Raw genomic sequence first — 53751 nt, forward strand, 5'->3', positions numbered from 1 at the left:
TCTATGCCGGCTCGCTTATCAATACCGAACTGTTGGCCTATTGCCCACAGGGAGCCGAATGCCACGACAGCGCGGAACTCCATTTAGAACAGATAATCGACCTGATGGCGGCGGGCGTAATGGCCGGAAAAACGGTGGTACGTTTACAGACCGGTGATGTCTCGCTCTACGGCTCCGTCCGGGAACAGGGTGAAGAGTTGACCAAACGCGGAATCGCCTGGCAGGTGGTGCCCGGCGTCAGCGCCTTCCTCGGCGCCGCGGCGGAGCTTGGGGTGGAGTACACCGTGCCTGAAGTCTCGCAGAGCCTGATTATTACCCGCCTCGAAGGTCGTACGCCGGTGCCGGCGCGTGAACAGCTGGAGTCATTTGCCAGCCATCAGACCTCAATGGCGATTTATCTTTCGGTCCAGCGTATTCATCGGGTGGCGGAACGCCTGATTGAAGGCGGTTATCCAGACACCACGCCCGTTGCCGTCATTTATAAAGCGACCTGGCCGGAAAGCCAGACCGTACGCGGCACGCTGGCGGACATCGCCGACAAGGTACGCGAGTCGGGGATCCGCAAAACGGCGCTCATTCTGGTCGGGAAATTCCTGGGCGAGGAGTATCACTACTCAAAACTCTATGCCGCGGATTTTAGCCATGAATACCGTAAAGCCTGAGTCCATCGCGCTTTTTTGCCTGACCCCGGGCGGCGTGCGGCTGGCGAAGCGCCTGGCGGCAATGCTGCCGGTAACCTGCTTTACCAGCGAGCGTTTGCAGGAAGAGGGCTTTGTTCCCTTCGACGGCGGCTTTGCCCCGGCGGTTCGCGAGGCGTTCACGCACTACCCGTCGCTGATTTTTATCGGCGCAACCGGCATTGCGGTGCGCGTCCTGGCACCGTTAATCCACGACAAACTGAGCGACCCGGCGGTGGTGGTGATCGATGAACGCGGGCAGCACGTGATTAGCCTGCTTTCCGGCCATGCTGGTGGGGCGAATGCACTGACCCACTACCTGGCGGGAATACTGGGGGCTGACCCGGTGATTACCACTGCCACGGACGTCAACGAGATGGCCGCGCTGGATACCCTGGCCTTTCAGCTGAACGCCCGAATGAGCGATTTCCGGGCGACGGTAAAAATCGTCAACCAGATGCTGGTGGGCCACCAGCGGGTAGGGCTGTGGTGGGATGCGGAACTCGATGACGACGTCAGTCAATGCGATCGGCGCGGGTTTATCACCGTGAGCGACCTGCAGCACCTGCCGGAACTGGATGCGCTGGTGTGTATTACGCTGCGAAACACGCTGTCGGAACTGCCATTGCCGCACTGGAAGCTGGTCCCTCAGCGGGTTGTGGCGGGCATCGGTTGTCGACGCGACACGCCGTTTCCGCTGCTGGCGACGCTGCTGGCGCGTCAGCTTGAGGCGCAACGGTTCGACCCGCTGGCCCTAAAAGCGATTGGCAGCGTCTCCCTTAAAAAAGACGAAGCGGGCCTGCTCCAGCTTGCCGCCTGCTGGGGGGTGCCGTTTGAAACCTTTACCGCTGACGCGCTGCGTGAGCACGAACATCGCTTTCCGGCTTCACCGTTTGTACGCCAGACGGTTGGAGTGGGGAGCGTCTCTGGTCCGGCAGCGTGGCTGCTGAGCCATGGGCAACTACGAGGCGAAACCCTGCGCGAACAGGGCGTCACTATCACTTTGGGAGTTTCACACTGATGTTAACCGTAATTGGAATCGGCCCTGGCTCGCAGGCCATGATGACCATGGAAGCCGTAGACGCGCTGCAGGCGGCAGAAATCATCGTTGGCTACAAAACCTACACCCATCTGGTGAAGGCCTTCACCGGCGACAAACAGGTGATCAAAACCGGTATGTGCAAAGAGATTGAACGCTGTCAGGCGGCGATCGAGCTGGCGCAGGCCGGGCATAACGTCGCGCTTATCAGTAGCGGCGACGCCGGTATTTATGGGATGGCGGGGCTGGTGCTGGAGTTGGTCAGCAAACAGAAGCTGGACGTTGAGGTTCGCCTGATCCCCGGAATGACGGCCAGTATCGCCGCCGCATCTCTGCTTGGCGCACCGCTGATGCACGATTTTTGCCACATCAGCTTAAGCGATCTGCTGACGCCGTGGCCGGTCATCGAAAAACGTATTGTCGCCGCGGGAGAAGCGGACTTCGTCATCTGTTTCTATAACCCGCGCAGCCGGGGGCGCGAGGGCCATCTGGCACGGGCGTTTGAGCTGCTGTCCGCCAGCAAAAGCCCGCAAACGCCGGTAGGGGTAGTGAAGTCTGCCGGGCGTAAAAAGCAGGAGAAGTGGTTAACCACGCTGGGCGACATGGACTTTGAGCCGGTCGATATGACAAGCCTGGTGATCGTCGGAAATAAAGCCACCTTCGTTCAGGAGGGGCTGATGATCACCCCCCGGGGCTATGTGCTGTGAACTATGGTGACGTGCTGGTCATGGGCGGCACCAGCGATGCCCGCGCGATCTGCCAGCAACTGGATGCGGCGGGCGTGGCCTACACCCTGTCGGTGGCGACGCCCACCGGGCAGCGGCTGGCGGGCGATATTAACGGTCAGGTGCGCTGTGGCCGCCTGGAGCCACAACAGATGGTTGACTGGCTGGCGGAAAACAGGACCCGCTGGGTGATTGACGCTTCGCATCCCTACGCTGAGGTGGTCAGCCGCAACATCCTGACGGCCTGTGAAACGGTGGGGGTGTTGCTTAGCCGCTATCAGCGCCCCGAACAGCTCAGCGAGCTGACGCATCCGCTGCTCTACAGCGTGCCGGGAATTGAAGAGGCCTGCGAGATCGCGCGGCGGCTGGGCGAACGGGTGCTGTTGACCACCGGCAGTAAAGATCTGGCGCGCTGGCGCGCCGGTCTGCCGGAGAAAACGCTGCTGGCCCGGGTTTTGCCAGTGCCTGAGGTCATCGAGCAATGCGCCGGGTTTGGCTTTGGCGTCACCGAGATCTTTGCTATGTGCGGGCCCTTCAGCGCTGAATTTAACGCGGCGTTTTATCGTCAGTGCCGGGCTGACGTGATGATAACCAAAGCCTCCGGTGCGGAAGGTGGCTATCAGGAGAAGGTTCAACCCTGTCTGGATGCGGGCATCCCCTGCATCGTGATTACACGCCCGGCACCGCTGGTGACGGGAGAGGAATTACTGGAAAGTCAGGCCGCATTCGCCGGGCGTTTAGCGCGCTGGCTGGCCGCTGCTTAAGGAGTTAGAGATGAAAAAGGCGCTTCTGGTGGTCAGCTTTGGTACCAGCTACCACGATACCTGCGAGAAGAATATTGTGGCGTGCGAGCGTGCGCTGGCGGAAAGCTGCCCTGACCGCGAGCTGTTTCGGGCATTCACCTCCGGGATGATCATTCGCAAGCTCAAACAGCGTGACGGCATTGAGATCGATACGCCGCTGCAGGCGCTGAAAAAGCTTGCGGCTCAGGGATATCAGGATGTGGCGATCCAGTCCCTGCACATCATCAACGGCGATGAGTACGAGAAAATCGTCCGTGAAGTGCACAGCCTGCGCCCGCTGTTTACCCGCCTGACGCTGGGGGTACCGCTACTGAGCAGCCACGACGATTACGCGCAGCTGATGCGCGCGTTGCAACAGCAGATGCCGACGCTTGGGGCAAAGGAAAAAGTGGTGTTTATGGGCCACGGTGCCAGCCATCATGCCTTTGCGGCCTATGCCTGCCTCGACCACATGATGATGGCCCAGGGCTTCCCGGCCCGCGTCGGCGCGGTGGAGAGCTATCCGGAAGTCGACATCCTGATTGAGAGTCTCGGCAAAGAAGGCGTCACCGCCGTGCATCTGATGCCGCTGATGCTGGTGGCAGGCGATCACGCCATCAACGATATGGCCTCTGACGACGAGGACTCCTGGAAGACGTTGTTTAACGCCGCCGGGATCACGGCGACGCCGTGGCTGAGCGGGCTGGGTGAAAACCCGGCGGTACGCGCAATGTTCGTCGCCCATTTACAGCAGGCGCTAAGTATGGCGCTGGAGGAGGCGGCATGAGCGGCAAACTGTACGCCCTGAGTACCGGACCGGGAGCGCCGGATCTTATCACCGTGCGTGCCTCACGGATCCTTGGTTCGCTGGATATTCTCTACGCCCCGGCGGGCCGCAAAGGCGGCGATAGCCTGGCGCTTTCTATCGTCCGGGCGTTTATCGGCGAACAGACCGAAATCCGCTGCTGCCACTTTCCCATGAGCGCCGACAGTGCTGAAAAGGAGGCGGTGTGGGATGAGGTGGCCGATGCGTTAGTGCGTGAGGTGAACGACGGGAAACAGGTTGGTTTTATCACCCTTGGCGATGCCATGCTGTTCAGCACCTGGGTGTTCTTACTTCAGCGCATTGGCAGCCCGGACTGGCTGGAGATTGTGCCCGGCGTGACGTCGTTTGCCGCGATTGCCGCGCGTTCAAAAATGCCGCTGGCGATGGAACAGCAGTCTCTGGCGGTGATTTCCTGTACCGCGCCGGAAGCGGAGATTGCGCACGCGCTGCAGCAACACGACAGCCTGGTGCTGATGAAGGTCTATGGCCGGTTTGCGCGCATCAAAGCGCTGCTGACGCAGGCCGGACTGCTGGACTGTGCACTGATGATGTCAGAGGCCACGCTCCCCGGCGAGCAGTGCTGGCGGCATCTGGATGAGGTTGCTGATGACCAGCCGTTACCCTATTTCTCGACCATTCTGGTCAACAAACAGTGGGAGTATGCGCAATGAAACTCGAACAACAGCTTAAACAGCTGTCATTAAGTGGCCTGGCGGCGGCGCTATTGCTGATGGTGGTGCCGGAGCAGGCGTTCGCGATGCATATCATGGAAGGGTTTTTACCGCCGATGTGGGCGCTGGCGTGGTGGCTGCTCTTCTTACCGTGTCTATGGTACGGGCTGGTGCGCCTGCGTCGTATCGTGCAGGAGGATAATCACCAGAAAGTTCTGCTGGCGCTGTGCGGGGCGTTTATTTTCGTGCTGTCGGCGCTGAAGATCCCATCGGTAACCGGCAGTTGCTCGCATCCGACCGGCGTGGGGCTCGCCGTGATTCTGTTCGGGCCGGGCGTCGTCGCCATTCTCGGTGCCATCGTGCTGCTGTTTCAGGCGCTGCTGCTGGCGCACGGCGGGTTAACCACGCTCGGTGCGAACGGCATGTCGATGGCGGTGATTGGGCCGGTTGTCGGGTACATGGTGTGGAAGATGGCCTGCCGTGCCGGGCTTCGCCGTGATGTCGGGGTCTTTTTGTGCGCCATGCTGGCGGATCTGGTGACCTATTTTGTCACCTCGGTCCAGCTTGGCGAGGCGTTCCCGGACCCGACGACGGGTGCTGCGGGCTCGATGGTGAAATTCATGGGCATTTTCTGCCTGACGCAAATCCCCATCGCCATCGCGGAGGGCTTGTTAACCGTCATGATTTATGACCAGTTGACCAAACGTCGGCTGATTACCGCACAAGGATACTGAGATGAAAAAGACGCTGATGCTGTTGGCGATGGTGCTCGCCCTGATCGTAATGCCATTTTTTATCGATCACGGTGGCGAATTTGGTGGCTCGGATGGTGAAGCCGAAAATCAAATCCAGGTTGTGGCACCTCATTACACGCCATGGTTCACGCCGCTCTATGAACCCGCCAGCGGCGAAATTGAAAGTCTGCTGTTTACGCTCCAGGGATCCATTGGCGCAGCGGTGATTTTCTATATTTTGGGCTACACCAAAGGCAGACAGCGCCGTGATGACCGGGCTTGACAGGCTGAGCTACCAGAGCCGCTGGGCTCAGGTTGCGCCGGAACGCAAGTTTCTGCTCTGGCTGGCGCTGATGACTCTGGCGTTTGCGCTGCCGCCGCTGGGGCAGGGGATCGTCCTGGCGTTGACGGCGGGACTGACCTGCTGGCTGCTGCGGATGACCTTCTGGCGCTGGTGTCGCTGGATGTCGCTGCCGTTTGGCTTTCTGCTGGTCGGGGTACTGACGATCCTCTTTAGCGTCACCCGTGATCCGCATACGCTGGCGGTGAGCGTTCCGGTGGGGCACTACTGGCTGGGGATAACCGCTTCCGGGCTGACCGCCGCTAACGAAACCTTCTGGCGCAGCCTTACCGCGCTGGCGGCAACCTTCTGGCTGGTGCTGAACCTGCCCTTTCCGCAGCTGATTGTGCTGCTTAAGCGGGCGCGCGTGCCGCGCCTGCTTACCGAGCAGATTCTGCTGACCTGGCGCTTTATTTTTATTCTGTTAGACGAAGCGCTGGCGATTCACCGCGCGCAGACGCTGCGTTTTGGCTATCGTAGCCTGCCAAAAAGTTATCGCTCGCTGGCGATGCTGGTCGGTTTGCTGTTTACCCGGGTGCTGATTCGCTATCAGCAGATGGCGACCACGCTGGATATTAAACTCTACCAGGGTGATTTTCCCCTGTAAGGAATCGCACCATGCTTACCACTGCCGATCTCTGGTTTCGCTATCAGGAGACGCATGTACTCAAAGGGCTGACGCTGGATTTTTCGACGCATGCCGTCACAGGGCTAGTGGGAGCTAATGGCTGCGGAAAGTCGACGTTATTTATGAACCTGAGCGGTCTGCTGAAGCCGCAGCAGGGGGCGGTGCTGTGGCAGGGGAAGCCGCTGGACTACAGCAAGCGCGGACTGCTGGCGCTCCGTCAGCAGGTCACAACGGTGTTTCAGGACCCCGATCAGCAGATCTTCTATACCGATATCGATAGCGACATCGCCTTCAGCCTGCGTAACCTGGGCGTAGCGGAAGCGGAGATTGCGCGGCGCGTCGACGATGCGCTGACGCTGGTCGACGCGCAGCGTTTTCGCCAGCAGCCGATCCAGTGCCTGAGCCATGGGCAAAAGAAGCGGGTCGCTATTGCCGGGGCGCTGGTGCTGGGGGCACGCTATCTTCTGCTGGACGAGCCCACGGCCGGGCTTGATCCTTCAGGACGCTCGCAGATGATCGAGATCATCAGGCGCATTGTGGCACAGGGGAACCACGTGGTGATCTCCAGCCATGATATTGACCTGATTTACGAAGTCAGCGATGCCGTGTACGTGCTGCGCCAGGGAGAAGTACTGGCGCACGGCGCACCGGGTGAGGTCTTCGCCCGCGGCGAACTGATGGAACGGGCCGGATTAACGCAGCCCTGGCTCGTCAAACTGCACGCGCAGCTTGGCCTGCCGTTGTGTAAAACCGAAGATGAATTTTTCAGCCGCATGCGAAAACAAAACGTAATGAAGGAGGCCTCATGACGCAGGCAATTATGTTGCAGGGCACCGCTTCTGACGTCGGCAAAAGCGTCCTGGTGGCGGGGCTGTGCCGGATTTTTTATCAGGATGGCCTGCGTACCGCGCCGTTTAAGTCGCAGAATATGGCGCTCAATTCCGGTATCACGCCGGAGGGAAAAGAGATGGGGCGCGCGCAGATTCTTCAGGCGCAGGCGGCGGGGATTACGCCGGACGTACGGATGAATCCGGTATTGTTAAAACCAACCAGCGACCGTAAAGCGCAGGTGGTGCTGATGGGGCAGGTGGCGACCGATATGGACGCGGTCAGCTACCACGAGTACAAACCGCGCCTGCGGGAGCAGATCCGCGATGTCTATAACAGCCTGGCCGGGGAGTATGACGTGCTGGTGCTGGAAGGCGCGGGCAGCCCGGCGGAGATCAACCTGCGCGATCGCGATATCGTCAACATGGGCATGGCCGAAATGGCGCAGTGCCCGGTGATCCTCGTGGCGGACATTGACAGAGGCGGCGTATTTGCCGCCATCTACGGTACGCTGGCGCTTCTGCACGACCACGAGCGGGCGCGCGTGAAAGGGGTCATCATCAATAAATTTCGTGGCGATGTTGCGCTGCTTTACTCGGGCATTGAGCAGATTGAAAACCTGACCGGCGTGCCGGTGTTGGGCGTTATGCCGTGGCTGGATGTCGATCTGGAAGATGAAGACGGCGTGGCGCTGCAAAAGGGAAAATACCTGCGAAACGCGCGGCGCGATATCGACATCGCCGTGGTGCAGGTACCGCATATCTCCAATTTCACCGATTTTAACGCCCTGGCGGCGCAGCCCGATGTTCGCGTGCGCTATGTCCGTTATCCCCAGGAGCTGGCGGGGGCTGACCTCGTGATTCTACCCGGCAGTAAAAATACGCTGGGGGATCTGGCCTGGCTGCGGGAAAGCGGTATGGCGCACGCGGTGCTCCAGTCACACCAGCAGAACGTACCCGTCATGGGCATTTGCGGCGGCTACCAGATGCTTGGCGACACCATCATCGATGAGGTGGAATCTGGTATGGGAACCCAGCCTGGGCTGGGTCTACTCCATACCGTGACCCGCTTCGCGCAGCGAAAAACCACGACGCAGGTTTCGGCGCAGATGGCGTCGGCACTCCCGGCGTGGCTTAAGTCGGCGGCGGGCATTAAGGTGCAGGGCTATGAGATTCATATGGGAGAGACCTGGCTGACAGCCGACGATTATCCGGCACTGTTTCTGGAAAAAGAGGGCGAGCGCATAGCGGACGGCGCCATCAGCGCTGACGGGCAGGTGATAGGGACGTATCTCCACGGGTTGTTCGATAACGATGCCTTCACGCGCGCGATGGTGGATGGCTTACGCCAGCGCAAAGGACTGGCGCCATTAGACGTTGCGGTAGATTACGCGGGCTACAAAGCGCAACAGTTTGATCTCTTAGCCAGCGCGATGAGAGAACACATTGATATTAAAAAGATCTATCAAATAATGCGGGAGCATCAGGAGGTGGGCGCATGATTTTAGTCACCGGAGGCGCGCGCAGCGGGAAAAGTGCGCACGTCGAACAGCTGGCGGCGCAGCAGTGCGAGCGCGTGCTGTATATCGCGACATCGGTGATTACCGATGAAGAGATGGCGCTGCGCGTTGACAAGCACCGCGCACAGCGTCCTGCGCACTGGCGAACCTGGGAAGGGTATCGCGATCTGGGCGACGTGATTCGCCATCAGGTGCAGCCGGGCGAAGGCGTGGTTCTGGAATGCGTCACCACTCTGTTGTCGAACCTGCTCTATGACGCCAGCGGCGGCGCTTCGCCGGAGACCCTCGATTTTTCCGCGCTTGAGGCGGTGCTGCAACAGCAGGTGGACGACCTGATTGCGGCCTGCCAGCAGTCGGCGGCGCCGGTTTATATTGTGACCAATGAGCTGGGCATGAGCATCACGCCCGAGAATCGGCTGGCGCGTCATTTTGTTGATATTGCCGGTCGCGCGAACCAAAGGCTGGCGCAGGCGGCGCAGGAAGTGTGGCTGGTTGTCTCGGGAATTGGAGTAAAGATTAAATGCCGTTAAAAATGTTGTGGGCGACGCTGGGATTTATTACCCGCATTCCGGTGCCGCAAAAATGGAGCGACGGCGTTGAATTTTCACAGTATGGCCGTGGCGTCCCCTGGTTCCCCGTGGTGGGCCTGATCGTTGGGGTTTTGGCCGCCTTAGGCTATCTGGCAGTGAGCCAGACCGGCGGGGGGATTTATATCGGTGCCGTCGCCTGGGTACTGGCGCTGGTGCTGCTGACCGGTGGGTTTCATCTGGACGGTCTGGCGGACACTTGTGATGGCGTGTTTTCTGCCCGCACCCGCGAACGGATGCTGGAGATTATGCGCGATAGCCGGTTGGGGACCTACGGCGGTCTGGCTATCGTATTCTGCATCCTTATCAAGGTCGCAGCGGTGATCTCCCTGGCTCACCTTCCGGTTCATACCCTGTTTGCGCTGCTGGTGTGCGCGCCGATCGTCGGGCGAACGGGAATGGTGTTGGTCATGTACCGGCAGCACTACGCGCGCGAAGGTGCAGGAATGGCAAACGCCTATCTCGGCCATATCAGCGGCAAAGAGACGCTCATCACCCTCTGCATCGGCGTGGCGCTCGTGGGGCTGCTGACGGGGATGCAGGGGCTTGTCGCCAGCGTCATCACCTGGATTGTCGTCAACGCGGTAAAGATCTTTTTAAGCCGCCGACTGAACGGGCTGACGGGGGATACCCTGGGCGCGATGGAGGAGATCGGCGAAATGGCCTTCCTTCTGGCGCTTCTGTGGGTCTGATGTATGCGTATTTTTCTGGTCCGACACGGTCAAACAACCGCTAACATCAGCGGCGTGTTTTACGGGAGCACCGATCTGTCGCTCTCGCCGCAGGGCATTGCGCAAAGCCAGCGTGTTGCCGGGTACCTGTCCGGGGTCGCGTTCGGGCAAACGCGCGTCAGCGCGCTCCAGCGTTCGCAGCAAACGGCGCGGCTTATCGTGCCGACAGCCCATGATATCCATGTTGATGCGCGTCTTAATGAGCTGGATTTTGGTGAATGGGAGATGCGGCACTTCAGCGACATCGAAAAAGAACATCCCGCGTCGTGGCAGAGCTGGATGGATGACTGGCAAAACGCCACGCCCGACGGCGGCGAGGCGTTCCCACATTTCGCCGCGCGCGTCAGGGCGGCGGCGGATGAGATGAGTCAACTACAGCAGCGCGAAGACACGCTTATTGTGGCGCATCAGGGCGTGCTGAGCCTGCTGCTGGCAACCTGGTTAGGGATGCCCGTGGCGGCAATGTGGCATTTCCCGTTCAGTCACGATGCCTACACGGTCGTTGAAAATCGGGCCGGGCATTGGGTGTTACGCGTATTTAATGGCAGAAACGTTTGGCAAACTGAGGAATGAGGGTGTGAGGATGGGGACAGTGAAGGAGCTGGCGGCGGCCATCAGACCGCTTGATAAACAGAAGATTCAGGCGGCCTCGCGGCATGTTGATGGCTTAATAAAGCCGACAAACAGCCTCGGTCGGCTGGAGAGCCTGGCTATACAGCTTTCGGGAATGTGGGGAATCGACAGGCTCGATAATCTGCAAAAAGAGATTATCGTCATGTGCGCCGACCATGGCGTATTTGATGAAGGTGTGGCCGTGACGCCGAAAGTGGTGACCTGGCTTCAGGCCGTCAATATGCAAAAGGGGGTGACCGGGGTGTGCGTGCTGGCCCGCAATAGCCAGACGTCGGTGCTGCCCGTTGACATCGGTATTGACGGTGAGCCTATCGACAATATGCTCAGCCTTAAACTCTCGCGTGGCAGCGGTAATATCGCCCAGGGGCCGGCGATGAGCCGCCAGGATGCCGAGCACCTGCTGCTGGCGAGCGCCAGCCTCGTTAAAAAACGCGCTCAGGAGGGGATCTCCGTCTTTGGCGTTGGCGAGCTGGGTATTGCCAACACGACACCGGCCTCGGCAATCATCAGCGTACTGACCGATAGCGATCCGCATGATGTGGTGGGGATTGGGGCCAATTTGCCGCAGGATCGGGTCCAACATAAGGAAACCGTTGTCCGTCAGGCGATACGCATTAACCAGCCGGATGCGCGCGATGCGGTTGATGTTCTGGCCAAAGTCGGCGGCTATGACCTGGTGGGCATGACCGGGGTGATATTGGGCGCTGGCGCATGCGGATTGCCCGTGGTGTTAGACGGTTTTCTCTCGTATGCCGCGGCCATCGCCGCCTGTCAGATTGCACCAGAGGTTAAGAGCTACTGTATTCCCTCTCATTTTTCCGCCGAAAAAGGTGCCAGACGTGCGCTGGAGCACCTTGGGCTGGCGCCCTTTATCCATCTTGACATGCGTCTTGGCGAAGGGAGCGGCGCCGCGCTGGCTATGTCTATCGTCAGTGCGGCCTGCGCAATGTACTGCGAGATGGGGCAACTGGCGCAAAGCGGCATTGAGTTGCCGGTTCCGGCGTGACGGAAAAGTAAAAACCCTGCAATAGCAGTATCGCAGGTTTTTTTGTGTACAGGAAACCCCAGCCCGGCAGGTAGCCGGAAAGCGTTCAGCTTTGGGCCAGTCATCAAAACCCCGTTAACAGGGCATTCTGGTGCTGAGGATACGACGTCGATACTGCAGTGGCGTCTGACGCATCATCTTTTTAAAGCAGGTGATGAAATAGGTCACCTCGCTAAACCCGACGGCCAGGGCAATAGTGTCAATACTCTCATCGCTGTACCGTAACAGATCGCAGCTGCTTTTTATTCGCCGGGTCAGCAAATATTCGTGGATGCTGCCCCCGGTCTGCTGGCGGAAAATGCGTGAGGTATAGCTGCGCGAAAGCCCCAGGTCGTGCGCTAGCTGGTCGAGCGAAAACTTGCTGGCATAGTGGGCTTCTATCCAGCTCATAATCCGCGAGGCGACGGTCTGCTGGCGCGGCGGGTAGGGCTGAGGTTGCTCGGGAAGAAATGTCATGAGCTGCATCACCAGAAATGCCACCTCGCAGGCCTCGGTCTGCTCGTTGCCCTCCAGGCGCTGGAACTGCTCAAGGATCCTCTCGATAAACGCCGCGTGCTCGCTGAGATCGTAGATTTGCGCGGGCAGATTGCTGGCGGCCAGCGCGGCGAACCTGGCCTGATGGCGCGGGAAGGCGCTAAGCGCACTTTCGACGACCGCTTGCTCAATGTGCATAGTGGTGCGGTGATAGGGGTTTTTATCGCTATGATCGACCTGCACTTTGTGCAAACGGAAGGGCGGGAAGATAAATAATCGCCCCGGACGGGCGGTGTAGTGCTGATTATCCACCACCACGATGCCGTAGCCGCTGGAAATGTAGAGCAATTCAACGCATTGATGCCAGTGGTAGTAAATCGCGCTGCTGGCGTACAGGCGGTTAAAAGAAATGGCCTGCCGATCGAGCGTAATGCGTTCCAGCAGCTGCGTTTCACCCATTTTACCTCCAGGACAACAGATTTAAATTTTTAGGCCATCATTTGTAATTTATCCTCCTCACGATCGATAAAATCCAGAAAAAATGAAATGGTGGTTCAATTTTGTGAGTCTGCTCACTCAGTGCCGGGAATAAAAGCAGTTACTCTTCATCCAGACGTCGCACTCGTGGCTTTAAAAAGCCTAATAACAATAAGTTATCTCTACCCTCGTGTAATGCGGGAGGACCCTGTGCAACCTGAAAATATTAATCTGGATAATCCACTGACAAGTCGTGAAGAGGTGCTACGGCTGGTTAACGATATGCTAAACGCAGTGGCGCCTTACTTTAAAAACGACGCCAGCCGCATTGATTTAGCGAACTTTACCGCTCACTACGGCCAGCAGGTCGCGAGCATGGAAACGTTTTCCCGTCTCCTGTGGGGCGTGACGCCGTTGTTGGCTGGCGGCAGTGAGCCGCAACATTTCTCCTTTTATTTACAGGCGATAAAAAACGGTACCAATCCGCAACATGCCGATTACTGGGGCGACGTCGCGCCTTACGATCAGCGAATCGTCGAGATGGCGGCCTACGGGCTGCTGCTGGCGCTGGCGGGCGATACCGTACTGGCACACTTCTCTGAGACCGAGAAAGAGAATTTATGGCGCTGGCTAAAGCAGTGCGAGACCCAGGAGATCCCCGATAACAACTGGCACTTCTTTCCGATTCTGGTGCAGGTCGGCTTCCATTATTGCGGCATGCCGGCCAACTCGCAGGTGCTGGAAAATCATTTTGCTGCCATGGAGCACTACTATCTGGGCGATGGCTGGTACGCCGATGGTCCGGGGCGGCCGCGCGACTATTACATCTCAATGGGCTTTCATTTCTATGGCCTGATTTACGCGAAGCTCATGGTCGATGTCGATCCAAAGCGTTGTGCAACGCTGCGTCACCGGGCCGCGCGTTTCTCCTCTGACTTCATCCATTTCTTCGCCGAAGACGGCGCGGCGATCCCGTTTGGCCGGAGCCTGACCTACCGCTTTGCCGAGGCGGCGTTCTGGAGTGCGGCGGCCTTCGCCGGGCTGAAGGTCTTTTCGCCCGGCGTCATAAAGGGCATCGTTCTGCGTCATCTGCGCTGGTGGCTGAAGCAGCCGATGTTCGACCGCGACGGCGTACTCAGCGTCGGTTACAGCTACCCGAACCTGGCGATGGCGGAAGACTACAACGCGCCGGGTTCGCCGTACTGGGGCCTGAAGACCCTGCTGGTGCTGGCATTAGAAGAGGGCGATGCCTTCTGGCAGGCGGCTGAGCTGCCGCTGCCGCCGTTGCCCGTCCAGCACACGATAGCCCACGCGGATCAGGTGGTGGTGCGTCAGGCCGATCACCTGTGGATGCTGACTTCCGGCCAGCTGGAGCTAAACAACTTCGTCAATACCGAAGCGAAATACTGCAAATTTGCCTATTCCACCCGCTTTGGCTTCACCATCGAACGCGGGCGCTACGGCCTGAACCACGCCGCGCCCGATTCGATGCTGCTGCTGGCCGAAAAAGATAACTACTGGCGTGGCCGCCGCGAATGCCAGCACGTGGTCACCGCAGACGGCACCATTTACAGCATCTGGCTGCCGTGGCGCGATGTGGTGATTGAGAGCTGGCTGCTGGCGCTGGGCGACTGGCAACTGCGCGTCCATCGTATCAATACCCGGCGCGCGCTGGATTGCGCGGAGGGTGGCTTTAGCCTGGCGAACCGCCCGCAGCCGCAGGTACACGAGAGCGACAACGCCTGCTGGTTACGCAATCCCCAGGATGTATCAGCCATTTTCTGTCTGCATCCGCACGCCCGCCGCGGCGAGACGGTGTTGACGCCGCCAAACAGTAATCTGTTGTTCGCCGAGCGCGCGGCGGTGCCGCTGCTGCGCGGCGAACTCGACCCCGGTAAGCATGTGTTGATAAGCGCGGTGTGGGCGGGAAATGCCGCCGACTTCGATCCGCAACGCTGTCCACAGGCCATCATTAGCGATGATGCGGTACGCTTCGTGACGGCACGACAAGAAATGACGCTCGTTCTGGCCCAGGAGGCATCGCTATGAGCACATCATCGTCCGTACGCGCCGCACAGTGCAAAATGAGTACCTTTGTTTTTCTTTACTTCTTCACCTGGTCATCCAGCTTTGGCCTGTACGCCTTATGGCTGAGCCAGAAAGTGGGCCTGGATAGCATCACCATCGGCAGCGTGTTCGCCATCAATGGCGTCTTCGCAGTGGTCCTGAAGCCGGTGTATGGCTACATCATGGACAAAATCGGCATGAGCAAGTGGCTGCTCTATTTTGTCTGCGCCATTTCTGCGCTGATGGCGCCGTTCTTTGCGCTGGTGTATCAGCCGCTGCTGCAAAGCCATGCGATGGCGGGGATTATCATCGGCGCGCTGTATCTGAGCCTGGGCTGGTACGCCGGCGTGGCGGCGTCTGAATCTTACGCCGACCGCTTTAGCCGCCTGTACGGGCTGGAGTTTGGCCGCATCAGAATGTGGGGTTCGCTGGGCTGGGCGATGGCGGCTTCGGTCTCCGGGCTGTTGTTTAACTTCACGCCGCTTGCCAACTTTCTGCTCAGCAGCGGTACCTCGGTACTGATGCTGCTGGTGCTGATTAGCCTCAAAATCGGCGATGAGCAGCTGCGCACTAACAGCGTCATCTCCGCCAATAAGATCGTTTTTGCCGATGTGTTGATGCTGCTGAAAAACCGCAAATTCTGGATGTTCAGCCTCTACGTCGCCGGGGTGGCGTGGATGATGTTTATCGCCGAACAGCAGTTCCCGCGCTACTTCGTATCGTTCTTCGCCACCAAAGAGCAGGGAAATGCCTGGTACGGCTACCTGAGCACCGTCCAGTCGGGGATGGAGTTCGTGATGATGATGTTTATCCCGTGGCTGGTGAACCACTACGGCGCTAAGCGCGGCCTGCTGTTCTGCGGCTGCGTGGTAGGAGCACGGCTGATCGCCTCCGGACTGACCAGCGACCCGATTGTTATCTCCATCATCAAACCGTTTTATGGCGTCGAGATCGCGCTGCTGCTGATATCGGTCTTCAAATACATTGCCGAACATTTCCATCGTCGGGTTAACGCCACGATGTACCTGCTGGGCTACCAGGCGATGATTTACGTTGGCTCGATTGTGGTCGCTCCGCCTGCCGGCTACCTCTACGACAGGATAGGCTTTGAGCATACCTATCTGCTGATGGGCTGCTGCGCCCTGATATTTACGCTGATTTCCGCCTTTACGCTGTCGCGCTGCCAGTCGACGCGCGATTCCTCACGCCCCTTTGCTCCGGCTTTAGAGACCGCCCCGGTTGAACCGGCCAAACATTAATTCAGGAGTTGTTATGACCAAATCTGTTATCACCGAAGCGCTGCGGCCGATCGAACTGCATCAGGTCGATCGCCTGGCGCTGAGCCAGAAGCTGGAAGCGACCTTAACCCGCGTAACGCGCAAGATCGACAACAATATTGTCGCCTTCGGCGATAAGTTCCCCGGCGAAGCCTGTGAGAATGGGGTCTGGCCGCGCACCGATAACGTGGAGTGGACCACCAGCTTTTGGCCAGGCCAGCTGTGGCTGGCCTGGGAGATGACCGGCAAAGCGCATTATCGCGAAGCTGCCGAGCGCTATTTACCGTCGTTCGCCAGGCGCATTGAGCAGCGTATCGACACCGCAACGCACGATCTCGGGTTCCTCTATTCGCTCTCCTGCATCAGCGCCTGGCGGCTCACCGGCAACGAAGCCGCTCGCCAGTCGGCGCTGCTGGCTGCCGAGCGTCTGATGGAGCGTTTTAACCCGACGGCCAACATTATTCAGGCATGGGGCGATTTAAACGACCCGGAGCAGCAGGGGCGAATGATCATCGACTGTAATATGAACCTGCCGCTGCTGTACTGGGCCAGCGAACAGACCGGCGACCCACGTTACGCGCAAGCGGCGACGGCTCACGCCGGACAGGCCGCGAACTATATCGTTCGTGAAGATGCCTCGACGTATCACACCTGGTATATGGATGTGCAGACGGGGGCGCCGCGCTTTGGTAATACCCATCAGGGCTACAGCGATACCTCGTGCTGGTCGCGCGGCCAGGCGTGGGGCATTTACGGCTTCCTGCTCAGCTATCAGCATACCGGCGATAAGCAGATGGTTGAGCTGTCACGCAGCCTGGCGCATTACTTCCTCAACCGTCTGCCGGAAGATGATGTTTGCCACTGGGATCTGGCCCTGCTCGGTACCGACGCCGTGCGCGACAGTTCAGCGGCGGCGATTGCCGCCTGCGGCCTGCTGGAGCTGGTCAAGGCGCTGCCGACGCTCGACGCAAACCGTGCGTATTATGAAGAGATGGCGCTGCGCATTGCGCAGTCGCTGACCGATAACTACCTTGCTCGTGACGATGATCCGACCGAAGGGCTGCTGCAGCACTCGGTTTATCATATGGGCAGCGGTAAGGGCGTCGATCAGTGCTGTAGCTGGGGGGACTATTTCTATCTTGAGCTGCTGGCGCGGCTGCGACAGATTTGGCATCCGTACTGGTAACCCTTAAGCCATGGAGAACAAGATGAAAAGCGTAGCCGTGCTATTAGCCCCCGGTTTTGAAGAGGGGGAAGCGATTGTCACTATCGATATCCTGCGCCGCCTGAATATTACGGTTCAGACGATTGCCTGCGGCGAGAGTCGCGAAGTGGTGAGCTATCACGCCATCTCAATGGTGGCGGATAGCACCCTGAAGGCCAGCGTTGATCAGACCTTTGACGCCGTGGTGTTACCGGGCGGCCCGGAAGGCGGCGTTAACATGAGGAAAAGCGCGGAGGCGATCGCCTTCATTCGGCGGCATGATGAAGCGGGCAAATATATCTGCCCGATTTGCTCCGCCGCCGCCCGCGTGCTGAGCGGCAACGGACTGCTCAAAGGGCGTCGCTATGTCTGTTCCGGCGATTTGTGGAAAACCGTTAGCGATGGCATGTACGTTGATGCCGACGTGGTGGAAGACGGCAATCTGCTGAGCGGCCGCGGGCTGGGTAACGTATTTGATTTCGCCTTTACCCTGGCGGCGCGATTACAGGGCGATGAGACATTGGCGCGCGAGCAGGCCAGTCATATTAATTACCCCTTATCCGGACAACTTGTTTGAAAAACCTCCGGCTATGCCGGAGGCTATTTATTTCGTTTTACAGCCCGATCACCAGCTCCCCGGAATGACTCCGCGAACAGCATAGCGCCACATGCTGATTTACCGCGCTTTTTTCCGCTTCCGACTGCACGCTATCCCGGTGATCCACCACGCCGTCAATCACCGGCGTCAGGCAGGCGCCGCAGATCCCCATTTCGCAGGACAGCGGCACGTCCACGCCGTTTGCCTGTAACACCTGGGCGATAGTTTTATCCGCTGGCACCGGCCAGCGCTCGCCGGTGGAGGCCAGTTTGACCGTAAAAATCTCACCCGTTTCACCGCAGGAGAGAGGGGCAACAGGCTGGAACGCCTCGCTGTGAAGTTGGGCGTCCTCCCAACCCTTCGCCGTCGCGACCTCCCGCACTTTTTCCATGAATCCTGCCGGACCGCAGATCCATGCGTGAAGTCCCGCCTCAGCCGCCGGGAGATGCTCTGCCAGCGCTGTGCGCGGGCTGGCGGTATGAATGATGCACTCAGCAAACGGCGAGAGTTCGCGCGCAAACGCCGCGCTTTCGCGGTTTCTGACGTAATAGTGCAGCGTAAACGGTGTTCCGGCCGCCTTCAGCTGCAGGGCCATCGCATACAGCGGCGTAATGCCAATGCCCGCCGCCAGCAGCAAAACCCGTTCTGCCGGAAGAAGCGGAAACAGGTTGCGTGGGGCAGAGACCAATAATTTCTGTCCGGGACGCAGCGTATCGTGCACATAGCGCGACCCGCCGCGCGAAGCGGTTTCCCGGCCTACGCAGATAAGATAGCTCTCGTCCTGACATGACCCGGTCAGGGAATACTGGCGCACCACCCCGCAGGGCAGGTGCACGTCTATGTGCGCCCCCGGCTGCCATTCCGGCAGCGCTTCACCGTTTTCAGCGATCAGCCGGACGGCGAGGCTTTTATCCCCTTCACGCCATATCCCGTCAACAATCACGCTCAACATATCGGCCTCCATCAGACCAGGAAAAACTCGCCAAAACCCATTTTTTTCAGTCCCCGGCGGTAGGCAATCGAGCTTTTATCCGCCGGAATATGGGCTTCAAGGGTCAGGTCCAGCGGCAGGCTTTCCGGGCGCTGGGTTTCGACCATCAGACGATCCTCTTCAAAAATGCGCAGATTGAAGGCATGCACATCTTCCACCGGAATATGCAGGTCAAAATTACGCGCGATAGGGGCGAACATGCGGGTGACGCGTGATGACACGGGCGACGCGGCATTCATGATCACCAGCCTCGATTCTCCCGGAAAATGAATCGTCAGGGTGGCGGTAAACGGCAGATGCATTTCAAAATGGCGTAGCCACTGAAACCCTTCCGGCGCCTGCACGTCCGAGCTGGCGGGATAGTTACTCACAGAACTCCAGTAATCCGCCACGAAGCCGAACGGCGTCTCCTGCGGCTGATAGGTGGGTACAAGCTGATTATTGGGATCGGCAAAGGTATCGGTGTGGATCCACGCAAAGTGCGCCACGTCCAGAAAGCCCTCCACCTGGCGACCGGCGAAACCGTTCACCTCAAATGCCGGGCAGTTGATCTGCTGAAATCCGTCGTCATCCCAGTGCGGCATGGTGGGCAGCGGCGCAGGATTGTCCGGGTCAAACGCCAGGCAGGTCCAGATCAACCCAAAGCGCTCCTCCACGGCGTAGTTAATCAGGTTCAGCTTCGCCGGAACGGGTTGGTCCGGGCTTGACGGAATGCGGTTACAGCGCCCGTCTTCCCCAAAGCGTAAACCGTGGTAAGGGCAGATGATCCCGTGCTCGTCGTGAAAGCCGAGCGTCAGCGGTACGCCACGGTGAGGACAAACGTCACGGGCGACCACGACCCGATCGTGGATCCGGTAAATCACCAGCTGTTCATCGAGCAGGGTCGCTTTGACCGGTGCCGGGCCGACGTCGTAGGCTCGGGCGACCGGATGCCAGCATTTCGCCAGGCGCAGCCAGTCCTCTGGCTCAAAGGTACAATGGGCGGGTGGAGTCGGTTCTCTTTTCATCGTTATCCCTCTTGTGTTCAGCCTAATGGTCCGCCCTGAATGGTGTCGCACAGACCCTTGATGATGCGCTCTCCGGTCTCCTCTTTGAGCTCCTGATACCAGGCCTGCGTCAGCGCCATATCTTTCCCGTGGGTGACGTCGCAGCGTTTGCGGGCTTTTAGCACCAGGTCACGAACCCGGTCGCAGCGCAGCGCTTCGTACTGTCTCAGTGCCAGCATGATGTTATGGTTTTCACGCAGACAGTCCCCGAGCACCACCGCATCCTCCATGGCGGCGCAACCGCCCTGGCCGATATCCGGCGTGGTGCTGTGCCCGGCATCGCCGAGCAGCGCCACCTTGCCGCGTACCAGGCTGTCGAACGGTTCGATATCGTGAATTTCGATGCGGTTGGTCGTTTCAGGATCCAGCGCCGCGATGAGCTTCTGCACCGGCGGCGCCCAGCCGCGGAAGTAACCGGTGAGATCGGCCCGCACCGTCGTGCGATCTTCTGCCAGCCCGAGGGGAAGCGGAACATCAAAAAAGAAGTAGAAACGACCGCCGGAGACGGGCATCAGCGACACGCGTTTGCCTTCGCCCACGAAGGTTGTCCACTGGTGAGCGGGAGCTATCTCTTCATCAATCTTCACCAGCCCGTTCCAGTTAACGTAGCCCGCATAGCGGCGCTCGGGCGTATATCCCAGCACGTACGGACGAACCGCCGAGTGGCTGCCGTCGGCGGCAATCAGGAAATCCCCGGTTGCGGTAGTGCCATCGGTGAAGGTCACCGTGACGCCAGCGTCATCTTCACTGACATGTTCGACGCGCTTGCCAAACTGAACCTTGTCGCGCCCCCAGAAGTCCAGCATTTCGCGTTGAAGTTCCGTACGCGAGACGGGGCAGGGACGCCCTCCGGTACGCTCAACCAGCGGGGCAAGGCTAAAGCGGGTCAGGGTCTCGCCGCGTCGGTAATCCTTGTAGGCCATAAAACGCATCGGACCGCCGTAAGTCTCGATGATGTCGCCCATGCCGAGGTGCTGCATACATTTCACCCCATTAGGCCAGATGGAGATGGCCGCCCCGACGGGCCTGATCTCTTTTACGGCTTCAAACACGGTACAGTCGATGCCCGCTTTCTTCAGCGCGACGGCGGCGCTCAGGCCGCCAATACCCGCGCCAATGACGATTGCTCTCATGCTTCTCTCCTTTTGCAGGGTGTAATGAGAGTGAGCAATTTGCGTACCAGGCTGCAGAGCGGCGAAAAGGGCATTGTGAGAGGTGACGTTGCACTGCTAAGGTGCGCTGGCGCGGTAAAAGTGGCGCGATTTGTGCAACAGCCAGAAGGATTGTGATAAAGGAGCCACTATGATCGCACTGCACGACTTCAATCATCTTCCTGACAAAGATGCACTTGCGCTGCTACGCCCCTGCGTAGCCATTCCTGCCTGGGCCGAGGCGCTGGTTCGCGGTCGGCCTTACCCGAGCCGGGAGGCATTATTCAACGCGGCCACGGCACAGGCGCAAACCTGGGATGATGCGGCGTTAGCGCAAGCCCTGAGCGCGCATCCGCGCATCGGGGAAAAACTAACCGGTTCACAGGCCGAAGCGGCGCTATCCCGTCAGGAGCAGGGGGCGGTGAATGACCGCGACGCAGCCCTGGCGCAGGCATTGCGCGAAGGTAATGCCCGTTATGAAGCCCGTTTCGGACGCGTATTTCTGATCCGCGCCAAAGGCCGCAGCGGAGAGGACATTTTACAGGCGCTGCACGCGCGGCTGGAGAACAGCGATGCGCAGGAAGTCCGTGTCGCGCTGGAACAGCTGCGGGAAATCACGCTACTACGGCTGGAAGGAGTCATAAACGAATGAGCACCTTAAGTACGCATATTCTGGATATTTCGACGGGAAAACCGGCACAGGGGGTGACGGTTTATCTGCAACAGGAAGGAAAAACGCTGGCTACGGACGTGACCAACGCGCAGGGGCGCATTACCACGTTCGTTCCCTTTCTGCCCGCAGGCCGCTATCGGCTGGTGGCGGAGATCGGTGAATGGTTTCGCGAAACTGGCCGCGACACCCTCTATCCCTGCGCGCAAATTGATTTTGTGACGGGAGGAACGGCAGAGGAGCACTTCCATCTGCCGTTTGTGATTGCGCCTGGTGGGTGGTCAACCTACCGGGGCAGTTGACCAGACCCGCTCGCCGTTGACCCAGGTCTCGCTGATATTGCGCTCGTCGCCCAGAGTCATCAGCACGAAAAGCTGCTCGTAGATATCTTTGCAGCGACGATTGCGCAGGCGTTGTAACGGCGTCACGTCAGGGTCGATCACGATGAAATCGGCTTCTTTACCCGGTGTGAAGTTGCCAATTTTGTCGTCCAGCCTGAGCGCGTGCGCGCCACCCAGCGTGGCGTGATAAAACGCTTCGCTGGCGCGCAGGCGGTAGCTCTGCAATTGACCGACTTTGTAGGCTTCCCCCAAGGTGCGCAGCATGCTGAAGGTGGTGCCTGCGCCGACGTCAGTGCCGATGCCCATCCGCACCTTGTGCTGCCAACAGGCGGGCAGGCGAAACAGCCCGCTACCGAGAAACAGATTGGAGGTGGGGCAAAATGCGACAGCGGAGCCGGTATCATGCAGGCAGCGCCATTCGCTCTCATGCAGATGGATCCCGTGGGCAAACACGCTGCGCTCGCCGGTCAGGCCGTAGTGGTGATACACGTCCAGATAACGTTCGTGCTCTGGCCAGAGATCGCTCACCCAGGCTACTTCATTCGGGTTTTCGCTCAGATGGGTCTGCATCCACGTATCCGGAAACTCTTCTCTGAGTAAACTCACCGCCGCGAGCAGCTCGGGTGAAGACGTCGGTGCAAAACGCGGGGTAATGGCATACCCCAACCGTCCCCGGTGGTGCCAGCGCTGGATCAGCTCCCGCGTCTGCCGGTAGCTCTGTTTCGCGTCTTCGCTGAGATAGTCCGGGGTGTTCCTGTCCATCATCACCTTGCCGGCGATAAGGCGCATGTTGAGGCGCAGGGCTTCGGTAAACAGCGCCTCGACCGATTCGGGATGCAGCGTACAAAACACCAGCGCGGTAGTGGTGCCATGGCTCACCAGCTGGTTAATGAAAAATTCGGCAATCTCTTTCGCATACACCTCATCGGAAAACTGGCTCTCCACCGGGAACGTATAGGTGGTCAGCCACTCCAGTAGCTGCTCGCCAAACGCACCGATCATCTCCGTTTGCGGATAATGGACGTGGGTATCGACAAAACCGGGCATCAGCAGTTTGCCGCGCAGGTCGGTGTAGCCTTTGCGAGGATCAAGATACTGCTCGCCATCCTGCCACGCCATTTGCGCCTGAATTTTACCGTTCTGTATGAACAGCAGTCCGTCCTCAAGATAGCGTGCGTGTTGGGCGATAGCGTCTGCACTGTCGCAGACCTGGGCAATATCAAAAAATGCACCGCGGATCGCTGTCTGGTATTCCATCATGGTTCCTGCCTTTATGTTTGCGTAGCGGAGTCATGAGAATGAGCAAAAAGGGTGCCAGCTTGAGGAAGGCCGCAGGAAACCTGCGGCCAGAAGGAAGGGTTACTCTTTTTGCGTCGCCACGCGGGAGTTAAATTGCGGGGCAGCAGCCACTTCGCGCTCTTCCCGCGCGAGCCAGCGGTAGGTCACGCCACCGAGGAAGACGCCGATAAACCAGCTAAAGTTCGCCACTTCGTGCAGGGCCGGGATGAAGCTTATCACCAGCCCTATGCCAACGGACGGAAGCAGCGCAGCGATGGCTTTCGGGTTAAAGCCGTTGCGATACCAGTATTTGCCTTTTGGCGTGTCGTCAAACAGATCGTCCACAGAGACTTTCCCGCGCTTAATCAGGTAGAAGTCCGCAATCAGAATACCGAACAGTGGGCCGATAAACGCCCCGAGCACGTCCAGGGTGTAGTGGATAAGCTCCGGAGAGTTGAACAGGTTCCACGGAGTGAGCAGAATCGAACCAACGGCGGCAATCATCCCTCCGGTGCGGAAGCTGATTTTCTGCGGCGAGCAGTTAGAGAAATCAAACGCCGGGGAGACAAAGTTCGCCACGATGTTGATCCCGATGGTGGCGGTGATCATCGTCAGCAGACCAATTGCCACGGCCAGATCGTTGCCCACGCGGCTGACGGTTTCAATTGGGTCGGTGATCATGCGGCCAAACAGCGACTGGGTGCCGGAGACAATCACCACGGTAACGATGGAGAACAGCAGGAAGTTAAACGGCAGTCCCCAGCGGTTTCCACGGCGAATTTCACCCATGCTTTTGCCGTAACGCGAGAAATCACCAAAGTTGAGCAGCGGGCCGGAGAAGTAAGAGACCACCAGCGCGGTCGCCGTGATCATCTGCCAGGTCTGCTCGCCCGCGCTCAGGGATTTGCTGGCAAGGGTAAAGGAGATCCCGTCGAACCCGGTCTTGTATACAATCCAGCCCGCCAACGCCAGCATCACCACGTACACCGCCGGACCGGCGATATCAATAAAGCGCTTGATGGCGCTCATGCCGTGCCAGAAGACCATCGCCTGCAATACCCACATAATGGCAAAGCAGATCCAACCCAGGTGCGACAACCCGAGGAAAGAGTCGGCGGTGAGCGAAGAGAGCGATGGCCAGAACTTCAGCGCCACCAGCATCAGGGCGTTGGCGGCCAGATAGGTCTGAATGCCGTACCACGCGAAGGCGATAAGCCCGCGGATCACCGCCGGAATGTTCGCCCCGAAGACGCCAAACGCCTGACGGCTGATCACCGCATAGGGCACACCCGCCATCTGGCTCGGTTTGGCCACCAGGTTGGCACACAGCTGCACGATGCAAATCCCCACCAGCAGGCAGAGCAACACCTGCCAGCTTGCCAGGCCGAGCGTAAAGAAGCTCGCGGCGACAACATAGCCCCCCATGCTGTGAACGTCCGACATCCAGAAAGAAAAGATGTTGTACCAGCTCCAGTTCTGGTCACGCGTCGGTGCCAGATCCTCATTGCAAAGCCGTGGGCTGTAAACCGCACCGGAATCAGCGGCCGTACCTTGCTGCGTATTTTGTCTGTTTGGCATGAAACCTGCTCCTGTGAATGAAAACCCGTTAAGTGGGAGTGCAACGGGTGTTGCAGGATCCAGGCCAAAATAATAAATCTTGTATGCAATATTTTATTTTTATGTATACGATTCGATATCGGAAAGTAAAAAGTGGAGTGGGTAATGAACAACGTAAACAGTCTGCACGCCGCGCCAGACCTGCAAGACAAAGACGAATCCATCTTTCAGGCGTTGATGACTGCGATTGTCGAACATCAGCTGCTGCCGGGGAGTAAGTTGCCGGAAGAAGCGCTGGCCGAGGTCTTCGGCGTGAGCCGCACGGGCATCCGCAAGGTGCTGCAACGACTCGCGGCTGTGCAAATGGTCACGTTAACGCCCAAACGTGGTGCACATGTCTCCAGCCCGACAGTAGAAGAGGCGCAACATATCTTTCGCACACGTGCTCTGCTGGAGGTCGCCAACCTGCCGGACGTGCTGGCCCACTGCCAGCCGCCACATCTGGCGGCACTGGAAGCCATTATTCGTCAGGAGCAGCAGGCGCACGAGGCGTACGACGGCCCGGCGGCAATCCGCCATTCCGCCAATTTTCACATTCAGCTACAGGCCATCTCCGGCAACCAGGTGCTGACGGAGATGGTGACCAGCCTGAGCCAGCGCTCGTCGCTGGTGATTGCCACCTGGGGCGCGCCGTGGCGTCAGGGTTGCCGCTGTAACGATCACGAACAGCTTGTGGAGCTGCTGCGCCAGAAAGCGCTCCAGCCGCTAAGCGATGCCCTGATGCACCATTTTGAACATATCGTCGCCAGCCTCTGCTTCGAGCGGGCGGGCGAGTGCCTGCCTGATTTTGCCCGGCTGTTTGCCGGCCACAAGGAGTCGTAATGTCTGTCTGTATACAAGTGATCAACCCCAATACCAGCCTCGCGATGACGGAAACCATCGGCGCGGCGGCCCGGGCGGTGGCTTCGCCGGGTACGGAGATCCTCGCGGTCTGTCCGACTGCAGGCGTGCCGTCGATAGAAGGCCATTTTGATGAGGCCATTGCCGCCGTTGGTGTCCTTGAGCAGATCAAAAAAGGCAGAGAGCAGGGCGTATCGGGTCACGTGATTGCCTGCTTTGGCGATCCGGGCCTGCTGGCGGCGCGCGAGCTGGCGCAGGGGCCGGTGGTCGGCATTGCCGAAGCCGCCATGCATATGGCCACGCTGGTGGCGACACGCTTTTCTATTGTCACCACGCTGCCGCGCACGCTGATCATCGCCCGTCACCTGCTGCACCAGTATGGCTTCCAGGATCATTGTGCAGCCCTGCACGCCATCGATCTCCCGGTGCTGGCGCTGGAAGACGGCAGCGGTCTGGCGCAGGAAAAAGTGCGCGCGCGTTGTATACAGGCACTGAAAGAAGATGGCTGCGGGGCCATTGTGCTGGGCTGCGGAGGTATGGCGACGCTGGCGCAGGAGCTGACGCGCGAGCTGCGTGTGCCGGTCATCGACGGCGTCAGCGCGGCGGTAAAAATGGTGGAGTCGCTGGTAGCGCTGGGGTTATCGACCAGCAAGCATGGAGACCTGGCGTTCCCGGAGAAAAAAGCGTTAAGCGGACAGTTTCAGGCATTAAATCCATTTTAATTTTGGGGGGTGGCAATGGGGCTTTTTGAACAGGATTACCCGCGGGATCTGCGTGGCTACGCAGGTACTCCGCCGCACGCGCAGTGGCCGAATCAGGCGCGCATCGCCGTGCAGTTTGTGCTCAATTATGAAGAAGGGGCGGAAAACCACGTTCTGCACGGCGATGCCGGTTCAGAGCAATTCCTGTCGGATATCATCGGTGCAGCCAGCTACCCCGATAAACATATGTCCATGGACTCCCTCTACGAATACGGCAGCCGCGCCGGGTTCTGGCGGATCCACAATGAATTTCAAAAGCGCGGTCTGCCGCTGACGGTCTTTGGCGTGGCGATGGCGCTGGCGCGTCACCCGGAGATCGTTGAGGCGATCAAAGCGGCGGATTACGACGTGGTCAGTCACGGCTGGCGCTGGATCCATTATCAGAATATGGACATCAGCCAGGAGCGTGAACATCTGCAGAAAGCGGTGCATGTACTGACCGATCTGTTTGGCAAGCCGCCGACCGGCTGGTACACCGGACGCGACAGCCCTAACACGCGTCAGCTGGTGGTGGAGCACGGTGGTTTTGACTACGACAGCGACTACTATGGCGATGATTTACCCTTCTGGACGGAAGTGGCGTGTGGCGACGGTACCCGTAAACCACACCTGATTGTGCCATACACGCTGGATGCGAACGACATGCGCTTCGCGACCGCGCAGGGGTTTAACACCGCCGAGCAGTTTTATACGTATCTGAAGGACAGCTTTGATGTGCTGTATGAAGAGGGGGAAAGCGCGCCGAAGATGATGTCCATCGGCATGCACTGCCGCCTGCTGGGGCGTCCGGGGCGTTTTCGCGCGTTGCAGCGCTTTCTTGATTATGTGCAGCAGCATGAGCGGGTGTGGGTCTGTACCCGTCAGCAGATTGCCGACCACTGGCGGGAAGTGCATCCGTTTCAGAAGTAATGTGTCGTGTTTAGCCGGGTGGCGGTTACGCCTTACCCGGCCAGCTATCTTACGACATCACACTCACCTGTGCCGCCACGATCCGCCACCCACACGCAAACCGCACCCACGTCTGCTGCTGGCGACCAGGTCGCTGTGTGGAACTAAAACGGGTGTGCTTACAATCGGTTTTGCGGTCTAGATCATGAGGACGTTTGACGTTCCATGGGACGTTGCAACTGAAGCCGGCCTCAAAATAGTGGTCTGGGGACTGGCAGCCACTAGCGTTCTTTTCTGGAGCTACCACTCTGATTTTAACGTAATCAAATTCACAGCACCGTTTATGGTCAGCCTGTTCTGGTGCAGCCTTTTTCCGGTGCTGGATTATAACGCAGGCATTCGAGATGACTTCCCTATTCAGATGGATATTAGCTGGTACGGTAGCGCGTTCTGGCAGTTGATTGTCTTCTTGGCAGTAAATGAGATCGGGTATGGAATCATTTACTATTTCCACAGATGTAACAGTTATTACTGGTGATTTGGTTCGCATAATGACGTTATGTGTAAATAGGCTGCTGCGGTGCTCGATTCTCGCAGCGGCCTGTTCAACATAACGCGTGCTACATTATGCGCACCAAAAAAAGGATGCGTGCCTGGAGCTGATGTTACGGGAGCATCGCATCGAAATACTTCATTTCCTCCTGGTAGCTTCTTACAAGGCAATTGCTCACTTCGGCTGTTTCAGCATCAGTTCCTTTCGAATCAATCGTTTCCAATTGGCATTTTTTATCAATCATCTCTCCCCATGATTTTTTAAGCTCAAGAATCAATGATTTATGATCTTGATTATTATTGATTTGTGCATCAACAGATTTGTTTAAATTATCTAATGCTGCTTTTATTTCCCCTGAACTTTTTTGATTAATGCTCGCAAGTTGGCTATTTTCCTCCTCAGAAAATGCAGCAGTACTGACTCCTGAATATGCAATGAACGACAAGAGCAAAACAATGCTATATTTTAGATTTTTCATCCTTCACACCCCAAAGCGGAATCTTTATCACAAGCCAGTTTTGCCGACAAATCACTAAGACGATCAATGACAACGGAGTTGCAATCGTAAACAGATTCCTTCTTGCTATTCAGATTTGTAACACTAACCCCACGACTTTCACTCTCATCCTCATAATTACTAAATATCGTGTATTTATACTCTGCATTTACAAACGACACGTTGAAATAATCAGTTTGAAATCGTGAGTAATGATTGTATTTAAATCCTGAATAATCATTACCTTTCGACTCATAGTTAAATTCAGTTTTGTGGTCTTTCGATAAGGTGTACCGAAGTACACCTTTGTTTTCATCTAGTTTGATTGTTCCTTTTGCAGTATTGCACACAAAATATTCATCACTTGCAAACGATGAACCACACAAAAAAATCGCAACTAACGCAAAGAACTTATAATGATGCATTGTAATTTCTCTCCATTTTTAAATTATATCCCTTCTGCCTTGGTCCGTTATATCTTTGTGCAAACGAAAGCCAATCTTTAGTCCGAATGGAACACAATAAAACCCTATCAGCTTTAATGAAACTAACGAATGCTTTCAACTGATTTTTCTCAGACTTACTTAATGCAAAAACGAAATCCTCAGGGCTAGCGTAGCCTGCTGTGGCATAGTTCGACGCCAAAATCTGAAACTTACCCCAAGAGGCTGATTTTAAAGCTGCTTTCTTGTCTAGAGTATACGCTTTGACTAGTTTTGCATACTGTATTGATGTTGCACCATACCCACCCGCAGCAGGATTTGATATATCGTCGAACTGGTCATACTTTTCATTCGTATATTTATGAAAGTGATGCCTTTCAAATAATATCGCAGGAACATAATCATCGTTATCTTCAAATTTAAAATAGGCTCCATAGGAGCCGGTTTCTGTTTTTGCTACAGCTTTAATTGCTGCGACTTCGCATCCCAATTCCTTTGCAGCCTCTTCATAATCAGTATCGTCAATTTTGTCTCCATTATAGAAATTAATAAACTCTATAGGAGTTAGCTCCCCATTCACAGGAGTCTTGGGAAACTCTGCACTTCGTAATATTTCTAGAAACTCAAGCGGATGAAAATGCCATACTGACCGCTGACTGGCGAACGGCGGCACCTTATCCATCCAGCGCGATGCATCCAGGAATCCCCCGTTGGCCATCTTAACAACTGGGCTTTCATCCCTGGCCTTAAATACCGATGACCAGCGTGTATCATCGCGGGTACTGTGCCAGTCGCTGTCGTGTTTTACTATCAGGCGTCGAGCATATTCCGGGATATTCATCTGGTTCGTATGCAGTGCGCCAAACAGCTGCGCATCCTGAGATTTATCGGGATATGGGCTGTGCGGTCTTCTGTTTTCAGTATTACGGATAAGGCTGTCATAAAACATTCCGGCCTGTGAGCTATCCGGTCCCTTTTCTCCATCAAAGTGTGCGCGGATGCTTTTCAGAGCGTCAATCAGCCAGTGTTCATCCAGCGTGCGCGTAAAATCGGTAGTATGTTCAGCTTCAATACAGTGAAAGTTGAGTCCAGCTAAATCATGCTGACTGAGCTGCTCCACGTCGTCCTGGTGCATCCACGTATGCGGGCGGATCTGAAAGTATGTTACGCCGTTTTTATCCGTAAACGGGTACGTGGCATCACGCGGAATAATTTTTCCGGCATCGGCTCGGGTAATGGCACTTATTTGCTCAAAGGTACTTTCCTCGTCCTCCCCGCATCTAAGGTACAGCGGGCGTTTCAGCTTCAACTTAATGAACTGTTTGCCCGCTTTAATCCCTTTCACGTTTGCCACAATATCCGGCACATGCTCATCCAGGCTCAGCAACTCGATATGGGCTTTATATTCCGTGGTGATAACCTGCGGATAGTTATCTTCGTCAGCCAGATCCTGAGCGCCGAGGAATCCGACTGCATCCCCTGCTTTTACCGCCACTTTCAGCGGCGCAGGTGGCACTACCACATCATCAAACACGCCGTGATTCAGTGCGCTGTGCATCCAGTCAGGCAGGCACACATAACATTCGCCGTCAGGCTCCAGAAATTCCGGGCGCATTGAGACCCAGAAAAGTTCTCCGGCGGGCTTACCGTCCTGAAGACGCTGCACCAGGGCGAACGGCTCCGGTCGTTGTTCCAGTAAAAATGATTTCTGTTGCAGTATGGCAAGCGTGTCGCTCTGCACGAGTGTTCTGGCGTGGCCGTGTTTATTTGCCAGCACGTCCGGCGCGATTTCACGGCTGTCATCATGGCGGGAATGTTTACGCATCCGCACGCCGTGACCTTTCGGCGTGACCCGGTAAAGCGGGCGTTTCGGAAATTCTGACAATGGCGCGATGTGCATGTAAAGCTGGTACAGCGTCAGCCAGGTAGCTTCATCCTGTTCGTCTGGCTTGTAAACTGATTTAACCAGCACAAAGGTGCCGGACTGGCGCAGGGGGCGTTCCTGATTACACTCGATAGCAGTGTAATCGCGGTTAACCCGCCATGCCACCACCTCGCCGTCCATCATGAACTGGAGCGGCACCGATTTTTCCGGAATATCCGGATCTAGCACCGAGGCCGGAGACGATGACGTCCCGATGTGGATCCCCCCGTGCCAGTAGCGATTTACGCCAAGTAACCACCACCCGTGGGCGTTTTTGCGGATGTCGGTCAGCAGTTCGTCATAGTTCTTATAGTCCCGTCCGTCGGCTTTCCGTACCGGATAACGTATGTTCATCATCCTTCCTTAAGTGAAATTCCTCAAAACCTTAATCATCGGAGGGAGTTAAAAAAAGGGAAGCAGAAATTAACGCAACTGTATTGCTATATATGACGGAAAAGACGGTTTAGCAGGGGGCGCGAAGCGCGGGGAACTGTGTTTTATGGTATCTCACCCTGGTATCGGCGGATTGACGACGGGCGAATGATGCCGCCTTCCATGCCTGGTGGCATCAACACATCACCGATGCTCTCTTCCAGGTCTGAAGAATAACGACAATATCCGTTTTGTATTTTTCCGTACCATTACGTGCACTGCTAAAAAGCGCTCAGAGCGATTTTCCGCTCTGAGCCGCAATAAAAAAAAAACGAAAAACGCGTCTGGTGAATTCTGAGGTCATGAATGACTATTCACCCGGATGCATGTCTTTCGTTTGTAAAATGACCACGATCATTTTTTCCATAAAGCAGAGGGACTTATGCAACCCTATAAACAACCGTGAGTAAATATCTCAGCGGTGGCCTATGGATGTAACTGTAAGCATCTTTTCATTACGCCATCAAACTCACCTGTGCCGCCACGATCCGCCACCCACAGGCAAACCGCACCCACGTCTGCTGCTGGCGTCCAATGCGTTCTGTGCCTTCGCGGGTAAACTCGGTGCTGCACACGGCGTAATCTTCACCGAAGGTGGTGATCACCGTGTGACGCAACGTCCGCTGCAACCCGGCGGACGGACGTGCCGCGCGAAAGGCGCGGATTTCCTCAATGCCGTACAGGTTTTCACCCGCACCCAGCCGCACCGTATTTTTGTCATGCCAGAACAGCTCGTCCAGCACCGCAATGTTGTTGCTCACCAGCGCGTCTTCATAGCGGTAAAACGCGGCCGTCACCTCTGTAACCACCCACGGGAGGTTAATGTCATCGTGATTCATCATGCTGCACGCTCCGCCGGACGGGCATCGGTTATTCCTCTCTCTTCCAGAACCCGCGCCACGCGCAGGCAGGCCTGCTCGTTAAACGGCGCGGCAATCAACTGCAGGCCAATCGGCGCACCTACGGCGGTGCGTAGCGGAACGGTGGTGACGGGCAAACCCAGAAACGAAATCGGCTGCGTCAGCATCCCCATGCTGGCGCGAACGGGTAGCTGCTGACCGTTGATTTCCATGAATTGCTCGCCAATCAGCGTGGCGCTGCGTGGCGTTGCCGGGGCGATAAGGATATCAGCCTGGGCGAATAGGGTTTTGAACGCCTGCCGGGCGTGCGCGCGAAAACGCTGGGCCTGAATGTACCAGGCGGAGGGGATCATCGCCCCGGCCAGCAGCCGCTCACGAGAGTGTGGTTCGAATCGTTCAGGCTCGCCGCGAAGCGCGGGCAGGTACTGATTTCCTCCTTCGGAGGCGCTGATGATAAACGCTGCGGAACGTGCCAGTTCGGCATCCGGGAAATGCAGTTCATCCTGCACGTCGAGCGCTTTTGCCACCCGCGCTACGGCGTCGCGGGCGTCCGCGTCGCACCAGGTGGTGAAATAGCCGCCAAGCACGGCGCAGCGCAGACCATCAAGCCCGCGATCGAGCAAGGGACGCGTCTGTTCGCGCGAGCTTTCTGCCTGAAAACCGTCGCTGGTATCCCGCCCTTGCAGCGCGTCGTATACCGACGCCAGATCGCTCACGCGGCGGGCAAACGGGCCGATATGGTCCAGACTTGCCACAAAAGGATGGCTACCGGAGCGCGATAAGCGGCCAAAAGTGGGCTTCAGGCCATATATCCCGCACAGGGAAGCCGGAACGCGAATGGAGCCATTGGTGTCGGTTCCGAGCGAAAAGTGCACCAGCCCGGCGGCAACGGCGGCGGCAGATCCGCCGGACGATCCCCCCGCAATGCGCGCCATATCGTGCGGGTTATGCGTCGCGCCGTAGTGGCTATTTTCAGTGGTAAAGCCGTAGGCGTAGGCATCCATATTAACCATCCCGGTCAGCAACCCGCCGGCACTGCGCAACTGACGAACCGCAAAGCTGTCTGCGGCAGCGGCAGGGCGCTGGCTGAACAGTTCCGCCCCTGCAAGCGTGGTGTGTCCGGCAACGTCAAACAGGTTTTTCACCGCGTAGGGCACGCCTGCCAGCGGCGGTAGCGGGCGTTTTTCCCGGCGCAGGGTGTCGATATTTTCGGCCTCGGCGAGCATGCGTTCTTCCGTTACGGCGGTCCAGGCGTTGATCTGCGGGTTAACGCGGGCAATCGCCTCCAGCGTCTGGCGGGCAATCTCGCTCGCGCTCAGCTCGCCCGCGCTCAGGGCCTGCTGGATCGCGCTGATACTCATTTCGTGTAGCGTCATGCTTTATACACTCCTGCAATCTCCAGACGGTCGTCGAGCGGCAGCGCCATCAGCGGGGCGGCCATGGCGGCAATGCGGCTGAACTGTAATTGCAGCTCGGCGCGACGGGGGGCGTCCAGCGTCACGCCGAGCACGGTTTCCATTTGCGCCAGATACGCGTGCCAGTCGGGTTGTTGTGTTGTCATTGTTTTCTCCTCAGAATCCGGCAGCCGCGCCGTTGCTGCGCGGGTCAAATGCCCCTTCGAACAGGCCGTTCGGGTGGCGGACAATCGCGCCCGCGTGGCCCATGGCTTCACTGAAGTCAGGGAATATTTCCACCTCATGACCCAGCGTCCGGAGCTGAGAAACCGTCTCAGCAGTGAAGCGACCTTCCAGTTTTAACGTGTCCGAGGTTTGTCCCCAGGTGCGTCCCAACAGCCAGCGCGGGCGGGAGATGCTCTCCTGCAGCGGAACGCCCTGAACGACGTAGCGGGTAAAGAGCGTGGCCTGGGTTTGTGGTTGCCCGTCTCCGCCCATCGAACCGTAGACCATCACGCGCCCGTCGTTCAGCCGTGCCGCCGCCGGGTTGAGGGTATGGAAGGGCTGTTTGCCAGGGGCAAGCGCCAGAAGATGTTCGGGGTCGAGGCTGAAAGAGGCGCCCCGGTTCTGCCAGACGATGCCGGTATCGGGTAGCACCACGCCGCTGCCGAACTCGTGATAAATACTCTGGATAAACGACACGGCAAGCCCGCTGTTATCCATTACCCCCATCCACACCGTATCGCCGGGGCCTTTTCCGGTGCCCCACGGTGCGGCGCGGCTGTCGTCAATTTGTCCGGCAAGCGTCTGAAGGGCAGCGGGTTCCAGCAGGCTCTGGATATCGGTTTTCAGCTCGCGCGGGTCGGTGATGTGGGCATCGCGCAGGCCAAAGGCCAGCTTGGTGGCTTCAACGATGCGGTGAATGGTTTCGGCGTCGTCGGCCTTCGCCATATTCAGGCGATCGGTGATGCCGAGTATCGCCAGCGAGACTAGCCCCTGCGTCGGCGGAGCGTGGTTAAAGATCTCCCCCTGATGATGCTGCAAGCGCAGCGGCGTGGTGCGCCGGGCGGCATGCGCGTGTAAATCGGCCAGCGTAACGGGCAGACCCAGTTTCGCCATTCCCCGCGCCAGGCACTCTGCCAGCGGGCCGCGGTAAAAGCTGTCCAGACCGTCCTCTACCAGGCGTTTGAGCGTTGAGGCCATGGCGGGCTGGTAAAAACGGCTCCCGACCTGCGGCGGTTTGCCGTCCACCAGCCAGGTTTCCGCGAATCCTGGGATCTCTTTCAGTTCCTCGTATTTACTGGCCGTGGCGCTGGCCTGAGAGGCAGTGACCGGCGTGCCATTCTGCGCGTAATCAATGGCGTCGGCCAGCAGGCGAGCCAGCGGCAGCGCCTTGCCGGTCATCTCGCGCGAGACCTTAAGCGCCTCGTCCCAGCCGCTGACCGTTCCGGCGACGGTCAGCGCCGCCTGAGGTCCGCGATGGGGAATATGTGCCAGCCCGTCGTAGGCGGCGAGCGTTGCCAGCGAACCCGCCGCACCGCTGGCGTCAATGGCGATCGGATCGCCTTCCGGCGGCACGATAAGCCAGAAGCCATCGCCACCCAGCCCGTTCATGTGCGGGTAAACCACGGCAACGGTGGCTGCCGCTGCGACCATCGCTTCTATCGCACTGCCGCCTTCGCGCAGTACTGCCAGCGCGCTCTGGCTGGCAAGATGGTGGGGTGCAACGGCCATGCCGTGCGTGGAGACATTACTTTGCATGAAGCGTCCTCGTAACTTTGAAAGTCACAAGGTGCTGCAAAAGCTGTTCCAGTTCTGAAAGAAAAGTTTCAGTAAACTGGCACGTATAATGAAAGGTAGAATCAAAGGCAAAATGTGATGAAACAAAAGTTACAGAGGCGCTATGGAACAACTGGATGAACGTCTGAAAGCACAATACCCGTCACTGTCGCCGCAGGAGCAGCGGGTGGCGGATTTTATTTTCGATCACTTTGACGACCTGATTAGCTACAACAGCGCTGAGCTGGCGCAGCTCAGCGGGGTGTCGAAAGCCACCGTGAGCCGCCTGTTTAAGCGTCTGGGCTATGAGAAATATAAGGACATGCGCGACGAACTGCGCACGCTGCGCCAGAGCGGGATGCCGCTTACCGATAACCGTGACGCGGTGCAGGGTAATACGCTGCTGGCACGTCACTATAAACAGGAGATGGCGAACCTGACCCAGTGGGTCAATACTCTCGACGCGCAGCAGTTTGCCGAGGCGATGGCCTGCATGGTGAAAGCGCGGCGCATTATCATTATGGGTATGCGTAACGCCTATCCGGCAGCCTTGCATCTCCGCCAGCAGCTGCTGCAGGCGCGCGGACAGGTGCTGGTGCTGCCGCAGCCCGGGCAGAGCCTGAGCGAGGAGCTGGTAGATTTAACCGCTGACGACCTGGTTATCATGATGGCTTTTCGCCGTCGCCCGCGTATTGTCCGCCCGCTGATGCAGCAGCTTCAGCAAAGCGGAATTCCGGTGCTGCTGATGTGCGAGCCGCAGGCGCACAGCCTGTTTCCGCTGGCAAGCTGGCAGCTTTGCGCCCCGCTGGACAGCGTTTCGGCCTATGACAGCTATTCCTCGGTCAACAGCCTGATCAACCTGCTGGCGAATGCCTTCCTGCATGAGATTCTCGATAAAGGCCGTCCGCGCATTCACGAGATTGCCTCCCTCTACCAGCAACTGGACGAACTCGAACAACGATAATGGGGCATCAGGCTGGTGCTTTGCATCTAAATGGTGCATCTGGCGGGTCGGGAAAACACGCGTTTTTTCGACCAGCCTCCGTTTTATATGGCTTTAGAAGAATATTTCCCGCTTCGCCTTATCTGGCACATTAGTTGCAAAATCACATTCAAAGAATCTTTTGTTTCATGTTAACGTTACGGGGAAGCACCATGAAAAAACTGTTGATTGCACTGACCGGGGCCGTATGTCTCTTCACACAACTGCCCGCAAAGGCGGACCAGCTTCAGGATATTGAGAAACGCGGCACCATCCGCATCGCCGTTCCGCAGGATTTCCCGCCGTTTGGCTCGGTGGGGACCGATCTGCAGCCGCAGGGGTATGACATCGACATGGCGCGTTATCTGGCTAAACAGATGAAGCTCAAGCTACAGCTGGTACCCGTGACCAGCGCCAACCGCGTGCCGTACCTGCAAACCGATAAGGTGGATCTGGTCATTTCAAGCCTCGGTAAAAACCCGGAGCGCGAGAAGGTGATCGATTTTAGCCGCGCCTACGCACCGTTCTTCCTCGGCGTGTTTGGCCCGAAAGGGGCAGAGCTGAAAGATGCCGCCGCGCTGAGCGGAAAAACCATCGGCGTGACGCGCGGGGCGGTGGAGGACATGGTGCTGACCAGCCTGGCACCGAAAGACGCTGACGTGAAACGCTATGAAGACAACAACACCACGCTGTCTGCCTACCTTTCCGGGCAGGTGCAGTATGTGGCCACCGGCAACCTGGTGGTAGCGGCCATTTCCCGCCAGAACGCGGCTAAAGCCCCGGTACCGAGCTTTATGCTGAAGGACTCACCGTGCTTTATTGGGCTGAAAAAGAATGAACCGGCGCTGAAAGCAAAAGTGGATGCGCTGATTGAGCAAGGCATCAAAGACGGCACGCTGAACGGCCTGTCTGAGCAATGGCTGAAAGCTCCGCTGCCGGCAAACCTTGGCGCCTGAGCCGATGACAGAGCAACTTCATTTCTCCGAACTCTGGCCACACTGGCCGGAGTTGCTGGCGGGGTTGTGGGTCACCATTCAACTGACCGTTATGGCAACTTTCGGCGGCCTGGCAATCGGTATTTTTGGGGCGGCCATTCGCAGCGGGCGGGCGACGTGGTTCAGCCGGATCTGGGGCGGTTACGTGGAGATTATTCGTAACACGCCGTTTGTGGTACAGCTGTTTTTTATCGTTTTCGGCCTGCCTAATCTGGGGTTGAAAATGACCGCCGGGGAAGCGGCACTGCTGGCGATGGTGGTGAACCTTGGCGCCTACAGCACCGAGATTATCCGGGCAGGCATTCAGGTCACGCCGAAAGGGCAGTGGGAGGCCGGACGCGTGTTGGGGCTCACCCGCCTGCAGACCTTTATTCGCGTGGTGTTGCCGCCTTCGCTGCAGCGCATTTACCCGGCGCTGGTGAGCCAGTGCATTATCGTAATGCTCGGCTCGTCGGTGGTGTCGCAGGTCTCGTATGAAGAGCTGACCTTCGCCGCCAACCTCATCCAGTCCCGAACGTTTTTGAGCTTTGAGGTTTACCTGGTGACAACCGGCATTTACTTAGCGCTGTCGATTACCCTGCGCCAGCTGATGATGGCGGCAGGACGGAAATGGCTGGGGGTGCAGGCATGATGACCACCTTTACCGACTGGGACATTATTCGCAACCTGCTGCTGGCCGGGCGCTGGACGGTGCTGCTGTCGCTGGTGGCGTTTGTCGGCGGGGCGGTGGTGACGCTGCCGCTCCTGCTGCTGCGCCTCACGGGTGGACGCACGGTCAGGCGCATCATCCGCGGCTATATCGAGCTGTTTCAGGGCACGCCGCTGCTAATGCAGCTATTCCTGGCCTTCTTTGGCGTGGCGCTGTTCGGCATCGACGTTTCGCCGTGGACCGCCGCCTCGCTGGCGCTGACGTTCTACACCAGTGCCTTTTTGCTCGATATCTGGTTTGGCAGCATTCGCGCCCTGCCAAAAGGCCAGTGGGAAGCGTCGCGCTGTCTCGGGCTGACGTTTGGCCAGACGCTGTTTCGCGTGGTCGCCCCGCAGGCGCTACGTATCGGCATCGCCCCAACGGTCGGTTTTGCCGTGCAGGTGATCAAAGGTACTGCGCTGGCGTCGATTATCGGCTTTATCGAGCTGACCAAGGCCGGGACGATGCTGACTAACGTCACGTACCAGCCGTTTAAGGTCTTTGCGCTGGTGGCGCTGGGCTACTTTATTCTGTGTTATCCGCTGTCGCGCTACAGCCGCTATCTGGAGACGAAATTCAATGCCTCTCATCACCATTAATCAGGTGCAGAAGTACTACGGCGAAAACCACGTGCTCAAGGGCGTCGATCTGGATATCGACATGGGCCAGGTGATCTCCATTATCGGGCGCAGCGGGTCGGGCAAAAGCACGTTGCTGCGCTGCATCAACGGTCTGGAAGGGTATCAGGACGGCAGCATTAAACTCGGCGGCATGACCATTACCGACCGGGATTCCCAGGCGCGTGAAATCAGCCGCTCGGTCGGTATGGTGTTCCAGAGCTTCAACCTGTTCCCGCACATGACGGCGCTGGAAAACGTGATGCTCGCTCCGCGTCGGGTGCTGAAGAAAAGCGCCGCCGAATGTCGGGAGCTGGCGCAGCGCATGCTGGAGAAAGTCGGGTTGGGTGACCGTCTGGATTACTACCCGTCGAGCCTCTCCGGGGGCCAGCAGCAGCGCGTGGCGATTGCCCGCGCCCTGGCGATGTCGCCTAAAGTTTTACTCTGTGACGAGATCACCTCCGCGCTTGACCCGGAGCTGGTGGGCGAAGTGCTCAAAGTGCTTGAGCAACTGGCGGCCGAAGGGATGACGCTGATCCTTGTCACGCATGAAATGAATTTTGCCCGCGAAGTGGGCGACCGCGTGGTGTTTATGCATCAGGGGAAAGTGTGGGAGCAGGGCGACAGCAAAACGCTGTTTGCCAACCCGCAGACCACAGAACTGAAGCAATTTATCTCCTCCGTACGCGGTCTCAACTAATGAAGGACACCAAAATGGACATCGCACACTTTCCGCAAATCAACCCGCCGCAGCGCCTGCTGATGGGTCCGGGCCCGATCAACGCCGACCCGCGCGTGTTGCGCGCCATGTCGAGCCAGCTGATTGGCCAGTACGATCCGGCCATGACCCACTACATGAACGAGGTGATGGCGCTCTATCGCGGTGTATTCCGCACCGAAAACCGCTGGACGATGCTGGTGGACGGCACATCCCGCGCGGGGATAGAAGCGATTCTGGTGTCAGCCATTCGTCCAGGGGACAAAGTGCTGGTGCCGGTCTTTGGCCGCTTCGGTCATCTGCTGTGCGAAATTGCCCGCCGCTGCCGCGCGGAGGTACACACCATCGAAGTCCCCTGGGGCGAGGTGTTCACCCCAGACCAGGTTGAAGATGCCATCAAACGCGTGCGCCCGCGCCTGCTGCTGACCGTGCAGGGCGATACATCCACCACCATGCTGCAGCCGCTCGCGGAGCTGGGTGCCATCTGCCGCCGTTACGACGTGCTGTTTTATACCGATGCCACGGCCTCGCTCGGCGGTAACGCGCTGGAGACTGACGCCTGGGGGCTGGACGCGGTCTCGGCAGGGATGCAGAAGTGCCTCGGCGGTCCGTCGGGCACATCGCCGATCACCCTTAGCGCGCGAATGGAGGAGGCGATCCGCCGCCGCAAGTGCGTTGAGGAGGGCATTCGTACCGACGCCCACCGCGACGGCGACGAGGAGATGATCTACTCCAACTACTTCGATCTCGGTATGGTGATGGACTACTGGGGGCCAGAGCGTCTCAACCACCACACCGAAGCGACCACCGCGCTGTTCGGCGCCCGCGAATGCGCGCGTCTGATCCTGCAGGAAGGGCTGGATAACGGCATCGCTCGCCACAAGCTGCACGGCGATGCGCTGCTGAAAGGCATTCAGGCGATGGGGCTGGAAACCTTCGGCGACCTGCAGCACAAGATGAACAACGTGCTGGGGGTGGTGATCCCTCAGGGCGTGAATGGCGATCGGGTGCGCAAGCTGATGCTGGAGGATTTCGGGATTGAAATCGGTACGTCATTTGGCCCGCTGCACGGCAAAGTGTGGCGCATTGGCACTATGGGCTACAACGCGCGTAAAGACTGCGTGATGACCACCCTGAGCGCGCTGGAGTCGGTACTCAATTACCTGAAATTTACCACTACGCAGGGCGCGGCGATGCAGGCCGCGTGGGACCACTATCGCAGTGAGACGCCAGAATGAGCCCGGCGGCAGAACGGGTGATGGCGCGCGCCGACGCGCTGGCCGCCATCAGCGAAAGCCCGGATGCGCTGACACGGGTATATCTCTCCACGCAGCATTTACAGGCCAACCAGCTGGTTGGGCAGTGGATGAGCCAGGCGGGGATGACCGTCTGGCAGGACAGCGTGGGTAATATTTGCGGACGTTACGAAGGCGAGCGAGAGGGCGCCCGGGCGGTGTTGCTGGGTTCGCACCTGGACACCGTGCGCAATGCCGGGCGCTACGACGGTATGCTTGGGGTGCTCACCGCCATCGAAGTGGTGGACAGTCTGCATCAACAGGGGATTCGCCTGGCGCAGGCTATCGAGATTGTTGGCTTTGGCGACGAAGAAGGCACCCGCTTTGGCATCACGCTATTAGGTAGCCGTGGTCTGACGGGAACCTGGCCGCAGGGCTGGCTGGAGACGTGCGATGCCGGTGGCATCAGCGTGGCGCAGGCGATGGTGCAGGCAGGACTCGATCCTTCACGCGTGGCAATGGCGGCACGACATCAGGACGATTTCAGCGCCTGTCTCGAGTTGCATATCGAACAGGGGCCGTGTCTGGAGCAGGAAGGTCTGGCGCTGGGGGTGGTAGAAGCCATCAACGGCGCACGCCGCCTCAATTGTCGCTTCATCGGTGAAGCCGGCCATGCCGGGACCGTACCCATGAATCATCGCAAAGACGCACTGGCGGCGGCCGCTGAATGGATGATGCAGGTTGAAAACGCCACTTTGCAACACGGTGGTAATCTGGTCGCGACGGTCGGTGAGCTGCGCTGTTTTCCCGGTGCGGTGAACGTGATCCCCGGTGAGGTTGCGCTTTCGCTTGATATTCGTGGCCCGCAGGATGCGCCGCTTGATGCGCTGCTCGGTGAACTGCTGTTGCAGGCGCAGTCGATAGCGGCCCGACGCGGGATGCATTTTGCTGCCGAAGAGTTTTACCGCATCGCCGCCACGCCGTGCGATACGCGTTTGCAGCGTCTGCTGGGGGAGGCCGTTGAGTCGGTACAAGGGCGCTCGTTATCCCTGCCCAGCGGTGCCGGGCATGACACCATCGCCCTGGCGGAGCGCTGGCCGGTCGGGATGCTGTTCGTGCGTTGCAAGGGGGGCATCAGCCACCATCCGGCGGAGTCGGTGATGGCTGAAGATGTCGCGCTGGCGATTGAGGCGTTTGGGCTCGCGGTCACATCGCTGGCGTCTATTTAGTGTTTTTCCGGGTTCGTAATGCGGGCAGCATCCTTTCCAGGGTGTTGTCATGCATGACGTAATGGTGAAACAGCGCAGCGGCAGCGTGCAGACCAATCAGGTAATAACCGGCATTGGCGACGATCTCATGGACCTCTTTCAGCCCGTGTTGCAGGTTCACGTCTGGTGTGGCCGCGACGGGCAGTGCGATCCCGAAAAACGACCACTCAATCTGACCGAAGTAAAGAGAGGCCATGCCCAGCAGAGGAAGTGAAATGAACATCAGGTAGATCAATCCGTGAAGGGATTTTGAGGCAATCTCCTGCCAGCGTGGCGGGGCAGGAACAATTTCCGGATCGCTGTTTCGCAGCTTCAGCACCACTCTGAGGATCATCAGCAGCAGAACGCTTAGCCCTGCCGTGTAGTGGATCAGCACCATAGTGGTTCGCGCGGGTGTTCCCTTCGGTGCGAACCCTTTCAGGTTCATGGTGGCATAGGCGACGATAATCACCAGTAGGACCAGCCAGTGAATTATTATCTGGCTTCGTGCATAGCTGTTTTTCATTTTTAACTCACCTTACAGGGTTATAAGGTGAGTTATAGAAGAAATAACTTAAGCAGACATTAACGGTCTTAGCCTGGACGACAAGGCGCGTTAAATTACTCCAGCCCCAGCGTATATTGCGCGATCTTGAAGTAAATAATCAGCCCGGTACCGTCGATCAGCGTGGCGATAAACGGCGCGGAGACGACGGCCGGATCAATGCCGCAGCGCTTAAGCACCATCGGAATGACGGACGAGACAATCGCACTCCACAGCGTAATGCAGACCAGGGTCAGACTGACGATGAGCGTGATTTCCATCCCAATACCCATCATCCAGGCACGAATACACCCGGCCAGGCCGAGCGTGGCGGCTATCATCAGCGAGGTGCTCATCTCTTTACGCAGCACGCGGCCAACATCACGCAGATGCACTTCCCCCAGCGCCATGGCGCGCACCAGCGTGGAGGTGATCTGCGTTCCGCTGTTACCACCGGTACCAATCAGCAGCGGGATAAAGAACGCCAGTGCGATGGCGGATTCCAGCGCCTCTTCAAAATGCTGGATCACCGAGCTGGTGTAAGCTTCTGCGACAAACAACAGCAGCAACCAGACGGAGCGTTTCTTCCACAGACTGAAGGCGCTGGTTTCCAGATAGGGTTTCTCCAGCGGCAGCGTTGCCCCCTGAAGCTGAGCATCTTCGGTGACGTCATCTTCCAGCAGATGCGCAATTTCGCGCTCGGTGAGGCAGCCAACCAGCTTTCCATGGGTGACCACGGGCACGACATCCGCACCACCGTGTGCCAGCAGGCCGGCGACATCGGCGCGTTCATCCTCCGGTTTGACCTGCAGAAACTGCGAGATCATCAGCGCTCTCACCGGTTGTACCGTATCGGTGGTCTGCAGTAATTTGCGCACCGCAATCATGCCCGCCAGGCGACCATTATCTTCGATAAAAATATGCGACGGAATATCATCATCTTTTAATTTCTCAAAGAATTGCTCGCGTGCCAGCGCCACGCATAATGAAATATCGAGGACAATAAAATCGGTATTCATATATTGCGCGATGGCGCTGTCATTGAATGCCAGGTTTTGGTTGTGAATAGCGTAAGACATAGTGAATTCCCTTTGAATAATAAAATCTCTCAGGGGCGAGCAAGACAGGGCATGTCGAAGAGGAGATCCCCACGTCCTGGTTTCAGCACTGTACACCGTATCCCGCGAGGGAAGTTATACTGACAAAGCCTTGATTCGACAGTGCCTGTTTTACCCTGTGCCGGTTCTCTCGAACCCACCAGAGCGATAACGTGTATTTGTACAGGAGCCTCGCCATAACGAGATCGTTGTAAAACGAAAGAAATAATACGCTTATTTTATTTTACCGCTCAGGATTTTAAATAATGTTTAAGAATGGTTTAGGAGAATCTTATTAATGGAATGTTGAAGGTTTATTTAAGGTTGTTCATTTTAAATGGAGAGTGAAAAGAAAAATGGAGGAGGGGAAAATGACATGGCTCGACAATCTGCTGAATCATTTTGCGCTTTATCCGGCACACCTTTTTGCGGTGTTGTTTATCATGGCACTGAGTAAATCGACGGTGCTGATCTCTTCCGTGCTGCCGCCTGCCTCGGTGATGCTATTGGCGGGCATTACCGTCAGCCAGGCTAGCATGCATCCTGCGCTGGCATGGCTGGCCGTGGTGATGGGCGCAACGGTGGGTTCGGTGCTGAATTACCATATCGGTCAGTTGATGGGGAACACGCGGTGGGTGGCACGCTTCACCGCAAAACATGCCGACAAATTTTTACGGGTGCAACATCAGCTACAGAAAAACGGCGTGCTGGTGCTGTTCACTGCGCGTTTTCTGGCGGTGTTGCGCTATATCGTGCCGCTGGCAGCGGGTATGCTCAGGCTTAACGTGGCGAAGGTTTACGTTGTCAGTCTGTTCTCTGCGGCCGTATGGGCGGCGCTGTACGTCGGCATTGTCACCGGCATCAGCGCCTTTTGAACTACAGGTTTCCTGTTCCGCCGTCGACCAGCAGTTCCGTACCTACCGTGTAGCTCGATTCGTCAGAGGCCAGATAGAGTGCGGCTTTCGCCAGCTCTTTCGGCGTCCCCATTCTTCCCAGCGGGACCAGGTTTGCAATATCCCCCTGTAAGGCTTTCTGCGCTTCGGCGCTTAACCCCAGCTTGTTGAGCGCCGGGGTTTCTACCGGACCCGGGCTTAAACCGTTGACGCGAATGCCGCGCGACAGCAGCTCTGCTGATAGCGTGCGGGCCAGCGACAGTAAGCCCGCCTTGCTTGCCGCATAAACGCTGCTGGTGGGCAGACCGATACGTGCGCTCACGGACCCACAGAGGATCACCGAGGAAGGATTATTGAGCAGCGGCAGCAGGGCCTGAATCAAAAAAAACGGCCCTTTCAGGTTGATGCGCATCAGACGATCCCAGGCATCTTCCTGCCACTCTTCCAGCAGACCGTGCGTCACGTCTCCGGCGTTGATAAAGACGGCATCCAGCCGCGGCCAGCGCGAGGCGAGCGTCTCCGTCAGCGCTTTTTGTGCGGCGATATCTCCCGCATCAGAGGGGATCACCCAGGCTTTGTCGCCCAGAATGCGTTGCGCTTCCGCAAGGGTTTCCGGATGACGTCCGGTGACGGCCACGTGCGCCCCTTCGGCGATAAACTCCTGCGCGGTGGCAAGGCCTATGCCGCTGGTCCCGCCGGTAATCAGCGTATATTTACCTGCTAAACGACCCATGTTCTTCTCCTGAAATGACTCTGGAGAAAGCACTATAGAAACGTTAGTATCGAAAGGAAACCAGGTACCGTTTGGATACTAATGAGGCAAGAGGTGTGCGATGGCGGAATTACTCGATGTTCCCGGCGAAAAAAAATCTGACGTTTATCTGTGTCCGATGACCCAGTTTGTGAACCTGATTTCGGGTAAATGGGCGATCCCGATCCTCTATCGCCTGATTGTGTTGAATACACCGGTTCGCTTTGGCGATCTGCTGCGCGCCGCCGCTCCCATTACGCAAAAAGAGCTAACGAAACAATTGCGTTTGTTCGAACAGCGCGGGCTGGTGTCGCGCACGATTTACCCGGAGATCCCGCCGCGTGTGGAGTATCAGATAACTGAACTGGGGTTAACCCTACAGGGCGCGCTCTCGCCGCTGGCCGCCTGGATGCGTGAATACGGCGACCAGCTCAAACGATAGACTACTGTTTGACATAGCGCGGTGCAGGAATACCGGTGCGCGCGCTGTTAAACAGCTCAAGACGTGCGACTTCGTAGCGTTCCCACAGGCTGACGTCATGCATCGGTGGAATGGTGATCAGCTCACCCTGATCCAGACCCGCCAGCGATGCGTCGACCATATCGTCGGTCGTCATCACCGATCCTTCCGGCAGATCGTTAACCGTCACGCCAGAATGACTCCAGATCTCTGTAGCCGTGGCGGCAGGCAAAACAGCCTGAATACGCACATTGCTGTCGGCAAACTCTTCCTGTAGTCCGCGGGTAAAGCTAAGCACCCACGCCTTGGTGGCACTGTACAGCGCGCTACCCGCCCGCACATGCAGGGACAATACCGAGGCGATATTGATCAGCGTACCGCGATTGTTTTGCGCCAGACGCGGCAGGATCGCATACGTCAAACGCATCAATGCCGTGGTGTTAAGGGTATTAATCGCCTGATGCTGTGCCACATCGCCCGCGAGGAAGGGCGCCATCTGCGCCGTGCCTGCGTTGTTAATCAGCGTGTCGATAGCGGTATTGCTGCGCAATTCCTCTTCCACGGCGCGGATCCCGGTTTCCTCGGTTAGATCGGCGACCAGAATATCGACAGATACGCCATAGCGCTTGCGAAGATCCGCGGCCAGCGTTTGCAGACGTGCCTCACGTCGGGCGACCAGCACCAGGTTGGTGCCACGTGCAGCCAGGCGATCGGCATAAACAGCGCCAATTCCGGAAGAGGCGCCCGTAATCAGGGCGGTAGTGAGTTGCGTAGTCATCGTGTGTTACCTCTGAGCAAAGTGGGTTATTTGGTTTCAATATGGAACTGAATTCACTCTCTGCTATTTGGTTTTATAATGCAACCATTTTGCTGGCGATTTTTTGTTTTTGCCTGGCGAAGCGGGTCAGGAAGGAAGTTTTGGCACGATCTCTTCAGGTGTCAGTTCGCGGCCATCGTCGGCGATAAGTGCCAGTTTACGCAGAGGTTTACGCCGTTCGGTATCGACCAGCACGGTACCGAATTCGTCTTCAGCAAACAAAAATTCATTGCCCCACTGCGACAGCGCAACCAGTACCGTCTGCAGGGCGCGCCCTTTATCGGTCAGGACATACTCCTGCCAGGCGCTGCCGTCGGATGCCGGCTGGAGCGTGAGGATACCTTCGTCGACCAGCAGTTTCAGACGCGTGGTCAGCATGTTTTTCGCAATACCGAGGCTTTTCTGGAACTCACCGAAGCGCGTAATCCCCCGCAGCGCGTCGCGAACAATCAGCAATGACCACCAGTCGCCGATGATATCCAGCGAACGGGCTACAGGGCAGGTGCTCTCTTCAAGACGGGTACGTTTCACAGTCAATTCTCCGGCGGGGTATGGTTTTATTATAAAACTAATCTGTCTACCGGGTAAGTCTGTTATTCATCAGTTTGAGAAATGCTTCCCGGAAAAGTGTCACGAATCTGTCACACTAAACGCGACATTTAAAACGAGTGAGGAATTAGGGATGAGAAAAGCACTACTCGCGCTGGCAATCGCCGGTTCCATTTCAGCGACATTTGGCGTGCAGGCGCAAGAGACGCCGGAAGGGTATCAGCTGGAGCAAGTTTTAATTATGAGTCGTCATAACCTACGCGCGCCGCTCGCCAATAACGGCAGCGTACTGGAACAATCGACGCCGAAGCAGTGGCCGGAATGGGAGGTACCAGGCGGTCAGCTCACCACCAAAGGTGGCGTGCTTGAAGTCTACATGGGCCATTACATGCGGGAATGGCTGGCTGAGCAGGGGATGGTGAAGACGGGAGAATGTCCGCCAGCGGATAGCATCTACGCCTATGCCAACAGCCTGCAACGTACCGTTGCCACCGCGCAGTTCTTCATCACGGGGGCCTTCCTGGATGCGATATCCCTGTGCATCACCAGGAAAAAATGGGCACCATGGATCCGACCTTTAATCCGGTGATTACCGATAACTCGCCTGAGTTCCGAGAAAAAGCTCTGAAGGCGATGGAAGCGGAACGGCAGAAAATGCAGCTCGGAGAAAGCTATAAGCTGCTGGAGCAGATGACCAATTATGCTGATTCGCCGTCCTGCAAAGAGAAGAAAATATGCTCTCTGGCGGACGCGAAAGATACCTTCAGCGCAGACTATGAAAAAGAGCCCGGCGTATCCGGACCGTTGAAAGTGGGTAACTCGCTGGTCGATGCGTTTACGCTGCAGTATTACGAAGGTTTCCCGGCCGATAAGGTGGCCTGGGGAGAAATCAAAACCGACCAGCAGTGGCGCGTGTTGTCGAAGCTGAAGAACGGCTATCAGGATTCGCTGTTTACCTCCACCGAAGTGGCGCAAAACGTGGCGAAACCGCTGGTGAAATATATCGACAAAGCCCTGGTGACCGATCAGGCCAAAGCCCCAAAAATCACCGTGCTGGTGGGGCATGATTCGAACATTGCTTCGCTGCTCACCGCGCTGGATTTCAAACCGTATCAACTGCACGACCAGCACGAACGTACCCCGATTGGCGGCAAGATTGTCTTCCAGCGCTGGCATGACAAAAATGCCAATCAGGAGCTGATGAAAATTGAGTATGTCTATCAGAGTTCGGAGCAACTGCGAAACGCCAGCGTGCTGTCGCTGCAGTCTCCGGCGCAGCGCGTGACGCTGGAACTGAAGGGATGTCCGGTTGATGCCAACGGTTTCTGTCCGGTCGATAAATTCAATGCGGTAATCAACAACGCGGCGAAATAGAAGATACCCCCCGCCCTGGCGGGGGGATTGTTTCAGACGTTTTTACGTTCGATGGTTTGCTCACCCCAGAAGAGCGCGTCTTTGTCCGTCTTTTCGAAGGCGCGCATTAGCACTTCATCGCTGCCTTCTTCCCAAATCTGCTCTGCCAGCTTCTCGTCATATTTTGCGACTTCAAAAATGGCTTCGGCAATCTCCGGAGAGGTATTGCGTAAACTTGCCCATTCACCCACGCGGTGGGCTTTTGATTCTTGAGTAGGCATACTTGTCCTCCTGTTGGGTTAGCCGTTCAGTTTTTTGGCGAGACCTGCGACATATTCACCCTGATAGCGGGCGATAGTGAGCTCTTCATTGCTCGGCTGTCGGGAGCCATCGCCACCGGCAATGGTGGTTGCACCGTACGGTGTCCCGCCACGTACCTGAGAAACATCAAATAACTCCTGTGCGCCGTAGCCAATTGGCACAATGACCATTCCGTGATGAGCAAGGGTCGTCCAGGTTGAGGTGATGGTTTGTTCCTGACCGCCACCGGTTCCGGTGGAGCTGAAGACGCTGGCAAGCTTGCCGTACAATGCGCCTGAGGCCCATAACCCGCCGGTTTGATCGAGGAAGGTGCGCATCTGGCCGGACATATTGCCAAAGCGGGTAGGTGTCCCGAAGATAATGGCATCGTAATCTGCCAGCTCCTGAGGCGTGGCGACCGGGGCATTTTGTGTTTTCCCCCCGGCCTTCGCGAAGGCTTCTGCCTGCATGGTTTCCGGTACGCGCTTCACCACAACCTCAACGCCATCCACCCTGTTTGCACCTTCTGCTACCGCGTGAGCCATGGTTTCGATGTGTCCATACATGGAATAATAGAGCACCAGAACTTTTGCCATTTTGCATCACTCCTCGTTTGTTTTTTCTGGCAGCGGATCGCTGCGTTCATTTAAAGATATGCCATCACAGCCATACTGCAAAAATGAACGGCATTTCTTTGATTTATAACAAAATGGATGAGAAAACGCTTTGTAGCAAAATGAAACAACTTTTTGGCGGTCGATTTTTGAAACGATAAGAAAGGCTTATTAATGGCCGTTACGCAATCTCATACGAAAGGCTGAGATCATGTTGCAGGATATTACCTGTGACTTGCCTGATCGCCTCACTCCACTAAGCTTAGTCTCACGTGACACAGATAAAGGTACTCACCTGGTGTCGCGAGGTGAAAGAATCCTCTTTTACTGAATGCAATATGATGTCTAATGTTTCACATCCTGGAGGTTAGAGATGGCAAACCATCGTGGTGGTTCAGGTAATTTCGCTGAAGACCGTGAAAGAGCATCAGAAGCAGGTCGTAAAGGTGGCCAGTCCAGCGGGGGTAACTTCAAAAATGACCCTCAGCGCGCATCAGAGGCTGGCAAAAAAGGGGGTAAAAACAGCCATGGCAGTAACAAGTAATACGCCGGGCTTGACCCCTGCCGCCGGGGTTTCCCGGCGGTTTTTTTATTTCTGCAACATTGAACTGTAACCAAAGGCAACGCACACTACAGAATTGAGTTTAATTTCTGGTGCCGCATGTCTGTCTCACGCTTCAAATTCTCCGTTAAACCGCAGGAAGCCATCCTCATTCTTATCACCATGTTTTGGGGCGGGACCTTTCTGGCCGTCCAGTACGCGGTGACCCTCAGCGATCCGTTCTTTTTTGTTGGTCTGCGCTTTGCGACGGCAGCGATTGCCGTGGGGCTGATATCGCTTAAAACGCTGCGTGGACTGACGCTTAAAGAGCTTAAGGCGGGCATCGCAATCGGGGTGGCAATTGCGATGGGCTACAGCCTGCAAACGTGGGGGTTACAGACGATATCCAGCAGTAAATCGGCGTTTATCACCGCCATGTATGTACCGCTGGTGCCGTTACTGCAGTGGCTGTGTCTTGGGCGACTACCGGGATTGATGTCCTGTATTGGTATCGTACTGGCGTTTATTGGTCTGATTTTACTTGCCGGGCCGGAAAACAACCTGCTGGCACTGGGGCCGGGGGAGATCATCACCCTGGTGGGGGCCATTGCCATTGCGGCGGAAATTATTCTGATCAGCGCCTGGGCGGGCAAGGTTGACGTTAAGCGCGTGACGGTGGTGCAGCTCGCTACGGCATCGCTGGTGGCGTTTGCGGCGATGGTTCCGGCAGGGGAGTCTGTGCCGCCGATGTCCACGGGGTTGATTGTGGTCGCGCTGGGGCTGGGCATCTTTAGCGCCATTATTCAGGTCACCATGAACTGGGCGCAGCGCAGCGTATCCCCGACGCGGGCGACGGTGATCTACACAGGAGAACCCGTCTGGGCCGGGATTTTCGGGCGTCTCGCTGGAGAACGTTTACCGCTGCTGGCGCTGGTTGGTGCGGCGTTTATCGTCGTTGGGGTGTTGGTGAGTGAGCTAAAGCTCCGCAAGCGCCAAAGAGAGGTGAGTGATTTGACGGTTGAAAAAGGTTTTGATTGAAAAAATGCACAGATTTCTCCAGGATATGTACGGACAAATACCGTACATAGAAAAGTAAATCATGCCAGCACTTAAAAAACAGCGTATCGATCTTCGCTTAACCGACGAAGACAAAACAATGATTGAAGAAGCGGCGGCGATGACGAATCAAACGATCACCCAGTTTATGGTGAACAGTGCTTCGGAACGTGCTGCAGAAGTCATCGATCAGCATCGACGTCTCGTATTAAACGAAGCATCGTGGAATGCCGTAATGGATGCCATCGACAATCCACCCGAGCCGAATGAACGCCTGAAGCGAGCCGCGAAGCGTCTTAAAAACATGGAGTGAAGCGTCGTGGAAAATCTCACGATCGAAATGTTTTCAGAGGGAACCGAATACGCTTTCGAGGATTTCGATTGTGGTGAGCCCTCGCTAAATGCCTTCCTGAGAGAGCATCTGGTGCGCCAGCACAATGGGCGCATTCTGCGCGGCTATCTGCTAAAAGATCGTGACCATCCACACGTGCTGGGCTACTACATGTTGTCTGGAAGTTGCTTTGAAAAAGCGATGCTCCCTTCTAAGACGCAGCAGCGCAGGGTCCCCTATACCAACGTACCCAGTGTGACTCTGGGACGTTTAGCTGTTCATAAAACACTACAGGGAAATGAGTGGGGAACAACACTCGTCACGCATGCTATGCGGGTTGTTTACCTGGCTTCACAGGCTGTGGGTGTGCATGGCCTTTTTGTTGATGCGCTTAATGAGCAGGCAAAAAGGTTCTATCTGAAGCAAGGTTTTATCCCCCTGCAAGGGGATAACAGTAATTCTCTGTTCTTCCCTACAAAATCTATCGAACGACTGTTTGAGCAAGAGTGATTACGCTACATCCTGTTGTTCTTACAGAACATGCAGGTCGGGTAAGGCATCGCCATTACCCGACATACAGATTTCACGACTCCTGATGCACAACCTCGCCATGCGGTGTGGCTGCTTTCCGGCGGCTCAGCAGGGCGTTAAGCAGAATCGCCCCGAAGGTCGCCGTACCTATTCCACCAATCGTAAACCCGCCCAGCGTCAGGGCAAAATCGCCCGCGCCCAGTACCAGCGTGACCGCCACCATAATCAAGTTGCTGTTCTGGCTGAGATCGACGCGATGCTGTACCCAGATACGCGCGCCGGCCACAGCGATAAGCCCAAACACCACAATGGATGCCCCGCCAATCACCGGCGACGGAATGGTATGGATCAAAGCCCCGAATTTCGGTGAGAAACCGAGCAGCATGGCCATCACCGCTGCCGCCACAAAGACCAGTGTCGAATAGACTTTAGTCACCGCCATCACGCCGATATTCTCGGCATAGGTGGTCACGCCACTGCCGCCCACCGAGCCGGAGAGCATAGTCGCCAGCCCGTCACCGACAAATGCGCGGCCCATGTACGGGTCCATACTGCGCCCGGTCATCCCCGCCACTGCTTTCAGGTGGCCTAAGTTCTCTGCCACCAGGATCACCGCCACAGGCGCGATGAGCATCATCGCCTGGGTGTTAAAGGTGGGAGAGGTGATCTGCGGCATGCCGAACCAGGCAGCCTGATGAAGCAGGGTAAAATCGACCGGTTTGCCAAGGCCAAAAACGTTCGCCAGCAGGGCATAGACCAGGCAGGCGACAATCAGCCCGACCAGAATCAGCAGCCGCTGGATCATCCCCCGGGTGAACACCGCCACCAGACCGATACAGAGCACGGTGATCACCGCCATCCAGCTTTCAAACGGCGAGCCGGAAACACTTCTGACCGCAATTGGCGCGAGGTTCAGACCAATCGCCATCACTACCGCCCCGGTCACAACCGGAGGCATCATGCGTTCGATCCAGCGTGTTCCGATCTTCATCACCACCAGACCGATCAGGGTGTAGACCAGACCGCAGGCGATGATGCCGCCGAGGGCCACGCTCAGGTTAGGGTTGATCCCCTGGCCGTTAAACCCGGTGGTGGCGATGACCACTCCCACAAAAGCGGCGCTGGAGCCCAGATAGCTGGGGACGCGCCCGCCGGTGACAAAAAAGAACAACAGCGTACCGATACCTGACATCAAAATGGAGAGATTGGGGTCAAGCCCCATTAGCATCGGCATCAGCACCGTGGCGCCGAACATCGCGACCGCGTGCTGGACGCCCATCACCAGGGTTTGCCCGAGAGGGAGCCTTTCATCCGGCGCGACCACGCCAGGTTCTGTGGAGGTCGATTTCAACTGCCAGTGGGGAAATCCGAACATTGCCATGAGCTATCTCCTTAAGGAGGGTTAACAGGCGGGTCGCATAAGCGCGTGGTAGCCGCGGTCGAACCACACCAGCCCTTGCGGCGCGGGGTGGCGAATAATCGAAACAATGTCGCAAAACAGGATGTCGTGGGTACCCACGCTGACCACCTGGCTGATACGGCAGTCAAACGAGGCCAGTGCCGCTTCCAGACGCGGACAACCCGTGTCGCCCGTCTGCCAGCGGGCGGCGGCAAAACGTTCCTCCATGGGGGTTTTACCACCAAACAGGTTGGATAGCGGCTCTTGCCCGGCGCTCAGGGTATTCACGCAAAGCGTGCGGTTTGCGCTAAAGGTCGGCCAGACCGATGCGCCACGGTTCAGGCACACCAGCAAAGTGGGCGGTGAATCCGTGACGCTGCACACGGCGCTGGCAGTGAAGCCTGCCATCCCTGCCGGGCCGTCGGTAGTGATGATATTGACTGCTGCCCCGACGCAGGCCATGGCGTCGCGAAAGGTTTGTTTATCCGGTACTGTCATCATCGCTCCTTACGCCAGCCCGCAGGCATCGTCGAAGTCCAGACGCGGCAGGCGTCCGTAAAGTTTGTTCGTATCACCATAGCCAATGTTGATCAGCAGATTGCTTTTAAGCGTTGTGCCGGTGAAAAAGGCCTCATCGACTTTTTGTCGGTCAAAGCCGGACATTGGGCCGGTATCCAGCCCCAGGGCACGACAGGCAAAAATAAGGT

General features: G+C 57.3%; 60 protein-coding genes, 3 pseudogenes and 1 riboswitch (2 of these 64 running past the window's edge). Of the genes and pseudogenes, 39 read left to right on the forward strand and 24 right to left on the reverse strand.

Annotated features, from left to right (window positions below; translation table 11 throughout):
• The 15 genes in view from ACJ9Y9_RS08200 to cobT are tightly spaced (at most 11 nt apart) and all read left to right on the forward strand, a layout consistent with a single transcriptional unit that may run on beyond the window.
• Positions 1-662, forward strand: partial view of a cobalt-precorrin-4 methyltransferase gene (locus tag ACJ9Y9_RS08200; RefSeq protein WP_028019174.1) — the 3' portion only. 112 nt of this gene lie to the left of the window's left edge; 662 of the gene's 774 nt are visible here — the last part of the coding sequence; its start codon lies off the left edge, out of view; the stop codon is at positions 660-662.
• The gene (cbiG, locus tag ACJ9Y9_RS08205; protein WP_028019173.1) at positions 643-1698 is read left to right on the forward strand and encodes a cobalt-precorrin 5A hydrolase; all 1056 of its coding nucleotides are present in this window, start codon (positions 643-645) and stop codon (positions 1696-1698) included. The genes ACJ9Y9_RS08200 and cbiG overlap by 20 nt, the downstream gene beginning before the upstream one ends.
• Entirely contained in the window at positions 1698-2423 is a 726-nt protein-coding gene (locus tag ACJ9Y9_RS08210; RefSeq protein ID WP_028019172.1) for a precorrin-3B C(17)-methyltransferase, read from the forward strand. Before cbiG ends, ACJ9Y9_RS08210 begins: the two co-directional genes overlap by 1 nt.
• On the forward strand, positions 2420-3205 hold the full coding sequence (locus ACJ9Y9_RS08215; RefSeq protein WP_028019171.1) for a cobalt-precorrin-6A reductase: 786 nt from the start codon (positions 2420-2422) through the stop codon (positions 3203-3205). Before ACJ9Y9_RS08210 ends, ACJ9Y9_RS08215 begins: the two co-directional genes overlap by 4 nt.
• 10 nt (positions 3206-3215) lie before the next feature.
• A complete protein-coding gene (gene cbiK / locus ACJ9Y9_RS08220) occupies positions 3216-4010 on the forward strand; it encodes a sirohydrochlorin cobaltochelatase (protein ID WP_028019170.1) in 795 nt (264 codons plus the stop codon).
• A complete protein-coding gene (locus ACJ9Y9_RS08225; protein ID WP_028019169.1) occupies positions 4007-4720 on the forward strand; it encodes a cobalt-factor II C(20)-methyltransferase in 714 nt (237 codons plus the stop codon). The genes cbiK and ACJ9Y9_RS08225 overlap by 4 nt, the downstream gene beginning before the upstream one ends.
• On the forward strand, positions 4717-5454 hold the full coding sequence (gene cbiM / locus ACJ9Y9_RS08230) for a cobalt ECF transporter S component CbiM (RefSeq protein ID WP_028019168.1): 738 nt from the start codon (positions 4717-4719) through the stop codon (positions 5452-5454). Before ACJ9Y9_RS08225 ends, cbiM begins: the two co-directional genes overlap by 4 nt.
• Position 5455: 1 nt before the next feature.
• Positions 5456-5737, forward strand: a complete 282-nt coding sequence (locus ACJ9Y9_RS08235) for an energy-coupling factor ABC transporter substrate-binding protein (RefSeq protein WP_028019167.1) — start codon at positions 5456-5458, stop codon at positions 5735-5737.
• Positions 5724-6401, forward strand: coding sequence for an energy-coupling factor ABC transporter transmembrane protein (locus ACJ9Y9_RS08240; protein WP_028019166.1), 678 nt, complete (start codon positions 5724-5726; stop codon positions 6399-6401). Before ACJ9Y9_RS08235 ends, ACJ9Y9_RS08240 begins: the two co-directional genes overlap by 14 nt.
• 11 nt (positions 6402-6412) lie before the next feature.
• Positions 6413-7231 (forward strand): energy-coupling factor ABC transporter ATP-binding protein, encoded by an 819-nt coding sequence (locus ACJ9Y9_RS08245; RefSeq protein WP_028019165.1) that lies wholly within the window; start codon positions 6413-6415, stop codon positions 7229-7231.
• The gene (locus ACJ9Y9_RS08250; protein ID WP_028019164.1) at positions 7228-8751 is read left to right on the forward strand and encodes a cobyric acid synthase; all 1524 of its coding nucleotides are present in this window, start codon (positions 7228-7230) and stop codon (positions 8749-8751) included. Before ACJ9Y9_RS08245 ends, ACJ9Y9_RS08250 begins: the two co-directional genes overlap by 4 nt.
• Positions 8748-9299: a bifunctional adenosylcobinamide kinase/adenosylcobinamide-phosphate guanylyltransferase gene (cobU, locus tag ACJ9Y9_RS08255; RefSeq protein ID WP_024908230.1), complete on the forward strand. Its 552-nt coding sequence runs from the start codon at positions 8748-8750 to the stop codon at positions 9297-9299. The genes ACJ9Y9_RS08250 and cobU overlap by 4 nt, the downstream gene beginning before the upstream one ends.
• On the forward strand, positions 9290-10048 hold the full coding sequence (gene cobS, locus ACJ9Y9_RS08260) for an adenosylcobinamide-GDP ribazoletransferase (RefSeq protein WP_028019163.1): 759 nt from the start codon (positions 9290-9292) through the stop codon (positions 10046-10048). Before cobU ends, cobS begins: the two co-directional genes overlap by 10 nt.
• Before the next feature lie 3 nt (positions 10049-10051).
• Positions 10052-10660 carry an alpha-ribazole phosphatase gene (cobC, locus tag ACJ9Y9_RS08265; protein ID WP_028019162.1) on the forward strand — a complete coding sequence of 203 codons (609 nt, stop codon included), beginning with the start codon at positions 10052-10054 and terminating at the stop codon, positions 10658-10660.
• Between the two features lie 10 nt (positions 10661-10670).
• The gene (cobT, locus tag ACJ9Y9_RS08270) at positions 10671-11726 is read left to right on the forward strand and encodes a nicotinate-nucleotide--dimethylbenzimidazole phosphoribosyltransferase (RefSeq protein WP_028019161.1); all 1056 of its coding nucleotides are present in this window, start codon (positions 10671-10673) and stop codon (positions 11724-11726) included.
• 114 nt (positions 11727-11840) lie between these two features.
• Here the strand turns inward: cobT and ACJ9Y9_RS08275 are convergent, their stop codons facing one another.
• Positions 11841-12698, reverse strand: coding sequence for an AraC family transcriptional regulator (locus tag ACJ9Y9_RS08275; RefSeq protein ID WP_028019160.1), 858 nt, complete (start codon positions 12696-12698; stop codon positions 11841-11843).
• A gap of 228 nt (positions 12699-12926) precedes the next feature.
• Here ACJ9Y9_RS08275 and ACJ9Y9_RS08280 point away from each other — a divergent pair, with 228 nt between their 5' ends.
• Genes ACJ9Y9_RS08280 through ACJ9Y9_RS08295 form a run of 4 tightly spaced genes read left to right on the forward strand, consistent with a single transcriptional unit; the run spans position 12927 to position 17841 of the window.
• Entirely contained in the window at positions 12927-14765 is a 1839-nt protein-coding gene (locus ACJ9Y9_RS08280; RefSeq protein ID WP_028019159.1) for a DUF2264 domain-containing protein, read from the forward strand.
• Positions 14762-16042 carry an oligosaccharide MFS transporter gene (locus tag ACJ9Y9_RS08285; RefSeq protein ID WP_028019158.1) on the forward strand — a complete coding sequence of 427 codons (1281 nt, stop codon included), beginning with the start codon at positions 14762-14764 and terminating at the stop codon, positions 16040-16042. The genes ACJ9Y9_RS08280 and ACJ9Y9_RS08285 overlap by 4 nt, the downstream gene beginning before the upstream one ends.
• A gap of 13 nt (positions 16043-16055) precedes the next feature.
• Positions 16056-17246, forward strand: a complete 1191-nt coding sequence (locus ACJ9Y9_RS08290) for a glycoside hydrolase family 88 protein (protein ID WP_028019157.1) — start codon at positions 16056-16058, stop codon at positions 17244-17246.
• Positions 17247-17268: 22 nt separating this feature from the next.
• Complete coding sequence (locus tag ACJ9Y9_RS08295; protein WP_028019156.1) at positions 17269-17841, forward strand: DJ-1/PfpI family protein; 573 nt, start codon at positions 17269-17271, stop codon at positions 17839-17841.
• Between the two features lie 37 nt (positions 17842-17878).
• Here ACJ9Y9_RS08295 and ACJ9Y9_RS08300 read toward each other — a convergent pair whose 3' ends face one another.
• Genes ACJ9Y9_RS08300 through hpxO form a run of 3 tightly spaced genes read right to left on the reverse strand, consistent with a single transcriptional unit; the run spans position 17879 to position 21032 of the window.
• On the reverse strand, positions 17879-18814 hold the full coding sequence (locus ACJ9Y9_RS08300; RefSeq protein WP_028019155.1) for a PDR/VanB family oxidoreductase: 936 nt from the start codon (positions 18812-18814) through the stop codon (positions 17879-17881).
• A gap of 11 nt (positions 18815-18825) precedes the next feature.
• On the reverse strand, positions 18826-19860 hold the full coding sequence (gene hpxD / locus ACJ9Y9_RS08305; protein WP_028019154.1) for a molybdenum cofactor-independent xanthine hydroxylase subunit HpxD: 1035 nt from the start codon (positions 19858-19860) through the stop codon (positions 18826-18828).
• Between the two features lie 17 nt (positions 19861-19877).
• Entirely contained in the window at positions 19878-21032 is a 1155-nt protein-coding gene (hpxO, locus tag ACJ9Y9_RS08310) for an FAD-dependent urate hydroxylase HpxO (RefSeq protein WP_028019153.1), read from the reverse strand.
• A gap of 169 nt (positions 21033-21201) precedes the next feature.
• On the opposite strand from hpxO, the gene uraD reads away from it, so the two are divergent.
• Both uraD and uraH read left to right on the forward strand, forming a co-directional pair.
• Complete coding sequence (gene uraD / locus ACJ9Y9_RS08315) at positions 21202-21702, forward strand: 2-oxo-4-hydroxy-4-carboxy-5-ureidoimidazoline decarboxylase (RefSeq protein ID WP_028019152.1); 501 nt, start codon at positions 21202-21204, stop codon at positions 21700-21702.
• On the forward strand, positions 21699-22022 hold the full coding sequence (gene uraH, locus ACJ9Y9_RS08320) for a hydroxyisourate hydrolase (RefSeq protein WP_028019151.1): 324 nt from the start codon (positions 21699-21701) through the stop codon (positions 22020-22022). Before uraD ends, uraH begins: the two co-directional genes overlap by 4 nt.
• Here the strand turns inward: uraH and guaD are convergent.
• Entirely contained in the window at positions 22002-23318 is a 1317-nt protein-coding gene (gene guaD / locus ACJ9Y9_RS08325) for a guanine deaminase (protein ID WP_028019150.1), read from the reverse strand. The genes uraH and guaD overlap by 21 nt on opposite strands.
• Before the next feature lie 102 nt (positions 23319-23420).
• Positions 23421-24917 (reverse strand): NCS1 family nucleobase:cation symporter-1, encoded by a 1497-nt coding sequence (locus tag ACJ9Y9_RS08330; protein ID WP_028019149.1) that lies wholly within the window; start codon positions 24915-24917, stop codon positions 23421-23423.
• A 144-nt stretch (positions 24918-25061) separates the two neighbouring features.
• Between ACJ9Y9_RS08330 and ACJ9Y9_RS08335 the strand changes: the two genes are divergently transcribed.
• From ACJ9Y9_RS08335 to puuE, 3 genes and pseudogenes are all read left to right on the forward strand, one after another.
• The gene (locus ACJ9Y9_RS08335; protein ID WP_028019148.1) at positions 25062-25778 is read left to right on the forward strand and encodes a GntR family transcriptional regulator; all 717 of its coding nucleotides are present in this window, start codon (positions 25062-25064) and stop codon (positions 25776-25778) included.
• Positions 25778-26649: pseudogene (gene hpxA / locus ACJ9Y9_RS08340) on the forward strand (allantoin racemase). The gene ACJ9Y9_RS08335 and the pseudogene hpxA overlap by 1 nt, the downstream one beginning before the upstream one ends.
• Complete coding sequence (gene puuE, locus ACJ9Y9_RS08345) at positions 26567-27466, forward strand: allantoinase PuuE (protein ID WP_229255562.1); 900 nt, start codon at positions 26567-26569, stop codon at positions 27464-27466. The pseudogene hpxA and the gene puuE overlap by 83 nt, the downstream one beginning before the upstream one ends.
• 49 nt (positions 27467-27515) lie before the next feature.
• Here the strand turns inward: puuE and ACJ9Y9_RS08350 are convergent.
• A pseudogene (locus ACJ9Y9_RS08350) lies at positions 27516-27605 on the reverse strand (AtzH-like domain-containing protein); the annotation flags it as partial.
• Positions 27606-27650: 45 nt separating this feature from the next.
• Between ACJ9Y9_RS08350 and ACJ9Y9_RS08355 the strand changes: the two are divergent.
• A complete protein-coding gene (locus tag ACJ9Y9_RS08355) occupies positions 27651-27983 on the forward strand; it encodes a hypothetical protein (RefSeq protein WP_032666991.1) in 333 nt (110 codons plus the stop codon).
• A gap of 127 nt (positions 27984-28110) precedes the next feature.
• On the opposite strand, the gene ACJ9Y9_RS08360 is transcribed toward ACJ9Y9_RS08355, so the two are convergent.
• The 7 genes from ACJ9Y9_RS08360 to hpxW form a co-directional block, all read right to left on the reverse strand.
• Positions 28111-28476, reverse strand: a complete 366-nt coding sequence (locus tag ACJ9Y9_RS08360) for a hypothetical protein (RefSeq protein ID WP_028019145.1) — start codon at positions 28474-28476, stop codon at positions 28111-28113.
• Entirely contained in the window at positions 28473-28919 is a 447-nt protein-coding gene (locus ACJ9Y9_RS08365; protein WP_028019144.1) for a hypothetical protein, read from the reverse strand. Before ACJ9Y9_RS08365 ends, ACJ9Y9_RS08360 begins: the two co-directional genes overlap by 4 nt.
• Positions 28906-31218 carry an N-acetylmuramidase family protein gene (locus ACJ9Y9_RS08370; RefSeq protein WP_032666990.1) on the reverse strand — a complete coding sequence of 771 codons (2313 nt, stop codon included), beginning with the start codon at positions 31216-31218 and terminating at the stop codon, positions 28906-28908. Before ACJ9Y9_RS08370 ends, ACJ9Y9_RS08365 begins: the two co-directional genes overlap by 14 nt.
• Positions 31219-31748: 530 nt before the next feature.
• Positions 31749-32135 (reverse strand): oxalurate catabolism protein HpxZ, encoded by a 387-nt coding sequence (gene hpxZ / locus ACJ9Y9_RS08375; RefSeq protein WP_028019142.1) that lies wholly within the window; start codon positions 32133-32135, stop codon positions 31749-31751.
• Complete coding sequence (locus tag ACJ9Y9_RS08380; protein WP_028019141.1) at positions 32132-33529, reverse strand: AtzE family amidohydrolase; 1398 nt, start codon at positions 33527-33529, stop codon at positions 32132-32134. Before ACJ9Y9_RS08380 ends, hpxZ begins: the two co-directional genes overlap by 4 nt.
• A complete protein-coding gene (gene hpxX / locus ACJ9Y9_RS08385) occupies positions 33526-33714 on the reverse strand; it encodes an oxalurate catabolism protein HpxX (RefSeq protein WP_028019140.1) in 189 nt (62 codons plus the stop codon). Before hpxX ends, ACJ9Y9_RS08380 begins: the two co-directional genes overlap by 4 nt.
• Positions 33715-33724: 10 nt before the next feature.
• Positions 33725-35308: an oxamate amidohydrolase gene (gene hpxW / locus ACJ9Y9_RS08390; RefSeq protein ID WP_028019139.1), complete on the reverse strand. Its 1584-nt coding sequence runs from the start codon at positions 35306-35308 to the stop codon at positions 33725-33727.
• 142 nt (positions 35309-35450) lie between these two features.
• Here hpxW and hpxU point away from each other — a divergent pair, with 142 nt between their 5' ends.
• From hpxU to hpxK, 7 genes are all read left to right on the forward strand, one after another.
• Positions 35451-36290, forward strand: coding sequence for a MurR/RpiR family transcriptional regulator HpxU (hpxU, locus tag ACJ9Y9_RS08395; RefSeq protein WP_028019138.1), 840 nt, complete (start codon positions 35451-35453; stop codon positions 36288-36290).
• Positions 36291-36481: 191 nt separating this feature from the next.
• Entirely contained in the window at positions 36482-37264 is a 783-nt protein-coding gene (locus tag ACJ9Y9_RS08400; RefSeq protein ID WP_028019137.1) for a transporter substrate-binding domain-containing protein, read from the forward strand.
• 4 nt (positions 37265-37268) lie between these two features.
• A complete protein-coding gene (locus tag ACJ9Y9_RS08405) occupies positions 37269-37934 on the forward strand; it encodes an amino acid ABC transporter permease (protein ID WP_028019136.1) in 666 nt (221 codons plus the stop codon).
• Positions 37934-38590 carry an amino acid ABC transporter permease gene (locus ACJ9Y9_RS08410; RefSeq protein ID WP_032667002.1) on the forward strand — a complete coding sequence of 219 codons (657 nt, stop codon included), beginning with the start codon at positions 37934-37936 and terminating at the stop codon, positions 38588-38590. The genes ACJ9Y9_RS08405 and ACJ9Y9_RS08410 overlap by 1 nt, the downstream gene beginning before the upstream one ends.
• Complete coding sequence (locus tag ACJ9Y9_RS08415) at positions 38571-39308, forward strand: amino acid ABC transporter ATP-binding protein (RefSeq protein ID WP_010429436.1); 738 nt, start codon at positions 38571-38573, stop codon at positions 39306-39308. Before ACJ9Y9_RS08410 ends, ACJ9Y9_RS08415 begins: the two co-directional genes overlap by 20 nt.
• Positions 39309-39322: 14 nt before the next feature.
• On the forward strand, positions 39323-40564 hold the full coding sequence (locus tag ACJ9Y9_RS08420) for an alanine--glyoxylate aminotransferase family protein (protein ID WP_028019134.1): 1242 nt from the start codon (positions 39323-39325) through the stop codon (positions 40562-40564).
• Positions 40561-41790 (forward strand): allantoate amidohydrolase, encoded by a 1230-nt coding sequence (hpxK, locus tag ACJ9Y9_RS08425; RefSeq protein ID WP_028019133.1) that lies wholly within the window; start codon positions 40561-40563, stop codon positions 41788-41790. Before ACJ9Y9_RS08420 ends, hpxK begins: the two co-directional genes overlap by 4 nt.
• Here hpxK and cybB read toward each other — a convergent pair.
• Together cybB and ACJ9Y9_RS08435 are read right to left on the reverse strand one after the other, a co-directional pair.
• Positions 41783-42334, reverse strand: a complete 552-nt coding sequence (gene cybB, locus ACJ9Y9_RS08430) for a cytochrome b561 (RefSeq protein WP_028019132.1) — start codon at positions 42332-42334, stop codon at positions 41783-41785. The genes hpxK and cybB overlap by 8 nt on opposite strands.
• A gap of 95 nt (positions 42335-42429) precedes the next feature.
• Entirely contained in the window at positions 42430-43431 is a 1002-nt protein-coding gene (locus ACJ9Y9_RS08435; RefSeq protein ID WP_028019131.1) for a magnesium transporter, read from the reverse strand.
• Positions 43432-43491: 60 nt separating this feature from the next.
• Positions 43492-43661, reverse strand: a riboswitch (M-box (ykoK) riboswitch).
• Positions 43662-43820: 159 nt separating this feature from the next.
• Here ACJ9Y9_RS08435 and ACJ9Y9_RS08440 point away from each other — a divergent pair.
• On the forward strand, positions 43821-44324 hold the full coding sequence (locus tag ACJ9Y9_RS08440; protein WP_028019130.1) for a DedA family protein: 504 nt from the start codon (positions 43821-43823) through the stop codon (positions 44322-44324).
• 1 nt (position 44325) lies between these two features.
• Here ACJ9Y9_RS08440 and ACJ9Y9_RS08445 read toward each other — a convergent pair whose 3' ends face one another.
• A complete protein-coding gene (locus tag ACJ9Y9_RS08445; RefSeq protein WP_028019129.1) occupies positions 44326-45075 on the reverse strand; it encodes an SDR family oxidoreductase in 750 nt (249 codons plus the stop codon).
• Between the two features lie 100 nt (positions 45076-45175).
• On the opposite strand from ACJ9Y9_RS08445, the gene ACJ9Y9_RS08450 reads away from it, so the two are divergent.
• The gene (locus tag ACJ9Y9_RS08450; RefSeq protein WP_028019128.1) at positions 45176-45535 is read left to right on the forward strand and encodes a helix-turn-helix domain-containing protein; all 360 of its coding nucleotides are present in this window, start codon (positions 45176-45178) and stop codon (positions 45533-45535) included.
• A gap of 1 nt (position 45536) precedes the next feature.
• Here the strand turns inward: ACJ9Y9_RS08450 and ACJ9Y9_RS08455 are convergent, their stop codons facing one another.
• Together ACJ9Y9_RS08455 and ACJ9Y9_RS08460 are read right to left on the reverse strand one after the other, a co-directional pair.
• Positions 45537-46331 (reverse strand): SDR family oxidoreductase, encoded by a 795-nt coding sequence (locus ACJ9Y9_RS08455; protein WP_028019127.1) that lies wholly within the window; start codon positions 46329-46331, stop codon positions 45537-45539.
• 126 nt (positions 46332-46457) lie between these two features.
• On the reverse strand, positions 46458-46901 hold the full coding sequence (locus tag ACJ9Y9_RS08460) for a helix-turn-helix domain-containing protein (RefSeq protein ID WP_028019126.1): 444 nt from the start codon (positions 46899-46901) through the stop codon (positions 46458-46460).
• A gap of 151 nt (positions 46902-47052) precedes the next feature.
• Here ACJ9Y9_RS08460 and agp point away from each other — a divergent pair.
• A pseudogene (agp, locus tag ACJ9Y9_RS08465) lies at positions 47053-48293 on the forward strand (bifunctional glucose-1-phosphatase/inositol phosphatase).
• A 32-nt stretch (positions 48294-48325) separates the two neighbouring features.
• Here agp and ACJ9Y9_RS08470 read toward each other — a convergent pair.
• Positions 48326-48553 (reverse strand): YccJ family protein, encoded by a 228-nt coding sequence (locus ACJ9Y9_RS08470; RefSeq protein WP_028019124.1) that lies wholly within the window; start codon positions 48551-48553, stop codon positions 48326-48328.
• An 18-nt stretch (positions 48554-48571) separates the two neighbouring features.
• Complete coding sequence (wrbA, locus tag ACJ9Y9_RS08475) at positions 48572-49168, reverse strand: NAD(P)H:quinone oxidoreductase (RefSeq protein WP_028019123.1); 597 nt, start codon at positions 49166-49168, stop codon at positions 48572-48574.
• A 391-nt stretch (positions 49169-49559) separates the two neighbouring features.
• On the opposite strand from wrbA, the gene ACJ9Y9_RS08480 reads away from it, so the two are divergent.
• The 4 genes from ACJ9Y9_RS08480 to ACJ9Y9_RS08495 all read left to right on the forward strand — a co-directional run bounded on the left by ACJ9Y9_RS08480 (position 49560) and on the right by ACJ9Y9_RS08495 (position 51624).
• Positions 49560-49730, forward strand: a complete 171-nt coding sequence (locus ACJ9Y9_RS08480) for a general stress protein (RefSeq protein ID WP_001273664.1) — start codon at positions 49560-49562, stop codon at positions 49728-49730.
• Between the two features lie 117 nt (positions 49731-49847).
• Positions 49848-50765 carry a DMT family transporter gene (locus ACJ9Y9_RS08485; protein ID WP_028019122.1) on the forward strand — a complete coding sequence of 306 codons (918 nt, stop codon included), beginning with the start codon at positions 49848-49850 and terminating at the stop codon, positions 50763-50765.
• 61 nt (positions 50766-50826) lie between these two features.
• The gene (locus ACJ9Y9_RS08490) at positions 50827-51096 is read left to right on the forward strand and encodes a DUF1778 domain-containing protein (RefSeq protein WP_028019121.1); all 270 of its coding nucleotides are present in this window, start codon (positions 50827-50829) and stop codon (positions 51094-51096) included.
• 6 nt (positions 51097-51102) lie between these two features.
• The gene (locus ACJ9Y9_RS08495) at positions 51103-51624 is read left to right on the forward strand and encodes a GNAT family N-acetyltransferase (RefSeq protein WP_028019120.1); all 522 of its coding nucleotides are present in this window, start codon (positions 51103-51105) and stop codon (positions 51622-51624) included.
• A gap of 73 nt (positions 51625-51697) precedes the next feature.
• On the opposite strand, the gene rutG is transcribed toward ACJ9Y9_RS08495, so the two are convergent.
• The 3 genes in view from rutG to ACJ9Y9_RS08510 are tightly spaced (at most 21 nt apart) and all read right to left on the reverse strand, a layout consistent with a single transcriptional unit that may run on beyond the window.
• Entirely contained in the window at positions 51698-53026 is a 1329-nt protein-coding gene (rutG, locus tag ACJ9Y9_RS08500; protein ID WP_028019119.1) for a pyrimidine utilization transport protein G, read from the reverse strand.
• A gap of 21 nt (positions 53027-53047) precedes the next feature.
• Positions 53048-53542 carry an NADH-dependent FMN reductase RutF gene (gene rutF, locus ACJ9Y9_RS08505; protein ID WP_028019118.1) on the reverse strand — a complete coding sequence of 165 codons (495 nt, stop codon included), beginning with the start codon at positions 53540-53542 and terminating at the stop codon, positions 53048-53050.
• 9 nt (positions 53543-53551) lie between these two features.
• Positions 53552-53751, reverse strand: partial view of a malonic semialdehyde reductase gene (locus ACJ9Y9_RS08510; protein ID WP_028019117.1) — the 3' portion only. Its footprint extends 391 nt past the window's final position; the window shows 200 of its 591 coding nt (coding positions 392-591); its start codon lies off the right edge, out of view; it ends in the stop codon at positions 53552-53554.

The organism is Enterobacter sp. CPE_E1241 (assembly GCF_045618265.1).
GTDB lineage: Bacteria > Pseudomonadota > Gammaproteobacteria > Enterobacterales > Enterobacteriaceae > Enterobacter > Enterobacter adelaidei.

Excerpts from the sequence above, each read along its gene's own strand:
- cbiG (WP_028019173.1), top strand. The coding sequence starts at position 643 with ATGAATACCGTAAAGCCTGAGTCCATCGCGCTTTTTTGCCTGACCCCG.
- ACJ9Y9_RS08210 (WP_028019172.1), top strand. The coding sequence starts at position 1,698 with ATGTTAACCGTAATTGGAATCGGCCCTGGCTCGCAGGCCATGATGACC.
- cbiK (WP_028019170.1), top strand. The coding sequence starts at position 3,216 with ATGAAAAAGGCGCTTCTGGTGGTCAGCTTTGGTACCAGCTACCACGAT.
- ACJ9Y9_RS08225 (WP_028019169.1), top strand. The coding sequence starts at position 4,007 with ATGAGCGGCAAACTGTACGCCCTGAGTACCGGACCGGGAGCGCCGGAT.
- cbiM (WP_028019168.1), top strand. The coding sequence starts at position 4,717 with ATGAAACTCGAACAACAGCTTAAACAGCTGTCATTAAGTGGCCTGGCG.
- ACJ9Y9_RS08235 (WP_028019167.1), top strand. The coding sequence starts at position 5,456 with ATGAAAAAGACGCTGATGCTGTTGGCGATGGTGCTCGCCCTGATCGTA.
- ACJ9Y9_RS08240 (WP_028019166.1), top strand. The coding sequence starts at position 5,724 with ATGACCGGGCTTGACAGGCTGAGCTACCAGAGCCGCTGGGCTCAGGTT.
- ACJ9Y9_RS08245 (WP_028019165.1), top strand. The coding sequence starts at position 6,413 with ATGCTTACCACTGCCGATCTCTGGTTTCGCTATCAGGAGACGCATGTA.
- ACJ9Y9_RS08250 (WP_028019164.1), top strand. The coding sequence starts at position 7,228 with ATGACGCAGGCAATTATGTTGCAGGGCACCGCTTCTGACGTCGGCAAA.
- cobU (WP_024908230.1), top strand. The coding sequence starts at position 8,748 with ATGATTTTAGTCACCGGAGGCGCGCGCAGCGGGAAAAGTGCGCACGTC.
- cobS (WP_028019163.1), top strand. The coding sequence starts at position 9,290 with ATGCCGTTAAAAATGTTGTGGGCGACGCTGGGATTTATTACCCGCATT.
- cobC (WP_028019162.1), top strand. The coding sequence starts at position 10,052 with ATGCGTATTTTTCTGGTCCGACACGGTCAAACAACCGCTAACATCAGC.
- cobT (WP_028019161.1), top strand. The coding sequence starts at position 10,671 with ATGGGGACAGTGAAGGAGCTGGCGGCGGCCATCAGACCGCTTGATAAA.
- ACJ9Y9_RS08275 (WP_028019160.1), bottom strand. The coding sequence starts at position 12,698 with ATGGGTGAAACGCAGCTGCTGGAACGCATTACGCTCGATCGGCAGGCC.
- ACJ9Y9_RS08285 (WP_028019158.1), top strand. The coding sequence starts at position 14,762 with ATGAGCACATCATCGTCCGTACGCGCCGCACAGTGCAAAATGAGTACC.
- ACJ9Y9_RS08290 (WP_028019157.1), top strand. The coding sequence starts at position 16,056 with ATGACCAAATCTGTTATCACCGAAGCGCTGCGGCCGATCGAACTGCAT.
- ACJ9Y9_RS08295 (WP_028019156.1), top strand. The coding sequence starts at position 17,269 with ATGAAAAGCGTAGCCGTGCTATTAGCCCCCGGTTTTGAAGAGGGGGAA.
- ACJ9Y9_RS08300 (WP_028019155.1), bottom strand. The coding sequence starts at position 18,814 with ATGTTGAGCGTGATTGTTGACGGGATATGGCGTGAAGGGGATAAAAGC.
- hpxD (WP_028019154.1), bottom strand. The coding sequence starts at position 19,860 with ATGAAAAGAGAACCGACTCCACCCGCCCATTGTACCTTTGAGCCAGAG.
- hpxO (WP_028019153.1), bottom strand. The coding sequence starts at position 21,032 with ATGAGAGCAATCGTCATTGGCGCGGGTATTGGCGGCCTGAGCGCCGCC.
- uraD (WP_028019152.1), top strand. The coding sequence starts at position 21,202 with ATGATCGCACTGCACGACTTCAATCATCTTCCTGACAAAGATGCACTT.
- uraH (WP_028019151.1), top strand. The coding sequence starts at position 21,699 with ATGAGCACCTTAAGTACGCATATTCTGGATATTTCGACGGGAAAACCG.
- guaD (WP_028019150.1), bottom strand. The coding sequence starts at position 23,318 with ATGGAATACCAGACAGCGATCCGCGGTGCATTTTTTGATATTGCCCAG.
- ACJ9Y9_RS08330 (WP_028019149.1), bottom strand. The coding sequence starts at position 24,917 with ATGCCAAACAGACAAAATACGCAGCAAGGTACGGCCGCTGATTCCGGT.
- ACJ9Y9_RS08335 (WP_028019148.1), top strand. The coding sequence starts at position 25,062 with ATGAACAACGTAAACAGTCTGCACGCCGCGCCAGACCTGCAAGACAAA.
- ACJ9Y9_RS08355 (WP_032666991.1), top strand. The coding sequence starts at position 27,651 with ATGAGGACGTTTGACGTTCCATGGGACGTTGCAACTGAAGCCGGCCTC.
- ACJ9Y9_RS08360 (WP_028019145.1), bottom strand. The coding sequence starts at position 28,476 with ATGAAAAATCTAAAATATAGCATTGTTTTGCTCTTGTCGTTCATTGCA.
- ACJ9Y9_RS08365 (WP_028019144.1), bottom strand. The coding sequence starts at position 28,919 with ATGCATCATTATAAGTTCTTTGCGTTAGTTGCGATTTTTTTGTGTGGT.
- ACJ9Y9_RS08370 (WP_032666990.1), bottom strand. The coding sequence starts at position 31,218 with ATGATGAACATACGTTATCCGGTACGGAAAGCCGACGGACGGGACTAT.
- hpxZ (WP_028019142.1), bottom strand. The coding sequence starts at position 32,135 with ATGATGAATCACGATGACATTAACCTCCCGTGGGTGGTTACAGAGGTG.
- ACJ9Y9_RS08380 (WP_028019141.1), bottom strand. The coding sequence starts at position 33,529 with ATGACGCTACACGAAATGAGTATCAGCGCGATCCAGCAGGCCCTGAGC.
- hpxX (WP_028019140.1), bottom strand. The coding sequence starts at position 33,714 with ATGACAACACAACAACCCGACTGGCACGCGTATCTGGCGCAAATGGAA.
- hpxW (WP_028019139.1), bottom strand. The coding sequence starts at position 35,308 with ATGCAAAGTAATGTCTCCACGCACGGCATGGCCGTTGCACCCCACCAT.
- hpxU (WP_028019138.1), top strand. The coding sequence starts at position 35,451 with ATGGAACAACTGGATGAACGTCTGAAAGCACAATACCCGTCACTGTCG.
- ACJ9Y9_RS08400 (WP_028019137.1), top strand. The coding sequence starts at position 36,482 with ATGAAAAAACTGTTGATTGCACTGACCGGGGCCGTATGTCTCTTCACA.
- ACJ9Y9_RS08405 (WP_028019136.1), top strand. The coding sequence starts at position 37,269 with ATGACAGAGCAACTTCATTTCTCCGAACTCTGGCCACACTGGCCGGAG.
- ACJ9Y9_RS08410 (WP_032667002.1), top strand. The coding sequence starts at position 37,934 with ATGACCACCTTTACCGACTGGGACATTATTCGCAACCTGCTGCTGGCC.
- ACJ9Y9_RS08415 (WP_010429436.1), top strand. The coding sequence starts at position 38,571 with ATGCCTCTCATCACCATTAATCAGGTGCAGAAGTACTACGGCGAAAAC.
- ACJ9Y9_RS08420 (WP_028019134.1), top strand. The coding sequence starts at position 39,323 with ATGGACATCGCACACTTTCCGCAAATCAACCCGCCGCAGCGCCTGCTG.
- hpxK (WP_028019133.1), top strand. The coding sequence starts at position 40,561 with ATGAGCCCGGCGGCAGAACGGGTGATGGCGCGCGCCGACGCGCTGGCC.
- cybB (WP_028019132.1), bottom strand. The coding sequence starts at position 42,334 with ATGAAAAACAGCTATGCACGAAGCCAGATAATAATTCACTGGCTGGTC.
- ACJ9Y9_RS08435 (WP_028019131.1), bottom strand. The coding sequence starts at position 43,431 with ATGTCTTACGCTATTCACAACCAAAACCTGGCATTCAATGACAGCGCC.
- ACJ9Y9_RS08440 (WP_028019130.1), top strand. The coding sequence starts at position 43,821 with ATGACATGGCTCGACAATCTGCTGAATCATTTTGCGCTTTATCCGGCA.
- ACJ9Y9_RS08445 (WP_028019129.1), bottom strand. The coding sequence starts at position 45,075 with ATGGGTCGTTTAGCAGGTAAATATACGCTGATTACCGGCGGGACCAGC.
- ACJ9Y9_RS08450 (WP_028019128.1), top strand. The coding sequence starts at position 45,176 with ATGGCGGAATTACTCGATGTTCCCGGCGAAAAAAAATCTGACGTTTAT.
- ACJ9Y9_RS08455 (WP_028019127.1), bottom strand. The coding sequence starts at position 46,331 with ATGACTACGCAACTCACTACCGCCCTGATTACGGGCGCCTCTTCCGGA.
- ACJ9Y9_RS08470 (WP_028019124.1), bottom strand. The coding sequence starts at position 48,553 with ATGCCTACTCAAGAATCAAAAGCCCACCGCGTGGGTGAATGGGCAAGT.
- wrbA (WP_028019123.1), bottom strand. The coding sequence starts at position 49,168 with ATGGCAAAAGTTCTGGTGCTCTATTATTCCATGTATGGACACATCGAA.
- ACJ9Y9_RS08480 (WP_001273664.1), top strand. The coding sequence starts at position 49,560 with ATGGCAAACCATCGTGGTGGTTCAGGTAATTTCGCTGAAGACCGTGAA.
- ACJ9Y9_RS08485 (WP_028019122.1), top strand. The coding sequence starts at position 49,848 with ATGTCTGTCTCACGCTTCAAATTCTCCGTTAAACCGCAGGAAGCCATC.
- ACJ9Y9_RS08490 (WP_028019121.1), top strand. The coding sequence starts at position 50,827 with ATGCCAGCACTTAAAAAACAGCGTATCGATCTTCGCTTAACCGACGAA.
- rutG (WP_028019119.1), bottom strand. The coding sequence starts at position 53,026 with ATGGCAATGTTCGGATTTCCCCACTGGCAGTTGAAATCGACCTCCACA.
- rutF (WP_028019118.1), bottom strand. The coding sequence starts at position 53,542 with ATGACAGTACCGGATAAACAAACCTTTCGCGACGCCATGGCCTGCGTC.